This is a genomic window from Candidatus Blochmanniella pennsylvanica str. BPEN (assembly GCF_000011745.1).
Classification (GTDB): domain Bacteria; phylum Pseudomonadota; class Gammaproteobacteria; order Enterobacterales; family Enterobacteriaceae; genus Blochmanniella; species Blochmanniella pennsylvanica.
Window position 1 is genome coordinate 57,672 of record NC_007292.1, and the last position, 57,671, is coordinate 115,342.

Annotated in this window: 46 protein-coding genes, 3 tRNA genes, 1 other RNA gene and 1 pseudogene (1 of these 51 only partly in view); 35 read left to right on the plus strand and 16 right to left on the minus strand. The window is 29.6% G+C overall.

Features of this window, described 5'->3' with window-relative positions:
• Window positions 1-866: the 3' portion of a UDP-N-acetylglucosamine 1-carboxyvinyltransferase gene (gene murA, locus BPEN_RS00230; RefSeq protein ID WP_011282601.1), read on the plus strand. It extends 400 nt beyond the left edge of the window; the window shows 866 of its 1,266 coding nt (coding positions 401-1,266); its start codon lies off the left edge, out of view; its stop codon occupies window positions 864-866.
• Window positions 867-1,154: 288 nt separating this feature from the next.
• On the opposite strand, the gene BPEN_RS00235 is transcribed toward murA, so the two are convergent.
• Together BPEN_RS00235 and BPEN_RS00240 are read right to left on the minus strand one after the other, a co-directional pair.
• Window positions 1,155-2,528 (minus strand): Do family serine endopeptidase, encoded by a 1,374-nt coding sequence (locus BPEN_RS00235; protein ID WP_011282602.1) that lies wholly within the window; start codon window positions 2,526-2,528, stop codon window positions 1,155-1,157.
• Between the two features lie 226 nt (window positions 2,529-2,754).
• Window positions 2,755-3,153, minus strand: a complete 399-nt coding sequence (locus tag BPEN_RS00240) for a YhcB family protein (protein ID WP_011282603.1) — start codon at window positions 3,151-3,153, stop codon at window positions 2,755-2,757.
• A gap of 529 nt (window positions 3,154-3,682) precedes the next feature.
• Between BPEN_RS00240 and rplM the strand changes: the two genes are divergently transcribed.
• The gene (gene rplM / locus BPEN_RS00245) at window positions 3,683-4,117 is read left to right on the plus strand and encodes a 50S ribosomal protein L13 (RefSeq protein ID WP_011282604.1); all 435 of its coding nucleotides are present in this window, start codon (window positions 3,683-3,685) and stop codon (window positions 4,115-4,117) included.
• 27 nt (window positions 4,118-4,144) lie between these two features.
• A complete protein-coding gene (rpsI, locus tag BPEN_RS00250) occupies window positions 4,145-4,543 on the plus strand; it encodes a 30S ribosomal protein S9 (RefSeq protein WP_011282605.1) in 399 nt (132 codons plus the stop codon).
• A gap of 1,494 nt (window positions 4,544-6,037) precedes the next feature.
• Here the strand turns inward: rpsI and dolP are convergent.
• Window positions 6,038-6,628 carry a division/outer membrane stress-associated lipid-binding lipoprotein gene (gene dolP / locus BPEN_RS00255; protein ID WP_011282606.1) on the minus strand — a complete coding sequence of 197 codons (591 nt, stop codon included), beginning with the start codon at window positions 6,626-6,628 and terminating at the stop codon, window positions 6,038-6,040.
• Window positions 6,629-7,208: 580 nt separating this feature from the next.
• Here dolP and rsmI point away from each other — a divergent pair.
• The 3 genes from rsmI (at window position 7,209) to BPEN_RS00265 (ending at window position 9,710) form a co-directional block, all read left to right on the plus strand.
• A complete protein-coding gene (rsmI, locus tag BPEN_RS00260) occupies window positions 7,209-8,093 on the plus strand; it encodes a 16S rRNA (cytidine(1402)-2'-O)-methyltransferase (RefSeq protein ID WP_041567529.1) in 885 nt (294 codons plus the stop codon).
• A gap of 36 nt (window positions 8,094-8,129) precedes the next feature.
• An RNA gene (gene rnpB, locus BPEN_RS03280) (RNase P RNA component class A) lies at window positions 8,130-8,532 on the plus strand.
• Between the two features lie 611 nt (window positions 8,533-9,143).
• The gene (locus BPEN_RS00265; protein ID WP_011282608.1) at window positions 9,144-9,710 is read left to right on the plus strand and encodes a DedA family protein; all 567 of its coding nucleotides are present in this window, start codon (window positions 9,144-9,146) and stop codon (window positions 9,708-9,710) included.
• Window positions 9,711-9,879: 169 nt separating this feature from the next.
• Here BPEN_RS00265 and BPEN_RS00270 read toward each other — a convergent pair.
• The 4 genes from BPEN_RS00270 to rpsU all read right to left on the minus strand — a co-directional run bounded on the left by BPEN_RS00270 (window position 9,880) and on the right by rpsU (window position 14,405).
• Window positions 9,880-9,954, minus strand: a tRNA-Ile gene (locus tag BPEN_RS00270).
• Window positions 9,955-10,275: 321 nt separating this feature from the next.
• On the minus strand, window positions 10,276-12,111 hold the full coding sequence (gene rpoD / locus BPEN_RS00275) for an RNA polymerase sigma factor RpoD (protein WP_011282609.1): 1,836 nt from the start codon (window positions 12,109-12,111) through the stop codon (window positions 10,276-10,278).
• A 173-nt stretch (window positions 12,112-12,284) separates the two neighbouring features.
• The gene (dnaG, locus tag BPEN_RS00280; RefSeq protein ID WP_011282610.1) at window positions 12,285-14,030 is read right to left on the minus strand and encodes a DNA primase; all 1,746 of its coding nucleotides are present in this window, start codon (window positions 14,028-14,030) and stop codon (window positions 12,285-12,287) included.
• A 159-nt stretch (window positions 14,031-14,189) separates the two neighbouring features.
• Window positions 14,190-14,405: a 30S ribosomal protein S21 gene (gene rpsU, locus BPEN_RS00285; protein WP_011282611.1), complete on the minus strand. Its 216-nt coding sequence runs from the start codon at window positions 14,403-14,405 to the stop codon at window positions 14,190-14,192.
• A gap of 162 nt (window positions 14,406-14,567) precedes the next feature.
• Between rpsU and tsaD the strand changes: the two genes are divergently transcribed.
• Window positions 14,568-15,593, plus strand: coding sequence for a tRNA (adenosine(37)-N6)-threonylcarbamoyltransferase complex transferase subunit TsaD (gene tsaD, locus BPEN_RS00290; RefSeq protein WP_011282612.1), 1,026 nt, complete (start codon window positions 14,568-14,570; stop codon window positions 15,591-15,593).
• A 24-nt stretch (window positions 15,594-15,617) separates the two neighbouring features.
• On the opposite strand, the gene plsY is transcribed toward tsaD, so the two are convergent.
• Window positions 15,618-16,205 (minus strand): glycerol-3-phosphate 1-O-acyltransferase PlsY, encoded by a 588-nt coding sequence (gene plsY, locus BPEN_RS00295; protein WP_011282613.1) that lies wholly within the window; start codon window positions 16,203-16,205, stop codon window positions 15,618-15,620.
• Between the two features lie 119 nt (window positions 16,206-16,324).
• Here plsY and BPEN_RS00300 point away from each other — a divergent pair, with 119 nt between their 5' ends.
• Both BPEN_RS00300 and uppP read left to right on the plus strand, forming a co-directional pair.
• The gene (locus BPEN_RS00300) at window positions 16,325-16,708 is read left to right on the plus strand and encodes a dihydroneopterin aldolase (RefSeq protein WP_011282614.1); all 384 of its coding nucleotides are present in this window, start codon (window positions 16,325-16,327) and stop codon (window positions 16,706-16,708) included.
• Window positions 16,709-16,803: 95 nt separating this feature from the next.
• Entirely contained in the window at window positions 16,804-17,688 is an 885-nt protein-coding gene (gene uppP, locus BPEN_RS00305; RefSeq protein WP_011282615.1) for an undecaprenyl-diphosphatase UppP, read from the plus strand.
• Window positions 17,689-17,951: 263 nt separating this feature from the next.
• Here uppP and BPEN_RS00310 read toward each other — a convergent pair whose 3' ends face one another.
• Window positions 17,952-19,178, minus strand: a complete 1,227-nt coding sequence (locus BPEN_RS00310) for a tRNA CCA-pyrophosphorylase (protein ID WP_011282616.1) — start codon at window positions 19,176-19,178, stop codon at window positions 17,952-17,954.
• A gap of 447 nt (window positions 19,179-19,625) precedes the next feature.
• Here BPEN_RS00310 and hldE point away from each other — a divergent pair, with 447 nt between their 5' ends.
• The 3 genes from hldE to BPEN_RS00325 all read left to right on the plus strand — a co-directional run bounded on the left by hldE (window position 19,626) and on the right by BPEN_RS00325 (window position 23,620).
• Window positions 19,626-21,059, plus strand: coding sequence for a bifunctional D-glycero-beta-D-manno-heptose-7-phosphate kinase/D-glycero-beta-D-manno-heptose 1-phosphate adenylyltransferase HldE (hldE, locus tag BPEN_RS00315; protein WP_011282617.1), 1,434 nt, complete (start codon window positions 19,626-19,628; stop codon window positions 21,057-21,059).
• 843 nt (window positions 21,060-21,902) lie between these two features.
• Window positions 21,903-22,547 (plus strand): 3,4-dihydroxy-2-butanone-4-phosphate synthase, encoded by a 645-nt coding sequence (gene ribB / locus BPEN_RS00320; RefSeq protein ID WP_011282618.1) that lies wholly within the window; start codon window positions 21,903-21,905, stop codon window positions 22,545-22,547.
• A 335-nt stretch (window positions 22,548-22,882) separates the two neighbouring features.
• Window positions 22,883-23,620 carry a 1-acylglycerol-3-phosphate O-acyltransferase gene (locus BPEN_RS00325; RefSeq protein ID WP_011282619.1) on the plus strand — a complete coding sequence of 246 codons (738 nt, stop codon included), beginning with the start codon at window positions 22,883-22,885 and terminating at the stop codon, window positions 23,618-23,620.
• A gap of 183 nt (window positions 23,621-23,803) precedes the next feature.
• Here BPEN_RS00325 and metC read toward each other — a convergent pair whose 3' ends face one another.
• The 3 genes from metC to cutA all read right to left on the minus strand — a co-directional run bounded on the left by metC (window position 23,804) and on the right by cutA (window position 27,316).
• Window positions 23,804-24,991 carry a cystathionine beta-lyase gene (gene metC / locus BPEN_RS00330; RefSeq protein ID WP_011282620.1) on the minus strand — a complete coding sequence of 396 codons (1,188 nt, stop codon included), beginning with the start codon at window positions 24,989-24,991 and terminating at the stop codon, window positions 23,804-23,806.
• Between the two features lie 1,570 nt (window positions 24,992-26,561).
• A tRNA-Phe gene (locus BPEN_RS00335) sits at window positions 26,562-26,634 on the minus strand.
• A gap of 364 nt (window positions 26,635-26,998) precedes the next feature.
• Window positions 26,999-27,316, minus strand: a complete 318-nt coding sequence (cutA, locus tag BPEN_RS00340) for a divalent-cation tolerance protein CutA (protein ID WP_011282621.1) — start codon at window positions 27,314-27,316, stop codon at window positions 26,999-27,001.
• Between the two features lie 411 nt (window positions 27,317-27,727).
• On the opposite strand from cutA, the gene BPEN_RS00345 reads away from it, so the two are divergent.
• From BPEN_RS00345 to efp, 3 genes are all read left to right on the plus strand, one after another.
• A complete protein-coding gene (locus BPEN_RS00345) occupies window positions 27,728-28,021 on the plus strand; it encodes a co-chaperone GroES (RefSeq protein WP_011282622.1) in 294 nt (97 codons plus the stop codon).
• Window positions 28,022-28,070: 49 nt separating this feature from the next.
• Window positions 28,071-29,708, plus strand: a complete 1,638-nt coding sequence (gene groL / locus BPEN_RS00350; protein ID WP_011282623.1) for a chaperonin GroEL — start codon at window positions 28,071-28,073, stop codon at window positions 29,706-29,708.
• 128 nt (window positions 29,709-29,836) lie between these two features.
• Entirely contained in the window at window positions 29,837-30,403 is a 567-nt protein-coding gene (efp, locus tag BPEN_RS00355; RefSeq protein ID WP_011282624.1) for an elongation factor P, read from the plus strand.
• A 13-nt stretch (window positions 30,404-30,416) separates the two neighbouring features.
• On the opposite strand, the gene mscM is transcribed toward efp, so the two are convergent.
• Both mscM and asd read right to left on the minus strand, forming a co-directional pair.
• Window positions 30,417-33,809: a miniconductance mechanosensitive channel MscM gene (gene mscM, locus BPEN_RS00360; RefSeq protein WP_011282625.1), complete on the minus strand. Its 3,393-nt coding sequence runs from the start codon at window positions 33,807-33,809 to the stop codon at window positions 30,417-30,419.
• Between the two features lie 56 nt (window positions 33,810-33,865).
• Window positions 33,866-34,753 carry an archaetidylserine decarboxylase gene (gene asd / locus BPEN_RS00365; RefSeq protein ID WP_011282626.1) on the minus strand — a complete coding sequence of 296 codons (888 nt, stop codon included), beginning with the start codon at window positions 34,751-34,753 and terminating at the stop codon, window positions 33,866-33,868.
• A 708-nt stretch (window positions 34,754-35,461) separates the two neighbouring features.
• Here asd and orn point away from each other — a divergent pair.
• From orn to BPEN_RS00450, 18 genes and pseudogenes are all read left to right on the plus strand, one after another.
• Window positions 35,462-36,025: an oligoribonuclease gene (gene orn / locus BPEN_RS00370; protein WP_011282627.1), complete on the plus strand. Its 564-nt coding sequence runs from the start codon at window positions 35,462-35,464 to the stop codon at window positions 36,023-36,025.
• A 130-nt stretch (window positions 36,026-36,155) separates the two neighbouring features.
• Window positions 36,156-36,231: transfer RNA gene (locus BPEN_RS00375), tRNA-Gly, on the plus strand.
• A 584-nt stretch (window positions 36,232-36,815) separates the two neighbouring features.
• Window positions 36,816-37,304, plus strand: a complete 489-nt coding sequence (locus tag BPEN_RS00380; protein WP_011282628.1) for a bifunctional acetyltransferase/tRNA (adenosine(37)-N6)-threonylcarbamoyltransferase complex ATPase subunit type 1 TsaE — start codon at window positions 36,816-36,818, stop codon at window positions 37,302-37,304.
• Entirely contained in the window at window positions 37,301-38,572 is a 1,272-nt protein-coding gene (locus BPEN_RS00385; RefSeq protein ID WP_011282629.1) for an N-acetylmuramoyl-L-alanine amidase, read from the plus strand. Before BPEN_RS00380 ends, BPEN_RS00385 begins: the two co-directional genes overlap by 4 nt.
• Window positions 38,573-38,833: 261 nt before the next feature.
• Window positions 38,834-39,748 carry a tRNA (adenosine(37)-N6)-dimethylallyltransferase MiaA gene (gene miaA / locus BPEN_RS00390; protein ID WP_011282630.1) on the plus strand — a complete coding sequence of 305 codons (915 nt, stop codon included), beginning with the start codon at window positions 38,834-38,836 and terminating at the stop codon, window positions 39,746-39,748.
• Between the two features lie 90 nt (window positions 39,749-39,838).
• Window positions 39,839-40,078: pseudogene (gene hfq, locus BPEN_RS00395) on the plus strand (RNA chaperone Hfq); the annotation flags it as partial.
• Window positions 40,079-40,246: 168 nt separating this feature from the next.
• Window positions 40,247-41,533, plus strand: coding sequence for a ribosome rescue GTPase HflX (hflX, locus tag BPEN_RS00400; RefSeq protein ID WP_011282632.1), 1,287 nt, complete (start codon window positions 40,247-40,249; stop codon window positions 41,531-41,533).
• A gap of 55 nt (window positions 41,534-41,588) precedes the next feature.
• Window positions 41,589-42,884, plus strand: coding sequence for an FtsH protease activity modulator HflK (gene hflK, locus BPEN_RS00405; protein ID WP_011282633.1), 1,296 nt, complete (start codon window positions 41,589-41,591; stop codon window positions 42,882-42,884).
• Window positions 42,885-43,913 (plus strand): protease modulator HflC, encoded by a 1,029-nt coding sequence (hflC, locus tag BPEN_RS00410; RefSeq protein ID WP_011282634.1) that lies wholly within the window; start codon window positions 42,885-42,887, stop codon window positions 43,911-43,913.
• Between the two features lie 161 nt (window positions 43,914-44,074).
• Complete coding sequence (locus BPEN_RS00415; protein WP_011282635.1) at window positions 44,075-45,373, plus strand: adenylosuccinate synthase; 1,299 nt, start codon at window positions 44,075-44,077, stop codon at window positions 45,371-45,373.
• 235 nt (window positions 45,374-45,608) lie between these two features.
• Window positions 45,609-46,352 (plus strand): 23S rRNA (guanosine(2251)-2'-O)-methyltransferase RlmB, encoded by a 744-nt coding sequence (gene rlmB, locus BPEN_RS00420; RefSeq protein WP_011282636.1) that lies wholly within the window; start codon window positions 45,609-45,611, stop codon window positions 46,350-46,352.
• A 170-nt stretch (window positions 46,353-46,522) separates the two neighbouring features.
• Window positions 46,523-46,876: a 30S ribosomal protein S6 gene (rpsF, locus tag BPEN_RS00425; RefSeq protein ID WP_011282637.1), complete on the plus strand. Its 354-nt coding sequence runs from the start codon at window positions 46,523-46,525 to the stop codon at window positions 46,874-46,876.
• Window positions 46,877-47,112: 236 nt separating this feature from the next.
• The gene (rpsR, locus tag BPEN_RS00430) at window positions 47,113-47,340 is read left to right on the plus strand and encodes a 30S ribosomal protein S18 (protein ID WP_015344384.1); all 228 of its coding nucleotides are present in this window, start codon (window positions 47,113-47,115) and stop codon (window positions 47,338-47,340) included.
• A 54-nt stretch (window positions 47,341-47,394) separates the two neighbouring features.
• A complete protein-coding gene (gene rplI / locus BPEN_RS00435) occupies window positions 47,395-47,856 on the plus strand; it encodes a 50S ribosomal protein L9 (RefSeq protein WP_011282639.1) in 462 nt (153 codons plus the stop codon).
• A gap of 294 nt (window positions 47,857-48,150) precedes the next feature.
• Window positions 48,151-48,906: a 3'(2'),5'-bisphosphate nucleotidase CysQ gene (gene cysQ / locus BPEN_RS00440; RefSeq protein WP_011282640.1), complete on the plus strand. Its 756-nt coding sequence runs from the start codon at window positions 48,151-48,153 to the stop codon at window positions 48,904-48,906.
• Window positions 48,907-49,320: 414 nt separating this feature from the next.
• Entirely contained in the window at window positions 49,321-49,518 is a 198-nt protein-coding gene (locus BPEN_RS03355; RefSeq protein WP_238374062.1) for a hypothetical protein, read from the plus strand.
• 50 nt (window positions 49,519-49,568) lie between these two features.
• On the plus strand, window positions 49,569-51,083 hold the full coding sequence (locus tag BPEN_RS00445) for an autotransporter assembly complex protein TamA (protein ID WP_238374063.1): 1,515 nt from the start codon (window positions 49,569-49,571) through the stop codon (window positions 51,081-51,083).
• Between the two features lie 62 nt (window positions 51,084-51,145).
• Window positions 51,146-54,919 (plus strand): autotransporter assembly complex protein TamB, encoded by a 3,774-nt coding sequence (locus tag BPEN_RS00450; RefSeq protein WP_238374064.1) that lies wholly within the window; start codon window positions 51,146-51,148, stop codon window positions 54,917-54,919.
• Between the two features lie 75 nt (window positions 54,920-54,994).
• On the opposite strand, the gene ppa is transcribed toward BPEN_RS00450, so the two are convergent.
• Together ppa and ispB are read right to left on the minus strand one after the other, a co-directional pair.
• Entirely contained in the window at window positions 54,995-55,528 is a 534-nt protein-coding gene (gene ppa / locus BPEN_RS00455) for an inorganic diphosphatase (RefSeq protein WP_011282643.1), read from the minus strand.
• A 196-nt stretch (window positions 55,529-55,724) separates the two neighbouring features.
• On the minus strand, window positions 55,725-56,696 hold the full coding sequence (gene ispB, locus BPEN_RS00460) for an octaprenyl diphosphate synthase (protein WP_011282644.1): 972 nt from the start codon (window positions 56,694-56,696) through the stop codon (window positions 55,725-55,727).
• A 191-nt stretch (window positions 56,697-56,887) separates the two neighbouring features.
• Between ispB and rplU the strand changes: the two genes are divergently transcribed.
• Window positions 56,888-57,205, plus strand: a complete 318-nt coding sequence (rplU, locus tag BPEN_RS00465; protein ID WP_011282645.1) for a 50S ribosomal protein L21 — start codon at window positions 56,888-56,890, stop codon at window positions 57,203-57,205.
• 45 nt (window positions 57,206-57,250) lie between these two features.
• Window positions 57,251-57,505: a 50S ribosomal protein L27 gene (rpmA, locus tag BPEN_RS00470; RefSeq protein ID WP_011282646.1), complete on the plus strand. Its 255-nt coding sequence runs from the start codon at window positions 57,251-57,253 to the stop codon at window positions 57,503-57,505.
• Window positions 57,506-57,671: the final 166 nt, after the last annotated feature.

Below are 57,671 nucleotides of genomic sequence, written 5' to 3' on the forward strand. Positions count from 1 at the left end.
TGGGGGCAACAATTATCTTAGAAGAAGAGTATGTTACAGCTTCTGTGAATGGACGATTACATGGTGCTCATATTATCATGGATAAAATCAGTGTTGGAGCTACGGTTACTATCATGAGTGCTGCTGCATTAGCAGAGGGAGTTACTATCATTGATAATGCTGCTCGCGAACCAGAGATTGTTGATACTGCTAATTTTCTTATTATGTTAGGAACTAATATTAACGGAGCTGGAAGCAATAGAATTACTATCGAAGGGGCTCAAAAATTAGGAGGGGGAAAGTATTCAATTATGCCAGATCGCATTGAAACTGGTACCTTTTTAGTTGCTGCCGCTGTTTCACGTACAAATGTAGTATGTTTGGGGTCTCGTCCGGATACGTTGCGTTTTGTGATAAAAAAATTACGTGAATCTGGTGCTGATATTAATATGGGTAAAGATTGGATCGGTTTGAACATGCATGGGAAAAGACCTAAAGCTGTTACTGTATGCACGAAGCCGTATCCAGGGTTTCCTACTGATATGCAAGCACAGTTTACTTTATTAAATATAGTCTCCAAAGGAAAGGGAAAAATTATAGAGACTATATTTGAAAATAGGTTTATGCACGTACCAGAGCTTGTTCGTATGGGAGCTCGTATTAAAATATTAAACAATATGATTGTTTGTCATGGTGTTGATTCATTAATTGGTACTCAAGTTATGGCAACGGACTTGCGGGCTTCTGCAAGCTTAGTATTGGCTGGTTGTATTGCTGAAGGCTTGACGATAGTGGATTGTGTATATCATATTGATCGAGGATATGATCATATTGAAAAAAAGTTAAGAAATATGGGAGCTCATATAAAACGGGTTACTAATAAATAGTCTTGTTATCAGGTGTGTAACAATTTTTAATTTCGATGATTTTTAGTGATATTATTAGAAGATATATTTCTGAGTTAATTAATATTATCCCAAATAATCACAATTTATTTTAATATGTATTAAAATACGATTTATAATAATTTTTAAAATATTAATTAGAATTATTCGTATATTTATGATATTTAATTTTTAATGTGTTGAAATATCAATTTCAATTGATATGGCTTCATGAAGTATAGGTTTATTATCATTTTTTTAGTTGTGATGTTGTTTAAAATAGAGTCAAAATTAACGAAGTAGTAAGAATATATTTGTATCTCCACGCATAATATTAAGTGCTATAACTGATGGTTTTTCATTTAAAATTTTACGTAATTGAGATAAATTGTGTACTTTCGTACGATTCAGTCCAACAATTATGTCGCCTTTTTGTAGGCCAATAGAGTAAGCTGGAGAATCTTTCACTACGTCTTCAACCTGCACTCCTTTTGTTCCATCCTTTAAATATCCATTACTTAGAGAAGCTCCTTGTAATGCTGGGGTTAACATTTCCTCGCTGGTACTCACAGAGGTACTATCATCTAATAAAACTGATACTGTTTGAATTTTCCCATCTCGTAATAATCCTAGTTTTATAATTTTACCTGGAGTAGTAGTACCAATTTTCACCCTTAGTTCTGCAAAATTTTTTATTGGTTTTCCTTCTATGGATACAATAATATCCCCCGCTTTAATATTTGCTTTAGCGGCTGCAGTACCTGGTAGCACCTCGCTGACAAATGCACCACGCTGCGCATCGATATTAAGTGCTTTAGCGATATCAGCGGTCAATTCTGTGCCTTTTATTCCTAATTGACCTCTTTTTACTTCTCCAAATTCAATTAATTGTTGGCTTAAATTTTTCACAATGTTGCTAGGAATAGCAAAACCAATGCCAATATTTCCTCCTCCAGGCGCTAAAATAGCAGTATTAATTCCAATTAATTCTCCATGTAAGTTTACTAGTGCCCCTCCAGAATTTCCTCTATTTATGGAGGCATCAGTTTGTATAAAATTTTCTAATCCTTCAAGGTTTAAACCACTTCTTCCCAATGCTGATATAATACCAGAAGTTGCTGTTTGACCTAATCCAAAGGGGTTGCCAATCGCAACAGCAAAATCACCAACTTTCAAAATATCAGAATCAGCCATTTTTATTTCAGAGAGATTTTTAAATTTTAATAATTGAAGTAATGCTAAGTCAGTTTGTTCATCATGTCCTACTAGTTTAGCGTCAAATTCGCGACCATCGTTAAGTTGTATTTTAATTTTATCTGCACCATTGACAACATGGTTATTGGTAATAATGTAGCCTTTATTAGCGTTAATAATCACTCCAGATCCTAGTCCTTCGAATGGTCTAGATCCAAAATTTCCTCCAGGGATATCTGGTCCAAAAAAATATTTAAATTCTTTAGGCAATGTAAGTCTTCTCGCAGGTTGAATACCTTCAACATGTACACTTACTACTGCTGGCAGTACTGTATCTAACATGGGAGCTAAACTCGGTAAGAGTCCCGATATTTCTGTAGAAAATGTTGTGTGATTTATAGAAGATTCAGCATATGAAATTCCCAATGTGAATAATATACTTAATATTTTTAGGAAATGTGTTATCTTCATAGGTAATTAATTTAATTAGTTATATTATATAAAGAATAATATTGTTTTAAAAATGTTCATAGAGTCTTAATTACTAAAATTCGAATTTCTATTTTATTTTTGGTAATTTTTAACGTCCACAATAGATTTAGACAGATGAATTACCTATATTGCATATTATTATACTATGTGCATAGTATAATAAGAAATCGAATAATTTATATAAACTAATAAAAGTTTCCTTATATTATTCATTATCATGATTTTTTATTGTATTTTCCGTATTACTGGAATAATCTAACGGCGCTGCTATTGGTAATTGTTCGTTTTTTATAGTTGTTTTTTTTGTATTAAATGCGTGTATATCATCTTGTATATGTGTATTTGGTAAAAAAAAATTAGCGCTTTTTTTGACGTTATGAGATAAGTGACGGTAATCATCTTCTATTTTGTTTAATAATTTTATAGTGTAAATAAAGTGATTACTTAATTCCTTTTGGTATTCATTTAGTTTAACTTTTTTATCTTGTAATTCATTATATAAAGTTTTTTGATTATGTAGTAAATAGCGTGCTTTATAATACATTATAAATGCTCCTATAATAATTCCAATTATTAAGCTTACTAATATACATATCCATATCATGATAATACTCCTAAATTATTTTATTTATGTGTTCATTTTTGTATGTTAACTGATTGATATATAATTTTTGCATATGTTGATATGTTATCGGTATAATAGTTCAAGTGGTAAGTATCCAATTATCTATTAGCTACGACGTACGTTGTATAGTATAATTTTATTCTACTTAATTTTCTTTATCAATAAGTATTCGTATAGAATGCTATGAAGTAAGTAAATAGATAGAGGTTTTAGTAATATTCTTTTAAAATAAATATTTGAATAATTTTAAAAATGAAATGATGCTAAAACGTCTCTTAATTATATCAATTATTTGCTTTAATTGATATATATATATTTTAGAACAAAAATATTGTATGAAGTAAATACTAACGTATACTTGTTTTAGGTTCAAAGATGTTGGAGACATTTGATTTTAATAGCAGCACGCTGTGCCTTACAGCAATCAGGTATCTTATTTTTATATTTATTAATTACTTCATATTTAGTTAATATGATTGAATTTTTATATTGAGTTGGGTTTATCTTTATGAAAACTTTTATGGCAAAATCACATGTAATTAAGAAAACATGGTATATTATTGATGCTAAGCATAAGATACTTGGTCGTTTATCTACCGTGATTTCTAGATATTTAATTGGTAAGCATAAAATAGAATATGCTCCTCATGTCGACATTGGAGATTATGTTATTGTTTTAAATGCAAAAGAGGTATCTGTAAGTGGCCATAAACGTGATGATAAAATATATTATCATCATACTGGATATATTGGAGGTATTAAGCAATTAAATTTTAAAAGGATGATAAATAGATATCCTGAAAAGGTGATTGAAATTGCAGTAAAGGGTATGTTACCTAAAGGCCCCTTAGGGCGCATGATGTATTGTAGACTTAGAGTGTATTCAGGAAATGTACATGCGCATGCTGCTCAAGAACCTCAATTTATAGATATAGATTGTTAATGAATAAAAAGAGATGGAAAATAAAGTATGAATTTAAATCAATATTATGGTACTGGACGAAGAAAAACTGCTTCTGCTCGTGTGTTTATTAAGTCTGGGATAAGTAATGGAAGAGTTATTATAAATAAACGTACATTAGATCAATATTTTCCTAGAAACAATACACAGTCAATCATTATTAGGCCTTTGAAAATTACTAATTTATTAGATAAATTAGATATATATATTACTGTAAAAGGAGGAGGTATATCTGGTCAGGCTGGAGCGATATGTCATGGCATGACACGTGCATTATTGCAGTATGACGAGAAGTTACGGGGTGTATTGCGATCAGTTGGGTTAGTTACTAGGGACTCTAGAGAAGTAGAAAGAAAAAAGGTGGGTTTACGTAAAGCACGCAGGCGGCCTCAGTTTTCTAAGCGTTAATACTTTTATTGTAATATATGTATTAATTGGTATTATCTCAACAATTATATATAAAATTATTATCAAGAATAAAAAATTATAGTAAGTATTAGATGTAATTAATCGACAGGTGTGATTGATAATTAAATTGAATATATGCAATTTCAGCGTATTGGGCAAGTGTTGATTATAATTGGTAGATGTGTATTTCTTAGAGAAGATTAGAAATCTATTTTTATTTTTTATTTATTACTTTTAGGATTGTAGATCGCATTTAAAGATAGGCATAATATCCGAGATTTAACTAACTACTTTTATAATTAAACACGAAAAAATAAAAATCTCGTCCAAAAAAGTGGTTAGTTAAATCTCGGATATTATGCTTTTTGATGTTTATTTGAGAATAATTTTAAACGATTAGTAACAAGAGTATGTTTATCACAGGAGATAACCATCCTTTGTTATGATTATAATTGTTGTTTTATATATAATTTTTATTATTTGAGTATATTATATAATTTATAATGGTTTTCGTTTTAATAGTGGATGCATAGTAATCATGTGATTTTAATTGATACAACAAGTAACTATTGTTCTGTTCATACAGATGAAATTATTTTTGATATAACAGTATACGATGTTTTTTAGTGAAAATTAGAATTAGTTTAATTTAAATGTAAGGAGAAAACATATTCTTATCATAAAAGATGTGATTTACATAATTTATGGAGGAATCTCAATAATCTCGCTTATATTTATTTAATTGATGTATAGGGTGATGTTATTACCATTTTTAATGGTATTGTTAATTTTTGTTTAATTAATTAGATGAATTTTATTCATCTAATATGGGTTTATGTATTTGTTACCGTCGATTATATAGTAGCTGTATGTAAGTATTGTATTAATTGATATTTAGGCAGTGAGAGTTTATCCATAGTGCATTGTTTTAACTATTATTAGTTTAATAAATTTAATAAGTGTATCCTTATTCCATAAGGACATTATTTTTTTTGTAAATTAGATATTTTATTATATTTTTTAAAATGTATTCTTCTTAAGAATTGATTATGGGTGTAAATGAAAGCACAATATAAAATTCAAAAGATTTAAAGCTTATCGGTAAGAGTATCGTTATGTTGTATATTTGTAAGTGCATTTAAAATAAAGCAAACTTATAGATGTGTAAATTAAGTATATTAATTAATTTTTTTGTGTAGTATGTGCTTCAATTAAGGTCATTTTATAATTTTATCTCTGAGTCTTAGCGAACAATAGCCATTATTAAATATAGTAGGAATTAAAATGTTATTTTAGTATGTAGTATTGAATGGGAATAAAGTAAAAGGTGGCTAAAAATTAGGTTTAAAACGAATCTCTAATAAGAATATCATGAGAATAAATGTTTTTTAATAATGTTTGTGAGCGTTATCTATGTGTAGGCTCATGTAAAAAGTTTTAAGGATGTGATAGTAGAAGATAGTATAATGTATGATCTGATAATTACGCTAAATTTTAAGAAGTATAGGAAAAAGCAGTAAATACATTTTTTACTCCGTCTATTGCATGTGCTATTTTTTCGGCGCATTTACTTTCTTCATGAGTAACTTGTCCCAAAAGAAATACTTCTTTGTTCTCTGTAATTATTTTAATATTGGAGGCATGTATATTACTTTTTATAAAAAAATTTAAGCGTATTTGAGTACTAATCCAAATATCTGTAAGAATAGATTGTATGCATATTGGTTTATCTTGACGAATTGCATTATAAATGTTTTTTGTTCCATTAATTTTCATTACTGTTTTTATAGCTTCTTCAGCGCAAGACATAGAATGAGTTTGTCCAGTCAATAACACATTGCCTTGGTATACAGCGTTTTTTATTCTTGTTGATTTTTTAATGTGTTTGTTTTTTTTAAGAGCATAAGCAATATGATTTTCTAAGATATTATCATCTAATTGCGTGCCTATAGTACGAGGATCATTCCATGCTGTAGTTATAAATGCTGCAGTCCCAATAGCTAACATACCTGAACAACAAGCTTGTAACATTAATATAGAAAATAAAATTAATAATGCCTGTGATATATGACATGAAGTATTCATGTGCACGCATTCACGTATTCGAAACCGAAAAATATAATACTAATGTTGGTTTTTATTAGATTGATGAGTAGACTTATTTTAAATACACTATTTTGAGATGTAAAGCTAGCAATAGTAATTATGTCATAGATATAGTATAATATAATCATTAAAGTATATATAAAAGTTATAATATATTTTTAAAATTTATTTTAAATATTTAATCATATTTACAATTTGTTTTTAGAGTATACCACATGAATAGAGGATTTTGTTGAAAAATTATGTTATAATTAAAAATTGTTGTTATTTAATGTTGTCAAATACATTAAAAGTATATTTTGAGAGCTGCACACTAGAAATATATTAGAATTTTTTAAAAAAATAAGATTAATTCATTAAATTTAATATTATTTATCCGCATATTTGTAGTGCAATTTAATTGCAATAGATAATGGGTTGAGTTATTTGTATTTTTATAAAAATTCCGTATTAGAATGATAAATTAGTATGTTGAAGTTTTAATAAAGAATGTGCAAATATTTTTTGTTTATTTGATAAGTATGAGATCTATTGTAGTAGATATTGATATGTGAAGAATATGCTGCCATCAATACCCAATTTTGTATCTGCGTTGTATATAGTGCCGACTCCTATTGGAAATTTACAAGACATTACGTATCGGGCTTTATCAGTGTTACGTCAAGTAGACTGTATTGCAGCAGAGGATACACGTCGTACTCGTATATTGTTAGATTTTTTTTCTATTCATACATCTTTATATATATTACATCAGCACAATGAATACAAAAGAATACCAATGTTAATCTCAAAACTACAAAGAGGATTGAGTATCGCTTTGGTTTCCGATGCGGGTACTCCATTGATTAATGATCCAGGATATTGTTTAGTGCAATCTTGTCAGAAATTAAAAATTCGAGTTATTCCTTTGCCTGGTCCATGTGCTGCTATTACTGCATTGTGTGGATCTGGTTTACCATCGGATCGTTTTTGTTTTGAAGGATTTTTACCACATAAACATAAATTACGCATAGATCGTTTACGAGATTTATCAGAAGAATCACGTACATTAATTTTTTATGATGTAAAACATCGTATAATAGATACTTTAAAAGACATGGTTAGTGTTTTTGGGTTAGATCGTTATGTTGTGTTAGCTCGAGAATTAACTAAAATATGGGAATCTATTTATGGGGCTCCTGTTGGTCAATTATTATCTTGGGTACAAAAAGATCATTTCCGGATTCAAGGTGAAATAGTTTTAGTTGTAGCAGGAAATTGTTTGAAAAAGAATGAATTGTCTCCAAAAATACTTCGGGTCATGCGATTATTAGCATCTGAATTACCTGTAAAAAGAGCTGCAATTTTAGCAGGATATATATATGGTGTGCAAAAGAATATGCTTTATAAGCAGTATATAGATGAAAAATTAAATAAAATTAATGGATTAGATGTTATTGATTGATGACATAGTATAGAAAGAATGGTTATAATATTTTGAGGAGTTAACTAGACAATCGCTGCTTTTTTGTGTTTACAAGTGATTATATAGTTGTTGTAATTACAAATGAAGGGGAGGAAAGTCCGGGCTCCAAAGGGCAGAGTGCCAGGTAACACCTGGGGGATATTAATCTACGACAAGTGCAACAGAAAGAAAACCGCCGATAATTATTTATAATATGTTATAGAATAATATGGGTAAGGGTGAAAAGGCGTGGTAAGAGCACACCATCCGAATTGGTAACAATTCGCGTTATGTAAACTCCACTCGGAGCAAGGCTAAATAGAAGTTCAACAGTATGGTCCGTACTGAACTTGGGTAAGCTGCTGAAACTAGTGTGTGAATGCTAGTTTAGATGAATGATTGTCCGAGACAGAACCCGGCTTATCGGTTAACTCCTTTTAAAAAATTTTGAATATAGTCATCGTGTATGCTGTTGTTATTATTTCATAATGCAGGATATTTTTAGTATTGTATATTTAAATAATGTTTCTTCAGGAAAGATTATCTAAATTGTATTTAGATAGTAATCAAAATTACATTTAATAATTTGTGAGTTGTTGATCATAATATATTTTATGAGAAATGGTTGTTGTTTTTAGAATAGATATGTTTTGTACGTATTGTAATTTAATTTTTTAAAGATTTAATTAGTAGTTGGAATACATATTTTTAAACTAAATTTAATAAGAATAAAATAATAGTAGTCTTTATCAAAAGACGTTATGATATAAGAAGATATAAATAGATATCAACATTATATGCTGATATGCTTTATAAAAAATTATAGATTGGTTGTTTTTATAACGATTTTTCTGAAAAAAATTGAGAATTATAGTAATTAATTAGAAATTATTTATTTTGAAATGGAATCAGGGTGTTATTTTAGATTTTAATGAGGTAGTATATTTACGCTGTTAAAGGAAAAGTCATTTAATTAGGGTAAATTTGCTAATATAAATTATATTTATTTGAATAATTAAATATTTTGTGCGCTATGGAATTCAGTAAGTAATGAATATTTTAAAAGAATTACTAAACGTAGTTTTATGGCAAAACAATATTGTGTTTTTCCCTAATGTGAGATTAGCATTAGCTATTTATTCGTTAGCATTTCTTATTCTTTTTTTGGAAAATGCTATTATTCCAGCTGTTTTTTTGCCTGGAGATAGTTTGTTAGTGATATTAGGGGTATTAGTCGCAAAAGGTGTTTTAAACTTTGCTATTACTTTAGGAATTTTAACGATAGCTGTAAGCTTAGGCAGTTGGATTAGTTATTTACAAGGTAAGTTTTTGGAGAATAATAAAATTTTAAAACGTTGGCTATCTCTGTTACCTAATAAATTTTATCAAAGAGCGAATTATATGATCCATAAACATGGATTGTCCGCTCTTTTTATTGGTCGTTTTATAGCATTTGTGCGAACCGTTTTACCTGTTATTGCAGGAATATCTGGGCTAAGTTCCTTTCGTTTTCAATTATTCAATTGGATCAGTTCGTTTTTGTGGGTGTTTGTATTTATTGTATTAGGTTTCTTTTTAGAACGACTAGAATTTTTTCATACATATTATAATATGTAATAAAAAACTAATTATTATCAATAATAAGAGAAATGTAGGGTTTTATATTTTTTGATAATAAAAATGACCATGTGTACCATTCTGATGTGTTTTTTGTTATTAAGAATAAAACGTTAGATTTTTGACTGAAGAATAAATGATTTTTTTAAATACTTTAAAACATAAGGAATGGCCCCTGCTGGATTTGAACCAGCGACCAAGCGATTATGAGTCGCCTGCTCTAACCAATCTGAGCTAAGGGGCCTGGATGACTATCAATATGACATAAAGAACGTTCACCATTATATTAATAATTTTACCCCATGTACATAATAACTTTATTTCATTCATTAAATAAAATATTATGTTACATACATAATATAATATTTTTTATTAATTTTAATTTTTGCTACATTGTGTGATTTTTATTTATTGATGTGTTTGATTATCATAATGTATATCAATATTTTACAATAAAAAAAATAGTTATTTTTGATGTTATGTGTTGAATAATGTATTTATAAAGCTATATACGGTATCATGATTATAAAGAAACGAGTAATCATACTTTTTAGATGATATTTACTTAATCATCCAAAAAACTTCGCAATATTTCAGATCGACTAGGATGACGTAGTTTTCTTAAAGCTTTCGCCTCTATTTGACGAATACGTTCACGGGTTACATCAAATTGTTTACCCACCTCTTCTAGAGTATGATCAGTATTCATATCAATACCAAATCGCATACGCAATACTTTAGCTTCTCTTGGAGTCAATCCAGAAAGTATATCATGAGTAGCAGTACGTAAATTATCTGAAGTTGCTGAATCTAAAGGTAAATCATGATTAGTATCTTCAATAAAATCCCCAAGATGAGAATCTTCATCATCTCCTACAGGAGTTTCCATAGAAATAGGTTCTTTAGCAATTTTTAACACTTTTCTAATTTTATCTTCTGACATAAGCATACGCTCTGCTAGTTCTTCTGGCGTTGGTTCATGTCCTATTTCTTGTAGCATTTGTCGAGAAACTCGGTTAAGTTTATTAATAGTTTCTATCATATGGACTGGGATTCGAATAGTACGTGCTTGATCGGCTATCGATCTAGTAATTGCTTGACGAATCCACCAAGTAGCGTAAGTGGAAAATTTATAACCACGACGATACTCAAATTTATCTACGGCTTTCATTAAACCAATATTACCTTCTTGTATTAAATCTAAAAATTGTAATCCTCTATTTGTATATTTTTTAGCAATAGATATAACTAAACGAAGATTAGCTTCAACCATTTCTTTTTTAGCTCTTCGAGCTTTAGCTTCTCCAATAGACATACGACGGTTAATATCTTTCACTTGTTCTATTGTTAGTCCTGTTTCTTTTTCAATTTGATGTAATTTTGATAAACTATTCTGCACATCTTCATCAACTTTATATAATTTTTCTGACCATGATGTGTGCATAGATAAAGCTGTATTAAACCATGTTTTATTCGTTTGGTTTCCTGAAAATAACGCTATGAAATTTTTTTTTGGCATTTTACTAATCTCGACACATAATTTCATAATTAAGCGTTCTTGTTTACGTACTCGTTCCATCATAGAGCGCATATTATTAACTAAATAATCAAATTGTTTTGGAACTAATCTAAATTGTTTAAATATTTCAGAGAGTTTTAAAATTTCTTTTGATGATTTAATGTGATTTCGTCCATTATATTTAATTGTTTTACGTGTTATATCATACTGATTACGTAGTGCTGTAAATTTTACATAGGCTATTTCTGGATCAATGTTATTTTCATCATTATTTTCTTCTTCATCGTCATCAGATATTGATTCAGTTGTAACTTCAGCAGTTATGTGATTGATGTTTGTGTGTATTGATATATTTTCATTTATATCAGGATCTACAAAACCCGTAATTAAATCTGAAAGGCGTGTTTCACCGGTTTCCACGCGTTTATATTGTTCTAAAAGATAAGTAATTGCTTCTGGATATTCAGAAACTGAACATTGTACTTGGTTTATTCCGTCTTCAATTCTTTTAGCAATATCTATTTCACCTTCTCGTGTTAATAATTCTACAGTACCCATTTCTCGCATATACATTCGTACTGGATCAGTTGTCCTGCCTAACTCTGAGTCAACGTTAGTCAATGCTTGCACAGCTGCTTCTGTTGCATCTTCCTCATCATTAGTAGAATGAGTGTGTTCGATTAATAAAAACTCGTCGGAATTAGGGGCTTCTTCCATGACTTGAATACCCATATCATTCATCATTTGGATTATATTTTCGATTTGACCAGGATCCACGATGTCTTCTGGCAAATGATCATTAACTTCAGAAAAAGTTAAGTATCCTTGTTCTTTCCCGAGTGTGACGAGCAACTTAAGTTGTGATTGTGGGTTATGTTCCATAAAATACTCCCACGTTTCAAAATAATATTTATATTTAAAAGTTTAATAGTGGTGTAATATCCCATCTATCGATGATATGTAGTAAATGATTGCAAAAATAATTTCATTCAGGAGGTATCTTCATGATTGTTTTCATTAGTGACATTAAATCCAAAGAGTTTGTAATTTTTATATTAATGTTTCGATAATGTTTGATTTAATAACCATAATTCTTGACGTTCTTGCGTTGTTAGACCAGATGTACGATCACGAGCAATAAGTAACTCTTGGCGTTTTTCAAGAGTCAGATTATATAATTTGGTCAAAGCATCAACAAAAGTAGTCTCTATCATATCATTTGTAATTAAATGATTCCAATATGCTAGCGATTCAAGTTTTGAAAAAAATTTATTTCCACGATAATGTTCTAATAATTGCGCAGAAGTTGATATTGGATATGTTTTACATATTTGAATTAAATCAATAAACATTACAATATCATTCTGTTTCAATTGTTCTAATCCTTGTACACTTGGTACTAATTTAGAAAGTCGTGGATTTTGTATTAATAATCCTACCAGTATGTGCCCTATGCTGTTATTTACATAACATCTGTTTATTTTATTAGTATATGTAACAGGTTTTCTTGTTAGCAATTGACTTAATTTATTATCATCTAAAATCCCTATTTTATTGCCTAATTGTTGCAGTAAACATAATTTCAGTGTTTGCCCTGGAATTTTTTTAAGTATAGGTAATATCAGACTACTTAATTTAACTCGACCTGATAATGTTTGTAAATTTGTTTTTTTTGATAATGTTTCAAATAAAAAATTTGATAAATCTTGTGTTTGAGTTAACCTTTTTAAAAAGTTGTCTTTTCCTATTTTACGTATTAATGTATCTGGATCTTCTCCATGAGGCAAAAATGCGAAATGTATTTGACGTTCATCAGTAAGATACGGAAGGGCAGTATTTAATGTACGCCAAGCAGCTTTTTTACCAGCATAATCGCCATCATAACAACAAATGATTTGATCAGTAATACTATACAACAATCGAATATGATTATCAGTAGTAGACGTTCCTAAAGCAGCAACTGCATAATTAATACCAAATTGTGTTAACGTGATAACATCAATATAACCTTCTACCAAAAGTATGCAAGAGAGATTTTTGTGTTTCATACGCGCTTCATATAAGCCATATAAATGTTGACTTTTTTTAAAAATTTCGGTATCTGGTGAGTTTAAATACTTGGGTATTTTGTTTTGAGTAATAACACGACCTCCGAATGCCACAATTCTTCCTGTTATATCTCGTATAGGAAATATCAATCGGTCACGAAAGCGATCATATTTATATTTTTTTGTATTACTACTAATTAACATACCTGATTGGTCAAGTAATTTTTGATCGTATAATGTAAGACCAAATTTTTGTATTATATTATTCCATCTGGGTGGAGCAAATCCAATATTGAAATCATCAATAGTTTTGGTATTTAATCCACGATTTTTCAAATATTTGTAAGCGTATAAATATTTTTTTTGGGTTAAGATATTTTTATAGTATGCGCATAATTTATTCATTAACTGATATAAGTTATTTTTTAGATAATTATTGCGCTTACAAACATTTAGATTTTTTTCTATTGAGATTCCGTGCATGATCGATAGTTCTTTGATAGCTTCAAGAAATGTAAGTCGATCATAATGCATCAAAAAATCTATCACATTTCCATGTGATCCACAGCTGAAGCAATAATAGAACTGTTTTTCGATATTAACAGTAAATGATGGATGTTTTTCAGTATGAAATGGACAACAGGCTAAAAAATTCTTTCCTTGTTTTTTTAAAGGAACGCGTTGACTAATTAAATCAACAATATTAGTACGTGATATCAATTCATTAATTACTGTATTTGGGATTCGGGTAATTGTCTCGCCTTAGCTCATGTTATTGAGAACAGATAACATAATGATTATCATCATGGATGGTTGAATGTCATATATGTAGGTAAATGTGCCCTGGTATTTTATAATTAGAAAAATAATTTTTATTGTTTAATTTTTGCACATGAAAAACCACGAGCTTATTTAATATAAGCGAATACGTCTTAAATTTTCTCGAGATAGTTTTTTTATATGACGTTTAATAGCCGATGCTTTGGCTCGTTTACGTTCTGTAGTTGGTTTTTCATAAAATTCTCTACGACGTACTTCAGATAAAATTCCTGATTTTTCACAAGATCTTTTAAAACGACGTAACGCTACATCAAATGATTCGTTTTCACGCACTTTAATTATTGGCATATATCTGTCTCTATTATTTAATATTTTGATTGAGGATTATTGTTATTTTATTTATATAAATAACTATATTTTTACTATTTTGTAATATAGCATTAAATATTATGACATGAAATATAAATAGTGTGAGTATTTTGTAATTGTCAATTAAATATGGAGTATTATATGCGTGTTTTAGGTATTGAAACTTCATGTGATGAAACAGGCGTAGCAATTTATGATCAACATAAAGGGTTATTAGCTAATGAAGTATATAGTCAAAGTGAATTGCATGCTGATTATGGCGGGGTTGTTCCTGAATTAGCTGCTCGTGATCATGTTCGAAAAATAGTTCCTTTAATTTCATGTACACTAAATCGAGCGCGTTTAGAGCCAAAAAATATTGATGGAATAGCATACACTGCTGGACCTGGATTGATGGGTGCCTTATTGGTCGGAGCAACTGTTGCTAGGACACTTGCGTATGCTTGGAAAATACCCGCTATCGATATTCATCATATGGAAGCTCATTTATTAGCGCCAATGTTAGAAAAAAAAGTTCCTACTTTTCCATTTATAGCATTATTAGTATCTGGCGGACACACTCAACTTGTGTCTGCAAGCAATATAGGGGAATATAAAATATTAGGAGAATCTATTGATGATGCTGTTGGAGAAGTGTTTGATAAGATTGCTATATTGTTAGGATTAAAATATCCTGGAGGAGCTTTATTATCAAAAATGGCTCAGAAGGGTATTTCGAAGCGTTATGTATTTCCTCGTCCTATGATTGATCGCCCCGGTTTGAATTTTAGTTTTTCTGGTTTAAAAACTTGTACGGTAAATACTATTATGTCAAATTCTCATGATGCTCAAAATTGTGCTGATATTGCACGTGCGTTTGAAGATGCAATTATTGAAACATTAGCAATCAAATGTCGCCGTGCCTTAAATCAAACTGGATTAAAATGTTTAGTGATATCTGGAGGTGTTAGCGCTAACCATGCGTTAAGGTCGTATCTTTTGAAGATGATGTATACCTTACAAGGAAGCTTGTTTTATCCTAGACCGGAGTTTTGTACAGATAATGGCGCAATGGTGGCTTACGCTGGATTAATTAGACTAAAGGCTGGATTATTTAGTGATTTACCAATTTTAGTAAGACCACGCTGGTCATTAGAAGATCTTCCACGAATAAAGCAATCATTATAATTTGCGTGTTAGTAATATTTTATGTTATTTACGCCAAATACGGTTTTCTTTGTGATGCCATAATCGTTTAATATTAGCTGCATGCTTTATTACAACTAAAGAAGATATTATGATGGTTGGCAGTAAATATTGAGATTGAAAATGCCAAGCATAACAAGGTATAATGAACGCAGTAACGATAGCTCCTAGCGAGGAATATCCAAAAGATAGCACAGTCAACGTCCAGGAACTGATCATAACTATGGAAAGATGCAGGTCTATGGTTGTAAGGACTCCAAATGCGGTAGCTACCCCTTTTCCTCCATAAAATTTAAAAAATATGGGGTACATGTGTCCCAGACAGGAAAAAACAGCCGTAGCTCCTAAAAAAATAGGTGAAATTTTTAAATGATATCCCAACCACATTGGGATTGCTCCTTTTAATATATCAAACAAAATTACACTAATTGCAATTTTAAGACCTGCGATGCGTAAAATATTAGTAGCACCGGGATTTTTAGAGCCAAAATTTCTTGGGTCTGGAAAACGTAATATTTTGCATATTAAAATAGCGCTAGATATTGACCCTAAAAAATAAGCAAATATCGTTATTAGAATAGAAAAAAAAATCATAATAATTAATTTATTGATATTTAATAGCAATTATTGCATATATTTTACATATATATGTGTGTATATTAAATAGTCAATATCATTTAAATAAATAATTTTTATGTAATTGAATATAATATATGATGGATATCTTATTTATCGATCGACTGACAGTAATGGCGTATATCGGTATAAATGATTGGGAAAAAAATTGTTTGCAAAAATTAATTTTTGATTTGCAATTGTCATGTAATACTGAATTTTTTGAAGATCATCAAAGTGTAGTGTCTTATATTGATTATACTCATGTAAATCAAGTCATACTTAGTTTAGTGAGCCAGAAACATTTTTACTTAATAGAAGATGTTGCTAATTTAATAGCAAACACATTGATAGAAAAATTTTGTATTTACTGGGTTCGTGTAAAAGTGAATAAACCTGGTGCAATTCATAATGCTTGTAATGTTGGTATATGTGTTGAGCGAAAGAATAAAACACTTCTCAAGTCTTTAAAAAAGAGTTAGTTTGTTGAAAAGTGTATGGATGTATCTATAAGATAAGAAAAATTTTTAAATAAGTATAATTATTTCTATATACCATGAGTAACGTGGTGATACATATGTCAATGATTTATATTACGTTAAATATTATAGCCTATGTTATTGATGTTAGATCATTAATATTAGATGTACGTAGATTAGTTTTTTCATTGATTTTGGGGATAGTAGAAGGTTTAACAGAATTTCTTCCTATTTCTTCAACAGGGCATATGATATTAGTAGAAAATATTTTAAATTGCATGGATGATTCAGTCATAGCTTTTACTGTGATTATTCAATTAGGTGCTATTTTGTCTATAACAAAAATTTTTTGGAGTCAATTATATGGTATGAGTATGATTTGTATAAAAAAAATATTTTTTAAACAACATGATGATCATAATCATTTATGTATTCGGCATATATTTTTAGGAACGTTTCCAGGAATAATGTTAGGTATGATTTTTTATGAAAAAATTGGTTTGATTTTTGAGTTAACATATATTATGTATGGTTTGATAATTGGAGGGATTTTTTTATTAGTTGGAGAATTATGTGCATCTAAAGAACCACGTGTATCACGTATCAATAATATAACTTATTTGCAAGCTTTTTTAATTGGGTGTTTTCAATGTTTAGCTTTTTGGCCGGGATTTTCTCGTGCTGGTGCTACTATCGGAGGAGGATTAGTAGTTGGGCTTGATCGGCGTATATCATCAGAGTTTTCATTTTTTTTAGCGGTGCCTATTATATTTGGTTCTGCGGTATTAACCTTATATCATTATAGATCTTGTATTGGTCTCATGGATGTTTTGTTATTGATAGCGGGTAGTGCTACAGCATTTTTTATAGCATTATTTACTGTAAGATATTTTTTGAAAATAGTTAAAAATGTTTCTTTAATTCCTTTTGCTATATATCGATTTTTATTGGCAGGAGGTATTTATTGGGGGTTAATGACATGATTTACATTAATGTGCTTGATAAAAATTTAAAATTATTAGATATTTGCATTGGTTAATGTGCTTTGTGTTGAATATTAAAGAATATAATTATTATTATAATGGTAACTATTGTTGTGATTTATATAAAAACATTATTTTTGTATGTAAATTTAATACCATTAAAAGTGCCACTATATGTGTTTGTGGTTTGTTTTTAGTTGTGCATATTTGCTTTAAGTTATTCGATTGTTTATAGTGTTTTTAAAATTATGTATATACATATTTTATATTTGTTTATTTTTCCATGAATTTAAAGCATGTAAACGTCTGGCGTATAATTCCCTACTTATGTTCGATCCGGTGAATCCATCTTTAATAATGTCTACAGTGGAAATTTTTTTAGTAACGGTAAAGGCTGTACGTAGTAAATTTTCTTGATTGAGTGAATAATTATTATAATTCTTCCATCTTATTGGATCGGATTGACTAACCAAAATAATTTGATCTATTCTGTTTGGGCGGCGCCAACAATCAAAAACATGAAATAAGGTCATTAGCATTTCAGGTTTTAATATTTTTACGTTATATAAATAGTCGTGATATTCTGAGGTAATTTTTGAAAAATTACGAATTTCATGTGGTATTTTGAATCTATTGCATAAATTGTGAATTAAAGTAATTCCCAATTTTCTGTGATCATGATGTTTGGTATTTTTGTTTATTTTATTGAGAGGGATTCCTTTTCCTAAATCACGGCATAGAACAGAAAAACGTACACTGATATCATCTGTTAAATAAGCAGCTTTGGAAAGTGTTGTCATGGTATAATAACCAGTGTTAATTTTTGTGCAATACTGAGTTGGAGTAGGTATATCAAATAATGCATCTAATTCAGGAAATAAAATCTTTAAGGCTCCGCAATGCCGTAAGACTGTAAAATATACTTGTGGATTATCTGTAATCAAAGCTTTTTTTGTTTCTGTCCATATACGTTCTGGAGATAGCGATAGTAATTCATGAATCATTTGTTTCATTAATATTAGTGTTTCTGGAGCTATAGCAAAATTCATATGTGCGAATCGCGCAGCAAAGCGAGCGACTCTTAATACTCGTAGAGGGTCTTCATGAAATGTATGAGAAACATGCCGTAACAGTCGTAATTTTATATCTCTTTGTCCGTGATATGGATCTATAAGATTTCCGTGTGAGTCATAAGCCATAGCATTAATGGTTAAATCTCTACGATACAGATCTTCTTCAATAGTAATTGAAGGGGCTGTATGACAAATAAACCCAGTATATCCTTGACCAGATTTTCGTTCAGTGCGTGCCAATGCATATTCTTCATGGCTTTCTGGGTGTAAGAATACCGGAAAATCTTTTCCAACTTGTTCATAGCCTATATTTAACATTTCTTGAGGACTAGATCCTACTACTACCCAATCTTTTTCTTGAACTGGTAGTTTTAGCAACGCGTCTCGTACGGCGCCACCCACTAAATATTTTTCCATTGAGCAATTCTCAATCAAATGATTTGCATAGTAAAATGCTACTGATTAATTAAAAATAAAACTATTTTATGTAGAATATAATTTTGAAAATAAAATATAGTGATTTTTTTGTTTTTATTAATTATATTAAACAAAGGTTTTTAAACAATTATTTTAGTACTAATGAATCAAGTCAATTCATTAATTGATACATCAAGTTATATATAGTACAGATAATTTCACACATAAAGTATTAATATGGGCTATAGTCTAAGACAGAATATTATTCTTAATTTTTTGAAAATATAAATTCAGTTGTATTTCAAACAGCGTTACAAATGTACTAAAGTTGTTTGTATTATGATTTTGATTACTTACAAAATAATTTAATTTATTAATAATTTTAATATTATTATAATGTATAATTAGCTATGCTTTTATTTGTTCAAGATGTTTATTGGGTAAATCATGACTGTTATTTTTCCAAATTTTTCTAAATCGAGTGTATTAATTGTAGGGGATGTTATGTTAGATCGATATTGGTATGGGCCTACCGATAAGATTGCCCCAGAAGCACCTGTTCCGATTGTTAAGGTTAATAAAATTATAGATCGACCAGGTGGAGCTGCCAACGTTGCAATGAATATTGCTTCTTTAGGTGCTCGATCGAGATTATTAGGATTAACTGGAGTTGATGAAGCAGCTAAAATTTTAAAAAAGCAACTTAACGAATCGAATATAAAATGGAATTTTATCTCAGTTAGAACATGTCCTACTATAATTAAATTACGAGTAATGTCACGTAATCAACAACTTATCAGATTAGATTTTGAACAATATTTTAATAATGTTGATACTACGAAATTACTTAAACAAGTTGAATTGTATTTACCAAAATATAAGGTATTAGTATTGTCTGATTATGCCAAGGGTTCTTTAAACTGCATAGAAGAGATTATTAAATTGGCACGTTATATGAATGTACCGGTTATCGTAGACCCTAAAGGTATACAATTTTCTCGTTATAAAGGAGCTACTTTATTAACTCCTAATATATCAGAATTTGAATCGATCGTAGGGTCTTGTCGTAATGAAAAAATTTTGATAAATAGAGCTCAAGAAATTATAATCGATTACAATTTATCAGCTTTATTGATTACACGCTCTGAAAGGGGTATGACTTTATGCACACGGTATGCAGCCCCATTATATTTTTCAACTCAGAAAAAGAAAGTATACCATGTAACTGGCGCTGGGGACACGGTAGTTGGTGTACTGTCAGCAGCATTGTCTTCTGGTAAAAGTTTAGAAAAAGCATGTTTTTTAGCTAATTTGGCCGCTAGCGCGGTAATAAAAAAATCTGGGACTTCTACTAGTAATGTAACTGAAATGAAAAATATTATGAATAGTCATATATGTACTACTTTGCCTGTCGGTATATTAGATGAGAAAACGTTAAAACAGACAATATCTGTAGTTCGTAATAGAGGTGAAAAAATAGTCATGACTAATGGTGTCTTCGATATATTGCATTCTGGCCATGTAAGTTATTTGACTAATGCTAAAAAACTTGGCGATAGATTAATTGTGGCCGTAAACAGTGATGGCTCAACGAGGCGTTTAAAAGGCAAAACAAGACCTATAAATACTTTAGAACAACGTATGTTTATATTAGCTGCTTTAACAGTCGTAGATTGGGTAGTGCCTTTTTATGAGGATACACCCTCAAGATTAGTTGCATACTTATCTCCAGATTTTTTGGTAAAAGGAGGCGATTATCATGTATGTGATATCGAGGGAAGCCAAGGAGTGCTGAATCGTGGAGGGACAGTGCGTGTGTTAAATTTTCAAACTGGGTGTTCTAGCAGCAATATTATTAATGCTATTAAACGTAAAAATTAAAAGAATGTAAGGTAATTTATCATAAATATGTATTTTAGTATGATATTAAAATATAGCGAATGTTTAAGTCATGAGATGCGCGTACGAGCGCGACAATACTCGGGCATGAGTAAGACGTAAATGTATTAATATGATTTGGAAGTCAATATAATTATTCTATTTATGACAATGTAGTTAAAAGAGAATTGTTTTATCCTTGTTATTAATATGGCTGACGGTTTTAATTTGTGTTTATATTGGTTTGTAATATTTTATAGTTTTTATAATTATTTCGTTTTTATCGTGGTTTGTAATAACATTATGTAGGTATATAAAGTTATTTTGATTCTCCATAATTCGTATTTGCTCATTTTGTATGATAATAATTTCGAGATGTTTTTATTTAAATTATATGTAATATTTTGAATAATGTTTGGAATAAATTAATATGAATAACATCAAATTTTTTGATTTTGAAAATCAACATATCAATGTTATTAATTATTTTTAATATATGTAGTATTACTCATAATAAATAGTGTTTTAATATAAATTTTTGATTTATTGAAACATATCAGGTGTGACATGTTTTGTGTATATAGTGTCTATGCATACAGAGTAAAGATGGTTTAGTACATACTAGCTACATTTAATCATAAAAATATGAATTTGACAGCATTATCAGTACGATTTTATGAAAATGATTTGATATAATCTGAGCATTAGTGGCGATAGTCTAAATGAGGGATGGGGATATAGGTTTTAATAGAATATATATATTCTATTTATTAAAATTGTACTTTTTATAGTTTGATCGTATTTTTATTGCAATAAATTATGGTATTTAGTGAGGATTTAATTATCATGCACCGGAGGAATGTTTTATCTGAATTTGGATCGCCTGTCGAGCGTGTCCAAAATGCGTTAAAAGCATTGCGCAATGGACGGGGTATTTTAGTAATGGATGATGAAAATCGTGAGAATGAAGGTGATATGATATTTGCTGCGGAAAATATGACAGTTGAACAAATGGCATTAACTATTCGTTATGGCAGTGGGATAGTTTGTTTATGCTTGACAGAGGATCGATGTAAACAGTTAAATTTAACAATGATGGTGGAGAATAATAGTAATAGGTATAGAACTGCTTTTACTGTTACTATAGAAGCAGCAAAAGGTGTAACTACTGGGGTTTCGGCTGCAGATCGATTAACTACTATTAGAGCTTCTATAGAAGATAGTGCAAAGCCTTCTGACTTAAATCGTCCTGGACATGTGTTTCCCTTACGCGCTCAAAATGGGGGAGTATTAGCTCGTTTTGGTCATACAGAAGCAGCTGTTGATTTAACTTTATTAGCTGGATTAAAGCCATTTGGGGTATTATGTGAAGTAACAAATGAAGATGGAAGTATGGCGCGTATATTAGAAATAATTGCGTTTGCACGTAGACACAAAATGCCAGTTTTAACTATTTCAGATTTGATAACTTATCGTATTCATATGACTTAATGAAAATAATTGTTCATTAAGTAATAAAGTTTTAAGAATATTTTAAATATATCGCATAAAGAAAATTATATATATTGAATATCATCAATAATGATTGTGTTTTATTCTGTAGTTTTTGAATATATTTCAATAACATATTTATATGACAACATTTTATGTGAATAAAATTCATATATCCTAATCAGGGTAGTGTTTTTGACCGAAATTATTATAATTTAATAACTGTTCTGAAAATATTAAGTATAAGAAATGATATTGTCTGATTAAACATAAACGCAATAATTATATAATTTTTTTTAATAACACGTTCCTAGCGATATGTTCAAGGAGAAAATATGCTTGCCATTATACGTATTATTTTAGTCTTGATATTGTCAATTAATATTTGTATATTTGGTATTATTTATTGTTTATTAAGACCGCGTCAGTCATACCACACTGCTCTTTTTGGTCGATTGTTCGGAAGCATGGCTCCTATTTTTGGTATTCAACTTAAAATACGAAATTTATCAAGTAATCAATTACCAAGGCATTGTATATATATTGCGAATCATCAAAATAATTACGATATGATCACAGTATCTTGTGTTGTGAAGCCCCGTACAATAATAGTAGGTAAAAAAAATTTATTGTGGATTCCATTTTTTGGGCAACTATATTGGTTATGTGGAAATATATTAATTAATCGTAGTAAAAATACTCGGTCTCATAATATTTTAATACAAAAGGCTAAATCTGTTAAAACGCACGATATTTCTATTTGGGTTTTTCCGGAAGGTACACGTAGTGCCGGCAGAGGATTGTTACCGTTTAAAATTGGTGCGTTTCATGCTGCAATTGCAGCTCGAATACCAATTGTACCTGTTTGTGTTTCTAATATTTCTAATAAAAAAATAAAATTAAATCGTTGGTCTAATGGTTTAGTGATTATTGAATTTATGCCTCCTATAGAAACTCAAAAATACGAACCCAATAAAGTACGTGACATGACTAAATATTGTTATGAGATTATGAAAGTGAAAATTGATTCATTAAATAAAGAGGTAATTGAATATGAAACACAGATATCTTGATCATTAAAAACGCATGTATAAAATAATTTTTAACTGTATTGGAGGAGTGGATACGATTTTTAATCGTTTGTTAGTTTGAATATGTAAAAATTACGGATATGTATATCTAATTATTGATTAGATACTTTTGCGATTAATGTATAAAGATACAAATATTTTTGAACGTTAAAGTTATTTATGTCACTATGCATTTATGCGGTTAAGAGCATCCGATAAATCATGAATCAGATCATTAGGGTGTTCTAATCCCACGTGAATTCGAACTAATGTTCCTGTAAAATCTAACGCACCAGAAGGGCGTATAGGACGTAGTTCTTCTACTTGATTAACTAAAATTAAAGATTCAAATCCGCCCCAGGAATATGCAATTTTAAAGTATTTAAAATGATCAATAAAATTAGATAATTGTAAATCATTTAAACGGTTCTTTAAAATAAATGAAAATAATCCGCTAGATCCACTAAAATCTCTTATAAAATATTTATGTCCTTTGCATGTAGATAAAGCGGGATGATTGACTCGCTCTATTTTTGGGTGTTGAGCTAACCAATGAGCAACATGTAGTCCATTTTCTTCATGTTGTTTTAATCTAACATATAAAGTGCGTAATCCACGTGATGCCATGTAAGCGGTGTCAGCATCAACCATTTGTCCCATTAAATAAGATTGTTCTTGTAATTGATCCCAACAACGTGCGTTAGAAACTGCAGTTCCTATCATTCCATCAGAATGGCCTATGATATATTTAGTACCTGATTGTAGAGAAACATCTACTCCGATATCTAATGCTTTTAAAAAAACTCCTGCTGACCAAGTATTGTCTAGTAATATGATAATATCTGATTTTTTTTTACGTACTGTTTTAACGATGCTAGGAACATCTTGCACCTCCATTGTTATTGATCCTGGTGATTCTAATATAACTAAACGAGTATTATGTTGAATTAAATTAGAAATATTATTTCCAATTAATGGATCAAACCAGGTAGTGTCTATATTCATTCTCTTTAAAACATATCGACAGAATTTCTGAGTTGGTTCATATGCAGATCCTGTCATCAATATATGGTCTCCTGGTTGGACAAAAGAAAGGATCGTATGAGTAATTGCCGCTGTACCGCATGGATATAGCATGCAACCAACACCATTTTCTAATTCAGTCATTGATTGGCGTAGGGAAAAATGAGTAATAGTTCCATATCGACCATAGAATAATTTATCAGTTGTACTATGATTATTTACAGCTTTCTGTTTTTGCTGAATAGAATTGAATACTACTGAAGATGTTCGTTGGATAATAGGATTAATTGCGCCGTATGTATATTTCTGTTCTCTTCCAGAAGTAATTAGTGTAGTTTCAAATTTTTTCATGATTGTTGTATTGAATGGACTAATAATAAAAACTAAATATATTTGATATGTTATACAACAAATATTATATTTTTATTGGTATTATTTTAATATGTTTATATGGATTTTATTGAATCGAAATTAAATATAATAATAACTTCATATTTCACCGATTTTAATGGATTTGCATGTCGATGTCTAGTATATAGTGTTATATAGCATATGTTAATTTTAATTTTATAATAATGATAATTTATAGATAGGGAGTTATGCTTTGAAGATCTTTGAATACATGATGTGAATGGGTGTTATTTTTTTTGAAATTATTTAATTACCATACCTCTTATTAATATAAGAGGTATGGTAATTTTTTCTAAAAGAAATTAAAAAGATTTAAAATGGTAAGCATGGAGTATAATTTTTGTATTATAGAAAAATTGTTTTTTAAATAAAATTATTTGTTTAATACCAGTGATTGTTAAATATTATGCATATTATATATAATGTCTAAATTTACTTAGATCGTTGTTACATTAATTTTATTTATTATAGTCCTGTAATTGTATATTAAATTTAATGTGCATTGACTATGGTAGGTTTTTGTAAACAATAAAAGTTATTATGAGTATATATCGGAATCAAATCATTATATATAGCTACACGACATACGAGATTTAATAAACTAGATCAGTAAGTATTGGTTAATAACAATAGGTTACATACATTGTTTTCAATGAAGAAATTAATATGATCGTTTGTTGTGATAATTAACGATGTGGCTGTATAGAAAAAATGAAATGATCTCAGTTGAATACTTATAAAGAGCATATTTTATTTATAAAAATAATATTTTTTAAAATAATTAGAACAATTATTGTGATATATAAATAATATTAGTTTTTCTTAATGAAATTTAGAATATTCATGTTAATTTTTTTACTTAATTGTTATTGAATATAATTACAAATTATATTTTTAATGTGTTATTTTTAACATTTAAATGTTAGTTATTAATTTTTTAATTATATACTTATTAAGTAGAAATAATTTAGTAATCTTTAATTAAAGTATGTGGTTATTCAAATGTATTATTGTAATTTCTTAGTATTCATATTTTGAGTAATTTTCATCAGTTAATACAGAACTATCTATTTCAATATTATTGGTTATTAGTCTTCTAATAATCCCAGTAACTTGGATTAATAAATGAGTTTGCATTGATTAAATGTAGTATTATATGCTTAAGGTTATAGAAAAATTTAAAATTTGTCTTTTTAGAATTTTTAGATATTTTGTACTGGATGTGCTGTTTATTTTCAGTCTTATCATAAAGTAATAGTTTTTATTTGAGTCGCGTATGATTTTTATTAATTTTAATTTTTTATTTATACAAACGATGATTTTCTACTAACACTTCATGATTGTTAAGTTTTTATTGATCTTTTTATTTTTACTATAGAAGTATATTAGAATGAGCAACAGAAGATGTCTGGAGTTGTTTGTAGTTTTATGGTAAATTGCATAGGCGTGCAGCAAGAATAATGATTAATTTATTCAAACGTCGAATCAACTGGACGGGGTCTTTAAGATGTGCCCGGACTTGGAATTGAACCAAGGACACGAGGATCTTCAGTCCTCTGCTCTACCGACTGAGCTATCCGGGCTTATTAGTTGTGTTTATTACCATGCATATGAAAGAAATCTAATTGTATTATCTTTATTCTTTTAAATTCGTCAATATATTTTATTTGTTGATGATTACATTTCCATCTAAAATGATTTTTAAATATAAAATGGTTTTAGATAAGATACTTCATTGAAAGAAAGTTTTTATATGTTCTTATTTGTATAGGAATACTTGGAGCAATTTTAATATAAGATGGTATTTTTTTTTGTCTAATTTTTAGATATTACGATTGTAATAAAATTTAAAAATAAAGTTTATTTTATATAGTATATTAGGTGGTGATTATATTACTGGTGTTGCGTTATCAATAATTGTGCTGTGTTTTTTGTATTCATAGAATATTAATGCTTCCGTAATACAGATTGCATCCATGATAAATAATTTGGCTCCCCATCTATAATGGGGAGAACTAAAAATTCTGGAACTTTATAGGGGTGTAATTGTTGAATTGTGTTTAACACCGCTTCTTTTAAGGAACTTCGTGTCTTAATTAATAATTGTAATTCATCTTGTTCTTTCAAAGCGTTGCCCCAATAATAAAATGAGCGAGCTTCTTGCAATAAAGTTATGCATGCCGCTAATTTATGATGCAATAAAGTTTTCGTTAAATTCAAAACAATGGACATATCTTTAGGTGTGGTACACAAAATTATTATCATTTTTCTCTGTAAACAATTTGGTTCAGTATCTGTTACTTATATTGCTATAGTAAAATTTTCTAAACAATAGAAAGGAAACGTCTTATCTATTATTTTAATTGTATATTCATTTTAATAATAGATGCTGTTCGTATTATTGTTTGTTTATTATACAAGATAACGATTGTGTGTGAAGTACTAAGTAAATAAATATTAATTTTTATTAATTAAAAAGAAGATGTACTTATGAAGATACGAATATGTACATATATAAAAAATTTTCTTATCCCCCCTTGAAGCAATCTTGAATGCCCCCATTTTAGGTATTGTCCTGAAGTGGTGAATATTAATAAAATTTGCATATGATGTTTAATGTCATAGTTTATTAATGTAGGATGCGAATAGTTAGATAACATAATTAGGGAGCATTAAATGAAAATTCGTCCATTGCATGATCGTGTAATTGTTAAACGTAAAGAGGTTGAATCGAAGTCCGCAGGAGGTATTGTGTTGACTGGATCTGCAGCAGGAAAATCTACTCGTGGAGAAGTATTGGCTGTTGGTCATGGCCGCGTTTTGGAAAACGGGGGGGTGAAAGCTTTAGATGTGCGTATTGGTGATACCGTAATTTTCAATGACGGGTATGGTGTAAAAGTGGAGAAAATTGATAATGAAGAAGTATTAATTATGTCAGAAAGCGATATCCTTGCTATCGTTGAGAAATAATTCGCGACTAACTTATTAATTGAACTTGGAAATCTTTAAGGAAAATGAAATGGCAGCTAAAGATGTGAAATTTGGTAATGATGCGCGTGTAAAAATGCTGCGCGGAGTGAATGTATTGGCTGACGCAGTGAAAGTTACTCTTGGTCCTAAAGGTAGGAATGTGGTATTGGATAAATCTTTTGGGGCACCAGTTATAACTAAAGATGGGGTATCTGTGGCACGAGAAATTGAATTAGAAGACAAATTTGAAAATATGGGCGCTCAAATGGTGAAGGAGGTTGCTTCTAAAGCAAATGATTCTGCGGGAGATGGAACGACAACTGCAACCGTGTTAGCTCAATCTATAGTTAATGAAGGACTCAAAGCTGTAGCTGCTGGAATGAATCCCATGGATTTAAAACGTGGAATTGATAAGGCAGTCGTTGCAGCAGTAGAAGAATTGAAAAAACTATCTGTGCCTTGTTCAGATCCTAAAGCTATTGCACAAGTAGGTACTATTTCTGCAAATTCTGATGAAACTGTTGGTAAACTTATTGCGCAAGCAATGGATAAGGTGGGAAAAGAAGGAGTTATCACTGTAGAAGAAGGGTCGGGTTTACAAGATGAACTAGATGTAGTTGAAGGTATGCAATTTGACCGTGGTTATCTTTCTCCTTATTTTGTTAATAAACCTGAAAGTGGTACAGTGGAACTAGAACATCCTTTCATTTTATTAGCAGATAAAAAGATTTCTAACATTAGGGAAATGTTACCTATATTAGAATCTGTTGCAAAGGCAGGAAAACCATTGCTTATTATTGCTGAAGATGTAGAAGGTGAAGCTTTAGCGACTTTGGTTGTAAATAATATGCGTGGTATAGTAAAAGTAACTGCCGTAAAGGCGCCAGGTTTTGGTGATCGACGTAAAGCTATGTTACAAGATATAGCTGTATTGACTGCGGGTACTGTGATTTCTGAAGAAATTGGATTGGAATTGGAAAAAGCAACATTAGAAGATATGGGGCAAGCTAAACGTGTAGTTATTACCAAAGATGCTACTACTATTATTGATGGAGTAGGTAATAAGTCCGCTATAAATAGTCGTGTAGCACAGATTAATCAACAACGTGATGAAGCTACTTCTGATTATGATCGTGAGAAGCTACAAGAGCGTGTTGCTAAATTAGCTGGTGGAGTTGCAGTAATTAAAGTTGGAGCAGCTACTGAAGTAGAAATGAAAGAAAAGAAAGCGCGTGTAGAGGATGCGTTACATGCAACTCGTGCCGCTGTTGAAGAAGGTGTAGTTGCGGGTGGTGGTGTTGCTTTAATTCGTGTAGCTAACGCTATTAGAAATCTATGTGGTGATAATGAAGATCAAAATGTTGGTATTAAGGTAGCTCGCCGTGCAATGGAAGCTCCTTTGCGTCAAATTATGGCGAACGCTGGAGAAGAACCATCAGTAATCGCTAATAACGTCAGATCAGGAGAAGGTAATACTGGTTATAATGCTGCTACTGAAAAATATGGTAATATGATCGAGTTGGGGATTTTAGATCCTACTAAAGTAACTCGTTCTGCTTTACAATACGCAGCATCTATTGCAGGTTTAATGATTACTACTGAATGTATGGTTACTGAATTACCTAAAGAAGATAAACCAGACTTAGGAAATGCAGGAGCTGGTGGTAACATGGGGGGCATGATGTAGTTGATATCAATTCTACTATAATCACTGAAACAAACAACCCTGATCTAATTAGATCAGGGTTGTTTGTTTCAGTGATTATAGTAGAATGTTAATTAATTTTTTTACAGATTTTTTTTAGAATAATTTTTATGGTATTGTACAACATTAACGAATTTAGAACTGGACTTAAGATTATTCAAAATAGAGAACCATGTGTTATCATTAGCCACGAATCCATAAAACCTGGAAAAGGACAAGCTTTTAGTCGTGTACGGTTTAGACAAATAATTTCTGGTAAAATTTTAGAGAAGACTTTCAAGTCTGGAGATTTTTTAGAATCAGCTAATATCATGGAGATCAGATTGGTTTATGTCTATCATGACAATGAATTTTGGTATTTCATGGATGAAAAAAATTTTGAAGAAATCGCAGTTGCTGCAAAAATAATAGGAACGAACATAAAATGGATTACAACTCAATTACATTATATAGTAACTTTATGGAACAAAGTACCAATTCTTGTAACTCCTCCTGATTCTATAGAATTAAAAATTATAAAAATTACTCCGATAAAAAAGAATAGCACTGGCTCGTCTGGAATTAAGTTAGCTACCGTCAGCACTGGCGCTATAGTTAAAGTCCCATTTTTCATTCAATTGGGAGAATTGATTAAAATTAATACCCGTTCAGGCATATATATATCCCGAGCAAAGTGAAGCATGATAATACTTATGTTATTGTGTAATAATTTGTGTTCGGGTAGTTAGAATCAAAATTATTAATAGATAGTTGATTATTATAAAGATAATTAGGTATGTATGGTAATTTTATTCCATTGTTTTGATAATATTCTATAATTAACATATGTATTTGATGACATAGAGGCATACGCAATTTTATATCTGATATATGTATTCGTATTTCAAAAATAGGTAGTCCTTGTTGTAAATCTACTAAATATACTTCTGGAGGCGGGGTATTTAAGGAAAAAGAAGAATTTTTTGCTATTTGTAATAAAACTTTTACTATTTTTTTCATATCTGTTTGAAGAGGAGCAGGTACACGTAGTACTACTCGTGTTAATGTATCCGATAAAGACCAATTAATGAATTGTTTTGTAATAAATTCTTTATTTGGAATAATGATTTCTTTATGATTCCAATCAGTAATAATAGTTGCACGAGTGTTAATTCGAGTAATAGTACCGGTAAGTTTATTAATAGTTACGGTGTCGCCAATACGAATTGGTTTTTCAAACAGTATCATTAAACCGGATATGAGATTAGCAAATATTTCTTGTAATCCAAAACCTAATCCAACACCTAATGCCGCTATTAACCATTGTATTTTAGTCCATTCTATGCCTATCAAAGAACATCCTATTATTCCACCAAGGAACATCAATATGTACTTAATTAATGTGGTAATGGCATATCCTGTGCCTGGTGTGAGGTCTAAATGTTGTAAAACGGTAAGTTCTAAAAATGATGGTAAGTTTTTCACTGTTTTTGTGGTAATAACAATTACTAGAATAGCAATAAGAAATGAATGTAATGTTATAGGTTGAATATTATCTACCCCTTTTATAGTAGAAGTGACATCCCATAATGTAATATTTTCTAAGAAAGAAAATGAGGAATGTAATTCAGACCACAATATAGTCATTAATAATAAGGCAATAATAGTAATAATAGATCGTATCAATTGCAATGATTGTATGCTAATGGTATCTAAATCTAAAATCTTGCTATTTTTTTCATTATTAGATACCAATGTATTAGTTTGTAGTAGTTGCGAGGAATTAGATTCATTATGTGTTCTTAGAGTTAATTGTAGAATTCGTTTTTGTTTGGCGCGTTCAAAAGCAATACGACGTCGTTGGATTGATGTCCATCTACGAATTATATGGTATATGATTAATGATATAATCCAAATGAATAATGATATTTCCAGTCGCGCTAATAGTTCTTGGGCGATAAATAAATAGCCTAATATACAAGAAATTGCCGCTATTACTGGCGCACATATTATTATATTCCATAAACCATGATTGATGATATTGTTAGAAGAATCATATTTGTTTAAATATAAAGGTAATCCAGAGTATTTTAGGTTGTTGGTAATAAAAGTTAAATAAATACATAGTAGAATAAAGCACAAACGACCCAAAGTATTGGAAAACTCTCTATCGTTGTAATTATTAAATATAGTTAGCATCATTATTAAAAACACAATCGTTCCAACAGCCCAGGTATAATGATGCGAAAAAACTTGTTGAACTCTTTTTTTATTCCAACCAAAATGAACAATAAATAATCCTTTTGAAGACGAGAAATAAGCGCCTACTATGGATATCCATAATATGAAAGTTGTAACTTTAATTCCATCATTAATTGCAACAGACATAGGATATGAGCAATCATGATTCAAACTATACCCTCCGAACGCCCACAATATCGGGATTGGTAAAGCTATTAACATTGAGTACCATATATTATAAAAAGTGAGTAAGAAACTATCTTGATTTACTTTTCCTATTTTCTTACTAGATTGTTCTAAAAATATTTGATAATGATGATGTATAGCACAATACAATCCAGTTGATATTATAATACACGATATTATTATTAGTATCAGTGTTTTGCGAATAGTAAAGATCCTATTTAGCGAAGATATGATTTGATAATTAAACTCATCTGAAGTTAATAGTTTGTATAAATCTTGATAAACGTTTACAGGATAAGATATAGTAATTGGATGAAAATCAGCGATCCAAAATAAATGGCGATGTGCAGCTTTTTGTACATCTTGTAGTGCTTCTTTAAGCTGTCTATGTGCAACTTTTAATTTTGTTAATTCTAAGATTTGAGCATCAAAACTATTTAATAATGAAGTGATAAGGTTACGTTGTATGGTGAGTTGTGTCTCTAGAATATGTTTATGGGGGGGTGTTAGTGGTATGCCGTCGTTTTGTTTAATTTGTGATGATAGTAGCGGTATTATTTTATTCAATTGATTTTCATATTGTAGACGTTTGGTTCTTAATTGCGCCATATCATGATCTATTTGTCGAGATTTAGGCATTTCTGGTAACTTAGAGACTTGAGAACGCAGCGTTTCTTTAAGCACTGAAGATGTATCTAACCACTGTGCTTGTTCAATTAATTTGTTGAAGGTCTGGCGTACTTGTAATATACATGACGCAATTTCTTGCTTGCTCGACTCGATATTGTTCATGCGATGTGTTTGTTGATTTAGAATAATTGAAAGATCACGATTGATTTGTAATTGTTTTTTGATGGATTTTGGTAATATGTTATTATGTTCTGTTAATGTTTTTTTGATATAATCAATGGATTGTTTTTTTTCTTTTTGACACAAACCATTTAACTGGTGTCTTAGTATGTGTGCTTCATTGTTTATATAATTGTATTTTTTTTTAAGCAATTCTATGCGTAGCCGTGATAATTCTTTACGATTGTTGATGCTTAGCTCAGCAAGCTTAAGTTCGGCTACTTTTAGTTGTTTAGCTGCTTGTTCTGATTGTAATGCAGTAAATTTAGCTTGTTCTATTAAAGTGTTTGAATTTGTATATAATATTTGTCGTTGCTCTAAATTATTTAGTGTATTTTGAGCTGCAACTTGTTGTTGCGGTAATAATATCAATAATTCATTGATAGAATGTACATGATCATATTCTTTTTTTAATTGCTCTGATAAATCTGTTAATTGATTATCAATGCGAAATAATTTCTGTTTTAGCTCATTCTCAGAAAGATTTTTATCAATATCAATAATGGTATTGGATGTATTATTATACTCTTCATATAATTGAAGAGTTATGTATGAAAAGTCATTTATGATTTTTTGGTATTCTTGAATTTTGATATTAGAATATTTTTTTTCAGAAATAAAGTGCAATGCAGATTGTAGATTATCTATAATGGCTTTTTGATGAGAATTCATATGCTCTTTTTGCTGCGCATATTGTAAATATTTTTTTATTTCTTGTTCATTTGAAAAATTACAGGAAAACGTTACTAATGGAAGTAACCATGTTATTATGTATGTCAATAAAAAAAAATATTTAAAAAATATAGTTTTCTTTTGAATAGTAACCATATATACACAAGATTATTGTATGATTCCGAAAAATATATAATGTAAATTACGTGTGATTATTTTTTTTGACTATGTCCGTGCGCTAAAGGCATTCCAATACGAGCAATATCATACGGTTGTAGTAGATTGTTTAAAATAACTTTTTTATCACCGAACAAATTAATAACAGTAGATCCTAACTTAAATAAACCCATTTCATGTCCTTTTTGTAAGATTATTGAATCATCGGCATCGGTATTTGTGTTATTTGATGAGTAACGCCAATGTCTAACAATACCTTCGCGTGGAGGGGTAATGGTGCCTAGCCATGTAGTTTCAATACTCCCTACTATTATAGCACCAATTAAAATTTGAGCCATATAGCCAAAATCTGTTTCAAATAAACAAATGACTCTTTCATTGCGAGAAAATATATTAGGCATGTTTTTAGTAATTTTTGGATGTACTGAAAATAAATTACCGGGTATATATAGTACTTCACGGAGTGTGCCTGTACAAGGCATGTAGATACGATGGCAGTTTTGTGGGGGTATATAAATAATAACGAAACTTCCATTAATAAAATAGTCAATGATATTGTCATGACCTGCTAGTAACCCATCCAAATGGTACGGGGCATTTTTTACTCGAAAGATATTTGTTTGGTTTATTTTTCCTATTTGAGTGATGATCCCATCAGCCGGGATAATTAACGTAGATGGGTTGGTATCGATAGGCCGGGCATTTTTATGTAGCTTTCGAGTAAAAAATGCATTAAACGTTGCATAATCAGTTAAATTAGGTTTATCGGATTCTTTCATGTCTATTTTATAAATATGGATGAATAGCAAAATAGCATAACGTGTTATCCATCCACCTTTCCAAGAGGCCCCAAGTCCTACCAAATAAGTAATCCAGTATTTTGGTAGTAAATATTGCAATAAAATCTGTATTTTTTCTAACATAATGTATACCTAATTTGGATGATTAATTTGTAATTATGAGATAGTGATTAGATTATGTATTTCGCTGTTAGATTGTATTGGAAATTCATATTTCTTCCAAAAATAAGTATAACATATAATATGTTATTAATCGCGCAAAAGTTATAAAAGTTGTCTACAGGTTCACTGTAGAAATAAAGTTAATTTTATTGTCGATAAAAATTAATGAAGGAATAGTGATGATTAATGATATAGTTTTTATTGATTTTTTAAGAATATATGCAGTTATACATTTTGTAAATGTAGTTACGCGAAATATTTATAGATCATTGATTTATTTTAAATTTGAGATAAAAAGTAATTATCTACGTTTGTAGTATTAAATTTATAGATGAAATTTTTTGTGGTTTGTTAGTAATCAATTTTATTATTTTTGAAATGTTGTAAAAATGAAATTTGTAAATAATAAATCTGTAATTTTATTTAAATAATGCGAGGATTTATTTTTTAATATTTGATGTGTGTTTACAGAATATGTTAATATCAGTCTACAATTTTAAAATTGTAGACTGATATTTATTAGCGTTATATGCAAACAGTATTAGATAAATTTCATGAATATTTAACATAGATTAAGAATAATGGAATAATATGAATAAAATAATTTAGTACTGTAGTAATGTCATTTATTGAAGTAAAGATTCGGTATATAAATGCAAGCGGGGTTATATGCGTGATGACAATTTGATATGGATTGATCTAGAGATGACTGGACTAAATCCAGAATGGGATCGTATTTTGGAAATAGCTACTTTAGTTACCGATAGTAAATTGAATATTTTATCAGAGGGTCCTGTTATATCAATACATCAATCTGAATCTCAGCTGTTATTAATGGATGATTGGAACACACGTGTTCATAGTGCTACTGGATTAATAGAAAAGGTGAGATGTAGTACATTAGATGAGACTAGCGCATCTAATTTGACAATAAAATTTTTAAGAAATTGGGTCGGTTTTAAAAAATCACCGATATGCGGAAACAGTATAGCTCAGGATCGTCTATTTTTATTTCGATATATGCCAGAATTAGAATCATATTTTAATCATCGTTATTTGGATGTGAGCACGATTAAAGAATTAATGGTTCGTTGGAGACCAGATTTGATATCTGGATTACGGTTACAGAAAACCCATTGTGCATTAGATGACATTCGTGAATCTGTTTCAGAATTAATGTATTATCGCAAGCATTTTATACAATTACAAGATGCCATAAAATTAATAATATAGATATTATTTGAAAGCGTAAGAAAAATCAATTAATAAGATAGTTAGTTGATGCGGTTTGTAACCTGTTGCTAAATATACGATGCAGATTCATTGAAATAATAATTATATCTTTATTTTTTATTTAAAGTATGCGGGAATAGCTCAGTTGGGAGAGCACAACCTTGCCAAGGTTGGGGTCGCGAGTTCAAATCTCGTTTCCCGCTCCATTTTAGTATTTGCTTTTATATCATTGATTATCATTATATATTTTAATTTCAAATGAAGTTTAAAATAAGTGCACTATTAATATATTTTAGAGTGGTTAATTATATATAAATCAGGAATTATTTGTTGTTTAAAAATAAATTGAGCATGCATATTTATTGATACGATAATGATGAGTTTGACAAATTGATGGATAGCGAATATGACAAAATGACTTGTAGTCTTATGACTATATAATATCCGATTTTTTTTCAATATATTTGATTAGACATTTATTTGCTCTTACTCTTTATATCAAATTACAACATTGATATAAAGAGTAAATCATTTTCTGGTATAATCTATAGTAATAGAAATTAATTTTAAATGTGTATAAGATTATTATTTTTTAATTCTAATTAAAAATTTATTTAATGTAGAAAGATGTAATTAGTGTTTTTTATAATTTTGTATTTGTTATATAAGTTTTATATATATTGTTATGTATCTATAAAAATTAATTGAATAATAAGTGATTATGTTAATATCTTTTATATTATTTTACTTATAAAAATACTGTGATGTATAAGTTCTTAAATTTATACTAATGATGAAGAAATATGTGTTGGTGTTATCTGATGAACTAAAAACTCTGTCATTAGGTGCTACTTTGGCTTCTGTTTGTGTTCAAGGTTGTGTGATTTATTTAAATGGCTATGTAGGATCAGGAAAGTCTGTTTTTTGTAAGGGATTTTTACATGCATTAGGACATAATGGCCATATACATAGTCCTACTTACACTTTAATTGAATCTTATATTTTGAAACATTGGCGTGTGTGTCATTTTGATTTTTATCGGTTAATTTCTTCAGAAGAACTGGAGAACATGGGAATTAGAGATTATTTTGATGGGCGTACTATATGCTTAATAGAGTGGCCAAAACAAGGAATGGGAATTTTACCGAAAGAAGATATTTCAGTCACTATAAATTATCATGATCATAAAGAATCTAGGCAAGTCATTATAAAATCTTTTAGTAATTTAGGTCACAAAATGTTAGATGCTTTGTTAGTACGTTGGAAGTTAGACGCATGAAGTTAAAATACGAAATAATTTTCGTAATGACAATATTTTCAAGATATTTATGTGTTGAACCAGTTATAGCATCAACTCTTAGTTCAATCTCTGTTACCAATAATGCAAATCAAGCTATAGTAACATTAGACAGCGTTGTTGTTCCCGTGTATATGATATTTTCCTTACATAACCCGGAAAGAATTGTAATAGATCTTTTAAAAACATCTAAAGTTCAAAAAAATATATTTCCAATAAATTTCAATGGCACTAATTTAGTCAAATGCATTCGAACAAATACATCTCTTAATCACCAAAGTATACGTATAGTATTAGATCTAACTTCTCCTGCAAATATAGGAACAGTAACACAAAAACAAATAAAAGAGCATTATAGTATTATATTAACAATTTTGAAAAAAGAAATATTTACTATTCCTGAGGTAAATACTCGCAAAATATCACCCATTGTGCATCGTAAAATTCATGTTAATTCAGGTCAAATGATAAATAATCAAAAGAGAATAATAGATACACGATTTAGAAAAAATCAGAATCACAATAAGACATTATCTCCTATTATTGTAGCTATCGATGCTGGACATGGAGGGCAAGACCCAGGAGCTACAGGTCGCCATGGAATATATGAAAAAAATATTACAATTAATATAGCTAAAAAACTAAAAACATTATTGGATTTAGACCCGAGTTTTAAAGCTGTTATGATCCGAGACGGAGACTATTTTTTATCGGTCATGGAACGTTCTAATTTGGCTCGAAAAAGAGAAGCAAATGTATTAGTGTCTATTCATGCAGATTCTTCTTTAAACACTAATGTTAGAGGGGCATCAGTTTGGGTGTTATCTAATCGTCGTGCTAAAAGTGAAATGATACATTGGTTACAACGCAGCGAGAAACACGCAGAGTTATTGGGAGGTTTGGGAGATATACTGACTAGTTATCATAATGATCCGTATTTTAATCATTTAGTTTTAGACTTGCAATTTGGTTACGCTCAACGAGCAGGGTATGATATTGCAGCACATGTTTTACATCAATTAAAAAATATTACTCCTTTACATAAGGATATACCTGAGTATTCTAGTTTTGGTATATTACGATCTCCTGATATCCCTTCTATTTTAGTAGAGACTGGATTTATTAGTAATGTAAAAGACGAATTTTTATTGGTTAGTAGTGGATATCAAGAAAAAATAGCTAATGCTTTATACAAAGGCTTACGTTCTTATTTCATAATGTCACAACGAAAATTATTAGATCATTCATAATCTTAAAAATATATATTTACTGTAAATTAATAAATAAAAAAGCAACAATTATTATATTAAATAAGTTATTATACATTCAGTCTTTTTTAGCAATAATGATTAATATTTATTGCATATACTTATATGTATAAGAGTTAACGCGTGTCTCGAAATAATTGAATTTTTTGATAAATTATAGAAATGATTTCAGGTAATAACATTTTTGATTTTATATAATTAAGGGAGAATTTTATTAAACATCAACCATTAGCTATATTTTTAATGGGTCCTACGGCTTCTGGAAAAACAAGTTTAGCTATAGATTTAAAAAAAAGAAAAGAAAAAATAGATATTATCAGCGTTGATTCGGCTTTGATATATCGTGATATGGATATCGGTACAGCTAAACCTGTTGCTGAAGAATTAAAATTAGCCCCGCATAAATTGATAAATATTCGTGATCCAGTTGAATGTTATTCGGCGGCAGATTTTTATCGTGATGCGGATAATGAAATGGAAAATATTATACAGTCTGAACATACACCTTTTTTGGTGGGTGGAACGATGTTATATTTTAAAACTCTGCTAGATGGGTTATTTTTTTTACCAGCAACTAACCAAAAAATTCGTGATGATCTGGAATATGAAGCAAAAAGAACGGGATGGATAAATATACACGATTTATTAAAACATATTGATCCGATTTCGGCCAACAAAATTCACTTAAATGATCATAAGAGAATAATCCGAGCATTAGAAATTTTTTTTATTTCTGGTAAAACATGGACAGAATTAAAATTAATTAATAATCAAAAACTGAAATATCGATTTCATCAATTTGCTGTTGTTCCGTCAAGTCGTGATTTATTATATAAACGAATTGAGGAACGTTTCCATAGAATGTTAGATATCGGATTTGAAGATGAAGTTATCAAATTATTTAATCGATCTGATTTACATACAAAAGAAGTAAAATCGTCCATTTCTTGTGTAGGTTATCGTCAAATGTGGGAGTATTTATCTGGTGATATTAACTATAATCAGATGATAATTAAAGGAATTTGTGCTACCCGGCAACTTGCGAAACGACAATTAACCTGGTTGCGTAGATGGCCGAATTTATGCTGGTTAAATAGTGATAATTTATCTGCTGCAACTGATAGTATATCGAAGATATTAATTGAAAAATCCATCTAATATATAAAATTTAAAAAATTAAATTTGAAGTTATCTGCTTAATTTAGACCGTTTAGAATAATATAAAATTAATTTTTAAGGAAATTGAAAATGCACAAAGTTCAATCATTACAAGATCCATTTTTGAACGTATTACGTCGTGAGCGCGTTCCGGTTTTTATTTATTTGATAAACGGTATTAAATTACAAGGAGAAATTGAGTCTTTTGATAAATTTGTGATTTTGTTAAGAAATACAGTGAATCAAATGATTTATAAGCATGCTATATCTACTATTGTTCCTTCCCGTGTTGTTTCATATTATGTTGGTCGTGCTGGTAATCACACTACATTCTGATCGTTTGTTTTAGGGATTTTTAATATTTTAAAGTATAAATATGTATTAAACGCAGTATTACTGAATACTATTAAGTATGATATACTATAAAATATGTGATAAATTCATCATATTTGATGAAATAAGTATAACTTATTTGTGGAATTTGTGGAGTAGCTTTTATTGTGTGATTCGGGTTATTCGGCTAATCAATCTATTTTAGTCCATACTTTTTTTGCTAAAGAAAAACAAAATGAAAATTTCAATTTACAGGAATTTTTATCTTTGGCATCTACGGCAGGCGTGGAGGTATTGGAAATTCTTACTAGTAATTGTAAAACTTGTAATGCTAAATATTTTATCGGGATCGGAAAAACATTAGAACTTGAACGAATGATTAGGAATAATTCTGTATCTATTGTGTTGTTCAATTGTATTTTGTCTCCTCATCAAGAACGAAATCTTATGTGTTTATTGAAATGCAAGATTATTGATAGAAATCAACTGATTCTCAACATTTTTGCGCAACGTGCACGTACGTACGAAGGTAAGTTGCAGGTGAAATTAGCTCAACTGAGGCATTTAAATTCTCGTTTAGTACATGAATGGAGTCATCTTGAACGCCAAAAAGGAGGTATTGGTTTACGAGGGGGAGCAGGAGAGATGCAATTAGAAAGTGATCGCCGTTTATTACGCAAGGAGATGAATCAGATTTTATTGCGTCTAAAAAAAATAGAAAATCAACGGGAACAGGGTAGACGACATCGTGTTAGAATTGGAGTACCTACTGTTTCTTTAGTAGGATATACAAATGCTGGAAAATCTACTTTATTTAACACAATGACTGCATCACATGTGTATACATCATCGAAACTGTTTGCCACTCTTGATCCTACCAGTAGACGTATTGTATACAAAGGTGTACATGATATTATATTAACAGACACGGTAGGTTTTATTCAAAATTTACCACGTGGTTTAATATCTTCTTTTCAGGCGACTTTAAAAGAAACAGTACAAGCAACTCTATTATTACATGTTGTAGACGTTGCTGATGAAAGATTTGAACAAAATATTAACACGGTACATTGTATTTTAAGTAATTTAAACGTTCATAATGTTCCAAGGATTTTGGTGATGAACAAGATAGATCAATTAAAAAAAATAGTGCCACGTATTGATCGAGATAATCATGGTCGTCCAATACGGGTCTGGATATCAGCTCAAAATAATTTAGGTCTTTCTTTATTGCTACAAGCTATTAATGAATTGCTATCAAACTATATGATTTCTTATGAATTACGAATGCCTATAAGTAACGGTTTATGCGAGAAGTTATATAAATTACAAGTTGTTAAACAATATTGGGTTGAAGATCATAATTATATTAGGTTAAAAATATATTTATCTTCTATAAATTGGGGTCGTTTATTAAAAAATAATAAATTATTGATAGATTATATTGTTTAATATTTTTAAAATAAAGAAAATATATAGATCACTCATATAATGTGTGAGGAAAAATATGATTTGTAATTATCTTAATAACTATAAATATATTCATGATCCATGGGGGCATCATGATAAGAATGATGTAGATCGTCCTTCTATTGAAGATAAGAATAAATCTGAATTTAATATATTAGATTCAGATAAATATTTGAATAAAATAACTGATAAATTAAATATATTTAGTAAGCAAAATAAGGATTCAGAAAAATTTCCTAAAAATAAAAATTTTTTTATAATGTTAATGTTAATTATTGTTGTTTTTGTGTGGATTATTAGTGGTTTGTACACGATTAAAGAAGCAGAACGCGGGGTAGTTTTAAGATTTGGAAAATATCATCATTTAGTGCAACCAGGTTTAAATTGGAAGCCTACTTTTTTTGATGTTGTAATTCCAGTAAATGTAGAATCAGTACGTGAATTAGCAGCTTCTGGTATGATGTTGACTTCAGATGAAAATGTAGTCCGAGTAGAGATGAATGTACAGTACCGCGTAACTGATCCAAAAAACTATTTATTTAACGTTATTGATGCTGACGATAGCTTGCGTCAAGCTACTGATAGTGCTTTGCGTGGAGTTATTGGGAAATATAATATGGATCGTATTTTAACAGAAGGGCGCACGGTGGTACGTAGTGATACTCGAAGAGTGTTAGAGAAAACGATACACCCTTATAATATGGGTATTACTTTATTAGATGTAAACTTTCAAACAGCTCGCCCCCCAGAAGAGGTAAAAGCAGCATTTGATGATGCTATTGCCGCCCGAGAAAATGAACAACAATATATTCGTGAGGCTGAAGCTTATGCTAATGAAGTACAACCACGAGCCAATGGACACGCGCAACGTATTTTAGAGGAAGGGCGAGCGTATAAAGCACGTACTGTCTTAGAAGCACAAGGTGAAGTACAAAGATTTACTAAAATTTTGCCAGAATATAAAGCAGCTCCTGAAATTACTCGTGAGCGATTATATATTAATTCCATGGAGCGTGTGTTAAGTAATACTAGAAAAATATTTGTAAATTCAAAAGATACGCAGAATGTACTATTGTTACCTTCAGGTCAATTAAAACAAATTAAAGATAACAATGATATTGTATATTCTGATAGTATTGATAATACTGATGATGCTTTAAACTTAAATCAAATATGTGCTACTACTGATGCTAACATGAATAATGCACAGTTAATATCAAAAAATAGCCATCTGTCTCGTCATACAAATTCTATACCTAAAGAAAAAGTATTAGACCAAAGACAGGCTAATGTACAACGTGTTGATATTGCGCGCAAAGGGAGAGAGTCGTAGATGATACGAAATTTTTTTTCATTTGTTATATGTGTAATAGTAATATTATTTTTTTCTTTATTTACAATAGAAGAGGGGCATAAGGGTATTATATTGCGTTTTGGTAAAGTATTACGCGATGCAGATAACAATTCATTAATTTACAATCCAGGATTGCATATAAAAATTCCATTTATTGAGACAATAAAAATTTTAGATTCACGTATTCAGACTATGGACAATCAAGCAGATCGCTTTGTTACTATGGAAAAAAAAGATTTAATTATTGATTCTTATGTAAAATGGCGTATTAGCGATTTGAGTCGATATTATTTAGCAACAGGAGGGGGTGATATTAGCCAAGCAGAAGTACTGATAAAACGAAAATTTTCCGACCGTTTACGTTCAGAATTAGGGAGATTGAATGTTCAAGGTATTGTAACAGATTCTCGAAATAAATTAATGACCGATGTACGTGCATCGTTAAATCATGGAACTTCAGGAGAGGAAGCGTCAGGATTTCATTGTAATCATGACATTAAAAAGTTTCATTTTCATTCTAAAAATTATGACTCGTCAATGCAAGAACAATATCGTGTTTCTGATTTGGTTAATCCAAATAGTATGGCTGCATTGGGCATTGAGATAGTGGATGTACGAATCAAGCAAATTAATTTGCCAACAGAAGTATCTGATGCAATTTATCAACGTATGCGTGCAGAACGCGATGCTGTTGCTAGACGCCATAGATCACAGGGACGAGAAGAAGCGGAAAAATTACGTGCTACAGCAGATTATGAAGTAACACGTACTCTAGCTGAGGCTAAACGTCAGTCATTAATCATTCGGGGTGAAGCTGACGCAGAAACTGCTAAACTATATGCTACTACTTTTAATGAAGACCCTTCATTTTATGCTTTAGTACGTACCTTACGTGCATATGAAAATAGTTTTAAGAAAAATAATAATGATCTTATGGTGTTAAGCGCAGAAACTGATTTTTTACGTTTTATGAAATCACCAAAAAGTACTACCGGGCTTAATAATTAATTATGTAGTTAAAGATGTTCGCATATTCTTGGATAGTTATTATTCGTTATGTTTGATATATAGAGTATAGAGCAAATATTATATATGGTGTATTTCATAGAAACTATATATTTGATTTTATCACAAATAGTTAATTTGAATTAAATAGGCGACTTTAAGAAATGGCTAGAAGTATTGTTGTGTTAGGAGCTCAGTGGGGTGATGAAGGTAAAGGAAAAATAGTTGATTGGTTAACTTCCCGAGCGCAATATGTAGTCCGTTATCAAGGGGGTCACAATGCTGGTCATACTATTGTAGTAGACCAGCAGAAAATAACTCTACATTTAATTCCTTCTGGAATTTTGCATAATCATGTTACTGCTGTTATTGCTAACGGTGTTGTATTATCGCCATTTTCTTTAATAAAAGAAATGAAAATGTTACTAAAACTAGGTGTGTCAACGTGTAAACGCATATTTATTTCTGCATCTTGTCCTTTGTTACTACCTTATCATGTAGCAATGGATTTGGCTAGAGAAAATCATCACATCTCTAAAGCTATTGGTACCACTGGGTGTGGTATTGGTCCATCATATGAGGATAAAGTTGCGCGCCGTGCTTTACGAGTCAGCGATTTGTATAATCTAAAATATTTTAAAAATAAGTTGAAAGATGTGGTCGATTATTATAATTTTCAATTAGTTTATTATTATAAAACGAAGCCTATCAATTATCAGATTGTTTTAGAGGAAGTTATGTCGATATCTGACATACTGATAGATATGGTTGTCGATGTACCTGAGTTATTAGATGATGCCGCAAAACGGGGTGATTCAGTAATATTTGAGGGAGCACAAGGTAGTTTATTAGATATTGATCATGGAACATATCCTTATGTTACTTCCAGTCATACTATTGCTGGGAGTGTAAGTGTTGGTGCAGGAGTTGGGCTTAATTATATTGATTATGTTTTAGGTATTGTAAAGGCGTATTCTACTCGTGTGGGATTTGGGCCCTTCCCTACAGAATTGTCAAATGATACAGGTAATTGGTTATGTATGAATGGAAATGAATTTGGTTCTACTACTGGTCGCCGTCGTCGTACTGGTTGGTTTGATGCGGTATCAGTACGATATTCTGTAAAAATTAATTCTTTTTTTTCGTGTTGTTTAACAAAGATTGATGTTTTAGATGGCTTAAAAGAGCTAAAAATTTGTATTGCATATCGCAAGAAAAATGGAAAAGTAATACACAATTTTCCATGTTCTTTGGAAGAACTAGAAAATTGTGTACCTATATACGAAATATTACCTGGGTGGATGATAAGTACTGTAGGTATCACGGAATTCCATCAACTTCCTAAGGAGTCACAGCTGTATGTAAAACGTATAGAAGAACTTATTGGGGTTCCTATACATATTGTTTCTACGGGATCAGACCGCTCTGCAATAATAATATTACGTAATCCATTTGATTCTTGATTAGTAGTATGAAGAAATTAATACCTTATTTTGAATAGAAGATTATTTGTGTGGTTAATAAATATTAAACTATATTGCTAATTATATTAGACATACAGTTACGGAAAATAAAATATTTAAATAAAGCATCTTAATTATATTTCAACCGATGCCTTTCATAATAATGGTATATAAAAAATACTTTAAAAATTTATTGCAATACTGTGTGTTGAAGTAATTTATTTTAATAAATGAAATGAGTGAATTAGTATACGGCATACATGCAGTAAAATCGGTTTTAGATAATTATTCGCATCGAATTGTGTCTGTATGTATCATTCAGAAATCTAAAGATTTGCGTTTGAAATTGTTAATTGATCAAATAAAACAACGTCGAATTAGCATTCGAGAATGTAGTCGTCGACAGTTAGATATTCAAACGCAAGGTGCGTTGCATCAAGGTATTATTGTTAAAATAGTTCCAAATGATTGTATGCAAGAAAATGATTTACCGAATTTTTTAATGCAATGTAAAACTACACCATTATTAGTGATATTAGATGGTGTGACTGATCCACATAATTTGGGTGCATGTTTGAGATCTGCAGATGCAGCTGGGGCACACATAGTCATTGCACCACGTAATCGTTCAGCATGTTTAAATGGGACGGTTAGAAAAGTGGCTAGTGGATCTGTAGATAATATACCTTTTATGCAAGTAACTAATTTAATTAGAACGTTACAATTACTTCAAAAATATAATATCTGGATTATTGGCACTGTAATGCAATCTCAACGTCTAATTTTTAACAGCAAATTAACTAGGCCATTAGCTTTTGTAATGGGTTCTGAGGGAAATGGTATTCGTTATCTGACTCAGAAAAAATGCGATGAACTAGTTACGATCCCAATGTTAGGAGTTGCGACATCGCTTAATGTTTCAGTAGCTACGGGAATATGTTTGTTTGAAGCATTAAGACAGCGTTGGAAATATAAATAATGATGATTGAAATGATATATGATATGGTCATCTTCGTAGAAGATGAAGTTTACGAATTTATATAAAAAATCATTTAAGGATAAACACGTAAAAATATAAATATCTATAATTTTTAAGAATGTTGTTATGTTCAATATACCGGAAGATTTATAATGAAAGGAAAATAATATATGCGTTACTATGAAATAGTTTTTATGGTACATCCTGATCTTAGTGAACAAATATCTAGCATAATCAATCGCTATACAACAATTGTTACTAATGCTCAAGGCAAAGTCCATCGCATAGAAAATTGGGGACGTCGCCAATTAGCATATCCAGTTAATAAGCTTTGTAAAGCTTATTATGTTTTATTAAATATAGAAGTATCTCAAGATACTGTTAAAGAATTAAATGATGATTTTCATTTTAACAAAAATATTATACGTAGCATGATTGTACGAACTAAATATGCGATCGTTGAACCATCTCCTATGATGAAAAAAATAGAAGAAAACCAAGAGCATCATGCAACTAATATATAGTATAATGAAATACATATGGGCTCAAGTACTACGTAAATAAGTTGATAGCTGTATTTAATATTCAGTATTGTGCTGGTCTAGTGTGTTTTTGTAAATCTTTTGTAGTAAAAATAATAATTGCAAGTATAGAAATATATTGATCAGATCTGTAATTTGGGGAAAGATAACGATTTTGATTGTAAAAAAAAGTTGATTGCATTTATATGTATTTTTTATAATGAACTATGGAGTCAATTATGGCACGTTTTGTACGTCATCGCAAATTTTGTAGGTTTACAGCGGAAAAATGCATTAATATTGATTATAAAGATCTTGTCACAATACAGCATTCTATTATAGAAAGCGGAAAGATTATTCCAAGTAGAATTACTGGAACACGAGCAAGATATCAACGACAGTTAGCACGTGCCATTAAAAGAGCGCGTTATCTGTCTTTACTACCGTATACTGACCATCATCAGTAAAGTGTAATTCTTTGTGAATGAATATGATTTGTATATTTTATAATGGAAATAACAATGAAGATTATTTTGCTGGATAATATCGATAAACTTGGAAATAAGGGATCAGAAGTTGTTGTGCGCTCAGGTTATGCCCGTAATTTTTTAATACCAAAATCTAAAGCAATGCTAGCTACAAAAAAAAATATTGAAATATTTAAAGCGCAACAGCTTGAGTTACAATCTAAAGCTATAGAGGCGCAAACTCAGGCTGAATTTTGCGCAAAAACCATTAATAGATTAGGTAGTATTACTATTAAAGCTAAATCAGGTGTTGAAGGGAAATTGTTTGGTTCCATCGGTTCTCGTGATATAGCTACTGCAATTACAGCAGCTTCTGGTTTTAATATTTCTAAATCTCAGATTAGATTACCTAATCATGATGTATTAAGAACTATTGGTACATATAGCATAAATATTCATATTTATAATGATATTTTTTCTAAAATAAATGTCATCATCCTTGATGAAATAGTATAGAGTAAATAATTATAAGTAATACAATAATTTTTATCATTATTTATCTTAATAAAAAAACTATTAAATTTTTTAATTATTGTAATACGAAAATATTAAAGTATATATGTTTTGTTGAAAGAGATATACAAATGAATGTGTGTATCTTTTATTTCAATTAATAATTATAGTATATGATTGCTTAAAAATAAAGTATACTTTTTATAAATCTATTATTATTATACTTTCTTTTCGAATTTATGCTACGGAGCGCGCAAAAATTTATTAGGGATATACATGATGATTTTTTATCATAGAATGGTTGAAAAAATAAGTTGTATTGCTCGTAAAGCTGGAATAGAAATTATGAGGATTTATAATGGAGGTTTAAAGTTAAACGCGTATAAAAAGCTAGATACATCTCCTGTAACTAATGCTGATTTGTTTTCTCATAAGGTGATTGTGTATTATTTAAAAAATTTAACACCTGAAATCCCAATTTTATCTGAAGAAGATATTACCACATGGCGGAAATGTAGAGATGGAAGCTGTTTTTGGCTAATAGATCCTTTGGATGGAACGAAAGAGTTCTTATTACGCAATGGTGAATTCACTGTTAACATTGCTTTCATTGAGTACGGTCAACCTATTATGGGGGTAGTGTATGTTCCTGTGTATAATGTGTTATATGCTGCAGATAATGGACAAGTATGGAAGATTAATGCTAGAGGAGAACGTATAAATATTGCAGTACGTATGTCCCATTATCCAACTATAGTGATGAGTCGTAGTAATTTTTGCTGTGATCAATATAAGTTATACAATTTTTTAAACAGGTTGAAAGACTATAAAATTGTTAATATTGGATCTTCATTTAAATTTTGTTTAATAGCAGAAGGTAGTGCTCAATTTTATCCAAGGTTTTCTTGTACTAAAATTTGGGATACGGCCGCTGGTCATGTAATAGCTAGAACGGCTGGCGCCGTTGTTAATGATTGGAATGGTAATCCCTTGCATTATAAAAATATCAATCAGTCTTTTTTAAATCCTGGTTTTCAAGTTTCATTGTATTGATTGATTATATTGTATTAATAGTAATTATTTATATTAATTAAATAAATAATTACTATTAATGTTTGGATTTTTTAATTTGTAATATTATTTGTCAGAATCGTCAGAGTAAGATATTCATAATTTACACAAAAAAATATGACATATCCATGTTGAGTTCGTATATTAGTTATAGATGTAGAAAAAATACAGATGTTATGTTATTTATATAATAAATATAATTATTATTTTTTAATTTATTAAAATGTCTTTTCAAATGGGTTTTATTTTTCAAAATTATAAAATATGTGTATTTTACATTTAATCATGTGTGAATTATATATTATGTTTTTACAGGGTTTAAATATAAATATAGTGTATTAATGGAGTATGAAAATTACTTTATTTAAAGCTTTGATATAGTCAAGGATTCGATATATGTTTAAGGATCTTAAAAAGTATATGATAATACGGTTGCATTTAATAATATATTTTTTTATGCCACTGATATGTAATAGTAGCATTAATTTACAAGTAGAAGGATTAAATAGTGAATTAGATTATAATGTACGTCAAAAATTATTAAATATACATACTAATGTAAAGTATGTAGATTCAGATTTAAAAAAAAAATAGACAATGCAATTAGAACTGGACTACGCCCACTAGGTTATTACGCCCCTACATTGATTTTTTTTCCACTTAAGTCTTTGAATAAAAATTCTGATCTATTAGTTATTAAAGTTGAACCTGGGGATCCAGTTGTAGTTACTGAAGTAAATGTCGTTATACGAGGAGATGGTGTAAAGGACGTTGATTACCAGAAAATAATAAAAGATAGCAAATCTTTTATTGGGAAAAGATTGAATCATAATGATTACGAACAATTTAAAAATAAACTATATAACTTAGCTTTATGTAAAGGATATTTTGATGCCAAGTTCCAAAGTAGTCAACTTATTGTCATTCCTTCTCGCTGTCAGAGCATTTGGAACATAGATTTTTATAGTGGTCAGCGTTATGTTTTTGAAAGAATTAAATTTCATGGTAGTCAAATTAAAGAAGATTATTTAAAAAATATATCCAACATACGATCGGGAGAATATTACAGTGCTACATCCGTTATGGAATTAAATCGCCGATTTAATTACACTAATTGGTTTGAATCAGTATCGATTTCTTCAGATTATATGCGTTTTCAACAAAAAAAAAAAATAATATTAGATATTTTTCTTTATCCTTGTGCAAAAAATAATTTTGCAACCGGATCTGGTTATACTATCGATACAGGCCCTAGAACTAAAATCATTTGGAAAAAACCGTGGATTAATGCATATGGACATAGTTTAGAAACTAACTGTAGTTTATCTAAGCCAGAACAAGCTTTTGATTTAAGTTATAAAGTTCCACTGTTTTCTAATCCATTAGAAGAATATTATTTATTGCAAGGAGGGTTGATACATGAAGATACACATAATGTTCAGTCTAGTGTTACGACTATAAATATAGCTCGTTATTGGAATTGTTCCCATAAATGGCAACGTTCAATTAATGTGCATTGGCACTTTAATCATTGTTCTAATAATTATATCATTAAAAATATAATGTTAATTTATCCAGGGATAAATATATCTCGTATTCGAAAACGTGGAGATATAATACCGTATTGGGGAGATAGTCAGCGTTACTCAATCAATATATCTAATAATTGTTGGAAATCGGATGTTAATTTCATTGCTGTGCAAGTTCAAAATATTTGGGTTAGGACGTTATTAAAAAAACATCGTATTTTGGCTCGTGGAAACTTAAGTTGGATAGATACCAACAATTTTTCATCTGTTGATTTAATGTTGCGATTTTTTTCCAATGTAAATAATGGTATCCGTGGATACAAATATAAATCTTTATATCCTTATGATAATTCTGAATCTTTTGTAGGTATTGCTACTAAACTTATTACTACTACGTTTGAATATCAATATAATGTAATTAATAAATGGTGGGGAGCTATTTTTATAGATGCAGGAGAGATTACCAATGATATCAAATGGAATAGTTTTAAATCTGGTATAGGTATTGGAGTGCGCTGGCAATTACCAATAGGTCCTATAAAATTGGACGTAGCGACTCCATTAATTCATAAAGGCAAGATAAATCATCATTTTTTATATTTATACGTCAGTTTAGGACCAGATTTATGATTTTTGTAAAAAAAATCTGTGTTATTTTTTTATTATGGATATCAATAATATGTGGATTTTTTGTGTTTTTATTAGGTACTAATATAGGAACATATTTAATTTTTACAGGCATTACGTATTGTATTCCTGGTTTAGAATTTGATTCTGTTTCTGGCAGTTGGGGTAATTTTAATATAACTCATGTAGTATATGAAACTTCGATAGGTGTAATTAACATTGATAAATGTGATGTTTTTTTAAATCTAAAAGACATATGGAATAAAAAAATATATATTAATCATCTTTTTTTGGAAGATGTTTATATAAAAATAAAAAAAAACGATGTGACGAACAAATCACATACAAAATACGAAAGGATAGAAATAAATAATATTCGTTCTATCCCATTTGCCATAATATTAAAGAATATAGTATTGAATAATACTTGTATTCATTTCAATAACATTACGTTTGAAGTAACGAAATTAGATACTGAATTAACATTTCAAGATAATTTATTGACAGTTTTACCTGTAAATATTAAAGGGGCAGTTTTAAATATTCCCGATGTAAATACATCAAATATAGCAACCAAAGCGATAGATATATATAAGTATAGTAATCAACGGAATATAAAGTATTTATTGAAATCATTTTCTAGTAAATTATTAACAAAATTACCTTCTTTTAATTTTCCTATAAATATAGTTCTAAAGGATATAACAGGAGAGAATTTTTATATTTTTGATAATAATAATTCTTATATTGTTAATTATTTTTATTTACAAACATATTTATATAATCAAACTGCAAATATTAACTTGAATCTTAAATGTCCATATGGATACCTTAATGTAATAGGTAGCATAATATTTAAAGAATATTACCCAATAAATATAACCCTCAATTATACGAAATATCATTTTAATACTAGTAGTAATTCTACCAATATAAAGAAAAAGGACGTAAGTAAAATAAAATTAGTTATCGTAGGAGAATTATATAATGAGGTACGTCTTTGTTGTGATTTTTTAGGTGTTATTTCTACAGTACATGTATTATTAAAAACTAAGATAATGCAATTTGGAATGCCTATAACTATATCTATAGTTGGTAGAAAAATACCACTTTCTTTTTTAGGAAAGAATGATTCTTTAATAGAAGAGCTCGATGTATTTGTCAATGGTGAAACAAGAAATTATTCCATTCAGATAACGTCTCAATTAAGTAGCGCTCAATTTTCATCATTAGTACATATAGTTATGAACGCTCAGGGAGATGTTAATAGTTGTTCTATTTCTAAATTAAGAATGACTGCATTAGAAGAATATCTCGATATACAAGGAATGGTTAATTGGTCGGGTGATATGATTAGTTGGAACAGTGTGTGCGCGTTAAACAAAATAAATATTTTTCAAAAGTGGTTAAAATGTCCTATAAATTTGTCAGGTAACATCAATATGCAAGGACACGTATATTCTGACGCTTGGGACATAACAATATCTGATTTAAATCTTAATGGGAGTATAGAAAATAATAATATTTCATGCATAGGTGTATTATACAATAATTCAACTGGTACATGGAAAATACCCACATTACTAATTAAATGGGGTCCTAACGTGTTAAAAATACAAGAAGACTTGAAAAGAGATTCTATTTTCAACATTGTGTTTGCGGCTCCAGATTGCAACGTGCTGATACCTGGATTAAACGGTAGTGTATATGGAAAATTTAAATTATATAGTCCCGTTAAATATTCTCCTAGATTGTTGTTAAATATTGATGCATGTTCTTTGTATTGGCATGAAAAAAAACTTTTTTTTGACAAAATAATGATAAACGGGGATATTTGTTATGATACCGTTATACAAAGCAAAATTTTTTTTCAAGCAAATCAGATAAAATGTGGAATTGTGTCGTTATGTAAATTAATTATACAAGGACAAGGTAATATTAAAGAACATTATTTAGATTTAGTTGCCTATGGCGATATGTTATCTGGTCAAGTAAAACTTTTTGGAAATTTAGATCTTTTTCATAAAACTTGGCATAGTAAAATTAAAAAAACAAACATTGTTACTGCAATAGGAACATGGAAATTAATGCAAGATATTGTTCTTACTTATCAATATTTAACGCGAAAAATTATCCTTGATTCACATTACTGGGAAATTGTTGATTGCACCATCCCTATTTCTTATGTTTTAAAGGAGAATATATTGAATAAAGTGAATGATGCATTCAAAAATTTTAATGTAGTTTCTTTAAATATTTTATTACCAAGATTAATGAACATGCATATTGTTCGTATATATTGTACAGATTGTTATTGGATATTAGGCACCTTATTACCTAAGGGTATAATTTCATTTTCAGGAAAACAATTTAACATCAAATCCTCTATTGAAGAGCCCGAAATTTTTCCGATTACAATAAATAACATAACTGCAAAAATCGTATTGACACAAACTGCTTCGTATTGCAAGTGGTTCATGAACATTGGAGATGATGATCAAGTCCATGGACTATTTAAAATAACTAAATTACACAATACATCTAAATTAGCAGGAAATATACATGTTAAAAATGTTTCGTTAGTATCTTTTTGTAATTCATTGATTTCGCTACAAGAACCTATACATGGATTGTTAAATTTAAATCTTTATTTTTATGGATATAAACGTCACCTAAAAATTTATGGCGCAGCTCAATTAAAAAATTTTAATGTTAATAAACCTGATACGCTATTTTTTGTAAAAAATGGTCAATTATTTATAAAATTCTTTGGAGATCATGCTGTATTAAATGGAACAATAGATACGGATTATGGATATAGATTGCATTTAAATGGGAATATTATGAATTTTGATTCTATTAGTAATATACGTGCATTTTTTAAAATACGAGGTAACCAAATTAATTTTTGTATGTCTCCAGAAATAAAAATGAAGATATCTCCTGATTTTAATTGTACAATTACTCCAGAAAAAATTCATATAGAAGGCAATGTTGCAATCCCTTGGGCTCATATTGAAGTGAAGGAGTATTCAAAAAATATAACAAATATTTCTTCAGAAGAAATTTTGCTAGATGATAATCTCCAACTTATTTTAAATAATTCTAAAAATTTATTTATTTCTTTTTCTGCTAATATTAACGTGTGTCTTGGTAATGATGTTAATTTTAACGGATTGGGTTTTCGTACAAAATTAAGAGGTAATTTAGAAATTGAATACAATAAAAATCATTTGGCATTAACAGGCCATATTGATATACCTTCTGGTTGTTTTCAAGCATATGGACAAAATTTGATAATACGAAAGGGACAATTATTGTTTTCCGGAGCGATAAACCAACCATATATCGATATTGAAGCAATTTGTGATCCTTCTAGTATTAAAGAAGGGAGTATAGTTGGTATACGGATTACTGGTACTTTTAGTCAACCAAAAATAGAAATTTTCTCTGATTCATTATTCCTTTCTCCACAAGAGATAACATCTTATTTATTAGGCGATAGTAAAAATGTAATTCCTTTGAATACAGATACGAATATAGTAACATCGTTGTTAATCGGAGCAACTGTTAGGAATAGTGAGAAGTTTATTAACAAAATAGGAAAGATATTTGGTGTTCAAGATTTAACATTAAATACTCAAGATATTAGTACCGCACCGTTAGTTGCGTTAAGTGGATATATTGCTCCTGGTCTACAAATTAAATATGGAATTGGCATTTTTGATTTATTGACAACAATAACAGTACGTTATTGCTTGTGTTCGAAACTATATTTAGAAGTTACTTCCGGAAGCAATCAACAAGCGGTTGATATATTATATAAGCTTGATTTTTAGTTTTTTATATTTGCATATATCCAATACCAATATACTTAAAATGTGTAAGATCTAATATAAAGTGCAAGTGTGATATTAAATTTTTTTTTCAAAACGTTCAAAAGCATTTAAAATTTCCGTTTTAGCGGCATTAATATTGCTCCATCCTTTTATTTTTACCCACTTTCTAGAATCTAATTCTTTGTAATTTTTAAAAAAGTGACTAATTTGATTGCGCAATAAAATTGAAAAATCATTTATATCTTTCACTAGTGAGTATTGTTCTGATATTTTCTCGTGGGGCACTGCAATTATTTTTGCATCTTCTCCAGATTCATCTAGCATATTAAGCATACCTATAGGGCGGCAATGTATTACACAACCTGATCGTAAAGGATATGGGGTAGGTACTAAGACATCTACTGGATCTCCGTCCAATGATAAAGTATTATTAATATATCCATAATTGCAAGGGTAAAACATAGGTGTTAATAAAAAACGATCAACGAATATTATTCCTGTTTTTTTATCAATTTCATATTTAATTGGATCAGAATTGGCTGGAATTTCAATAATCACATATATATCTTCTGGAATATTTTTTCCCGCTGGTATTTGATTGAAATACATTTATATTGCCTATATATAGATAATAAATTTAAAAACAATCATATGTTATATATGTTTTATTATCAATATGTTTATTAACATAACATAATTGTGTTTATTACAGTTAATAAAAGTATTTCATGTTTATAAGCATCACAATTTTATATTTTATATATAATTTTAATGTCAAATTATTTGTGATTTTAAAGATGAAAATCTAATAAATTCTTTGAACCGTATAAGTCGCTAAACTTGCTAATGCTTGTCGATAAGGAGAAGGAGGTAAAATATCAAGACAAGAGATAGCTTTTTTGATTTCTGTTTCAGCGCGTTTTCGAGTGTATTCTAATGATCCATGTTGATGCATTGTATCTAAAATTATATTTAACAAGTGACGATGGTTACCTTCTTTAATAGATTGAATTATAAGTGATGCTTGTTTTGAGGTGCTATGATGAATAGCGTGTAGCAGAGGAAGAGTAAGCTTTCCTTCATTTAAATCATTTCCGACATTTTTCCCAAATATTGTTTCTGAGGCAGAATAATCTAATACATCATCAACTAGTTGAAAGGCAATCCCCATATATCGCCCATAATTACGTAATGCTTTTTCTTGACATGTATTGGCATCAGCTAAAATAGCAGATGATTGAGAAGCTACTTCAAATAAACGAGCAGTTTTACTATAAATAATTTTCATGTAACTATCGATAGTAATAGTGGGGTCATTACAATGTGTTAATTGCAATATCTCACCTGCTGCAATTATATTGACTGCATCTGCCATCAAAGATAATATTCGCAAGGATTCTAATTCAGTCATCATTTGAAAGGCTCGTGTATATATAAAATCCCCTACCAATACACTAGCAGCATTACCAAAAATTATATTAGTAGTTTTCCTACCGCGCCTCATGTGTGATTTATCTACTACGTCATCATGTAATAAAGTAGCAGTATGAATAAACTCTATTAATGTAGCAATAGTAACATGTTGTGTTTTTTTATAGCATAACGCCCTTGCGGTCAGCAAGGTAATCATGGGTCTAATTCGTTTTCCTCCACTATCTACAATGTATTGAACAAGTTTGTTAATTAAAGTGATTTCAGATGCTAATCGCGTGCGAATTTCTGAATTCACATCTTCCATATCTTGTTCAGTTAGTTCGGAGATTTGATCAATATTCATTAATATTATTATAAATATAAAATGTTGATGTATTTATATATTGTTTACGTACGCAATTTTTTTATTAAGTTAAACTACACTTATGAGTATGCAGTAAATTTTATTATTGTGTTGAGAAACATTTTTTTTTAATGTATAACAATATGTATAGAAATAATATCAGATTATAAACAAGAGATGGATTATTATTTATGTATGCAGTTTTTCAAACTGGTAGTAAACAGTATCGTGTTGTTGAAGGCCAAGTGATTCATATAGAACGGATTGATCTTGAGGTTGGTAATCAAGTTGAATTTAATCAAATATTGCTTATTGATTCTAATGAATGCCTTCACATAGGGAGTCCTTTTATAAAAAAGGGCCGGATTATAGCAGAAATTATAGCTCAGAGTCTTAATCAGAAGATAAAGATTATTAAATTTAGACGTCGTAAACATTTTCGTAAATTCCAAGGACATCGTCAGTGTTTTACAACAATAAAAATAGTAAGCATTAAGCATAAGCATTAAGCATAAGCAATTGCAATCCAAATTATTAAGAAATAAGGAATAAAAATGGCACATAAAAAAGCTGGAGGCTCTACTCGTAACGGTCGAGATTCACATAGTAAGCGTTTAGGAGTTAAATGTTTTGGAGGTGAATGTGTATCGTCAGGCACTATTATTGTGCGCCAACGAGGCAATACATTTCATCCAGGAAAATACGTAGGTTGTGGAAGAGATTATACTCTTTTTGCTTTAAAATCTGGAAAAGTTTTATTTGAAAAAAGGGGAGCATTGCGCCGAAAATTTATTAGTATCGTTTCTTAGAAATAGAAACTTAATTTATTAATGTTACTTAATAATTAAAATTTTTAATTTTATAAATAAAGAATTAATTGCGCCCAGGTATTTTGGTAGTTGTATAGTTATAAGCGATGACTATATTAGTATTTTGAAAATGACATGTGTGTTTTTTATAAGGTTTAAGAATTAT

Excerpts from the sequence above, each read along its gene's own strand:
- rpsU (WP_011282611.1), bottom strand. The coding sequence starts at position 14,405 with ATGCCAATAATTAAAGTGCGTGAAAACGAATCATTTGATGTAGCGTTA.
- ribB (WP_011282618.1), top strand. The coding sequence starts at position 21,903 with ATGCACCGGAGGAATGTTTTATCTGAATTTGGATCGCCTGTCGAGCGT.
- groL (WP_011282623.1), top strand. The coding sequence starts at position 28,071 with ATGGCAGCTAAAGATGTGAAATTTGGTAATGATGCGCGTGTAAAAATG.
- BPEN_RS00380 (WP_011282628.1), top strand. The coding sequence starts at position 36,816 with ATGATGAAGAAATATGTGTTGGTGTTATCTGATGAACTAAAAACTCTG.
- uppP (WP_011282615.1), top strand. The coding sequence starts at position 16,804 with ATGTCAATGATTTATATTACGTTAAATATTATAGCCTATGTTATTGAT.
- cutA (WP_011282621.1), bottom strand. The coding sequence starts at position 27,316 with ATGATAATAATTTTGTGTACCACACCTAAAGATATGTCCATTGTTTTG.
- ppa (WP_011282643.1), bottom strand. The coding sequence starts at position 55,528 with ATGTATTTCAATCAAATACCAGCGGGAAAAAATATTCCAGAAGATATA.
- dolP (WP_011282606.1), bottom strand. The coding sequence starts at position 6,628 with ATGAATACTTCATGTCATATATCACAGGCATTATTAATTTTATTTTCT.
- rsmI (WP_041567529.1), top strand. The coding sequence starts at position 7,209 with ATGCTGCCATCAATACCCAATTTTGTATCTGCGTTGTATATAGTGCCG.
- plsY (WP_011282613.1), bottom strand. The coding sequence starts at position 16,205 with ATGATTTTTTTTTCTATTCTAATAACGATATTTGCTTATTTTTTAGGG.
- rplM (WP_011282604.1), top strand. The coding sequence starts at position 3,683 with ATGAAAACTTTTATGGCAAAATCACATGTAATTAAGAAAACATGGTAT.
- orn (WP_011282627.1), top strand. The coding sequence starts at position 35,462 with ATGCGTGATGACAATTTGATATGGATTGATCTAGAGATGACTGGACTA.
- asd (WP_011282626.1), bottom strand. The coding sequence starts at position 34,753 with ATGTTAGAAAAAATACAGATTTTATTGCAATATTTACTACCAAAATAC.
- hldE (WP_011282617.1), top strand. The coding sequence starts at position 19,626 with ATGACTGTTATTTTTCCAAATTTTTCTAAATCGAGTGTATTAATTGTA.
- efp (WP_011282624.1), top strand. The coding sequence starts at position 29,837 with ATGGTATTGTACAACATTAACGAATTTAGAACTGGACTTAAGATTATT.
- BPEN_RS00265 (WP_011282608.1), top strand. The coding sequence starts at position 9,144 with ATGAATATTTTAAAAGAATTACTAAACGTAGTTTTATGGCAAAACAAT.
- cysQ (WP_011282640.1), top strand. The coding sequence starts at position 48,151 with ATGGTTGAAAAAATAAGTTGTATTGCTCGTAAAGCTGGAATAGAAATT.
- BPEN_RS00235 (WP_011282602.1), bottom strand. The coding sequence starts at position 2,528 with ATGAAGATAACACATTTCCTAAAAATATTAAGTATATTATTCACATTG.
- BPEN_RS00385 (WP_011282629.1), top strand. The coding sequence starts at position 37,301 with ATGAAGTTAAAATACGAAATAATTTTCGTAATGACAATATTTTCAAGA.
- BPEN_RS00325 (WP_011282619.1), top strand. The coding sequence starts at position 22,883 with ATGCTTGCCATTATACGTATTATTTTAGTCTTGATATTGTCAATTAAT.
- rplI (WP_011282639.1), top strand. The coding sequence starts at position 47,395 with ATGAAGATTATTTTGCTGGATAATATCGATAAACTTGGAAATAAGGGA.
- BPEN_RS00240 (WP_011282603.1), bottom strand. The coding sequence starts at position 3,153 with ATGATATGGATATGTATATTAGTAAGCTTAATAATTGGAATTATTATA.
- rpmA (WP_011282646.1), top strand. The coding sequence starts at position 57,251 with ATGGCACATAAAAAAGCTGGAGGCTCTACTCGTAACGGTCGAGATTCA.
- metC (WP_011282620.1), bottom strand. The coding sequence starts at position 24,991 with ATGAAAAAATTTGAAACTACACTAATTACTTCTGGAAGAGAACAGAAA.
- rlmB (WP_011282636.1), top strand. The coding sequence starts at position 45,609 with ATGAGTGAATTAGTATACGGCATACATGCAGTAAAATCGGTTTTAGAT.
- rpsI (WP_011282605.1), top strand. The coding sequence starts at position 4,145 with ATGAATTTAAATCAATATTATGGTACTGGACGAAGAAAAACTGCTTCT.
- BPEN_RS03355 (WP_238374062.1), top strand. The coding sequence starts at position 49,321 with ATGTTTAAGGATCTTAAAAAGTATATGATAATACGGTTGCATTTAATA.
- BPEN_RS00415 (WP_011282635.1), top strand. The coding sequence starts at position 44,075 with ATGGCTAGAAGTATTGTTGTGTTAGGAGCTCAGTGGGGTGATGAAGGT.
- BPEN_RS00310 (WP_011282616.1), bottom strand. The coding sequence starts at position 19,178 with ATGGAAAAATATTTAGTGGGTGGCGCCGTACGAGACGCGTTGCTAAAA.
- ispB (WP_011282644.1), bottom strand. The coding sequence starts at position 56,696 with ATGAATATTGATCAAATCTCCGAACTAACTGAACAAGATATGGAAGAT.
- tsaD (WP_011282612.1), top strand. The coding sequence starts at position 14,568 with ATGCGTGTTTTAGGTATTGAAACTTCATGTGATGAAACAGGCGTAGCA.
- rpsF (WP_011282637.1), top strand. The coding sequence starts at position 46,523 with ATGCGTTACTATGAAATAGTTTTTATGGTACATCCTGATCTTAGTGAA.
- BPEN_RS00300 (WP_011282614.1), top strand. The coding sequence starts at position 16,325 with ATGATGGATATCTTATTTATCGATCGACTGACAGTAATGGCGTATATC.
- mscM (WP_011282625.1), bottom strand. The coding sequence starts at position 33,809 with ATGGTTACTATTCAAAAGAAAACTATATTTTTTAAATATTTTTTTTTA.
- BPEN_RS00345 (WP_011282622.1), top strand. The coding sequence starts at position 27,728 with ATGAAAATTCGTCCATTGCATGATCGTGTAATTGTTAAACGTAAAGAG.
- miaA (WP_011282630.1), top strand. The coding sequence starts at position 38,834 with ATGGGTCCTACGGCTTCTGGAAAAACAAGTTTAGCTATAGATTTAAAA.
- hflK (WP_011282633.1), top strand. The coding sequence starts at position 41,589 with ATGATTTGTAATTATCTTAATAACTATAAATATATTCATGATCCATGG.
- rpsR (WP_015344384.1), top strand. The coding sequence starts at position 47,113 with ATGGCACGTTTTGTACGTCATCGCAAATTTTGTAGGTTTACAGCGGAA.
- hflC (WP_011282634.1), top strand. The coding sequence starts at position 42,885 with ATGATACGAAATTTTTTTTCATTTGTTATATGTGTAATAGTAATATTA.
- rplU (WP_011282645.1), top strand. The coding sequence starts at position 56,888 with ATGTATGCAGTTTTTCAAACTGGTAGTAAACAGTATCGTGTTGTTGAA.
- rpoD (WP_011282609.1), bottom strand. The coding sequence starts at position 12,111 with ATGGAACATAACCCACAATCACAACTTAAGTTGCTCGTCACACTCGGG.